52 protein-coding genes and 1 pseudogene (2 of these 53 running past the window's edge) are annotated in these 56436 nt (G+C 71.3%); 18 read left to right on the forward strand and 35 right to left on the reverse strand.

All coding sequences use genetic code 11. The annotated features are described in order from the left end of the window. Both Acy02nite_RS01465 and Acy02nite_RS01470 read left to right on the forward strand, forming a co-directional pair. A protein-coding gene (locus tag Acy02nite_RS01465) for an ATP-binding cassette domain-containing protein (RefSeq protein WP_203737812.1) crosses the window boundary here: on the forward strand, positions 1-740 show its 3' portion. Its footprint begins 136 nt before the window's first position; the window shows 740 of its 876 coding nt (coding positions 137-876); the start codon falls outside the window, past its left edge; the stop codon is at positions 738-740. After that, positions 740-1357 (forward strand): hypothetical protein, encoded by a 618-nt coding sequence (locus tag Acy02nite_RS01470; protein WP_203737814.1) that lies wholly within the window; start codon positions 740-742, stop codon positions 1355-1357. The genes Acy02nite_RS01465 and Acy02nite_RS01470 overlap by 1 nt, the downstream gene beginning before the upstream one ends. Before the next feature lie 48 nt (positions 1358-1405). Here the strand turns inward: Acy02nite_RS01470 and Acy02nite_RS01475 are convergent, their stop codons facing one another. After that, positions 1406-2449, reverse strand: a complete 1044-nt coding sequence (locus Acy02nite_RS01475) for a hypothetical protein (protein ID WP_203737816.1) — start codon at positions 2447-2449, stop codon at positions 1406-1408. Positions 2450-2605: 156 nt separating this feature from the next. Here Acy02nite_RS01475 and Acy02nite_RS01480 point away from each other — a divergent pair, with 156 nt between their 5' ends. Then, complete coding sequence (locus Acy02nite_RS01480) at positions 2606-3703, forward strand: SGNH/GDSL hydrolase family protein (RefSeq protein ID WP_203737817.1); 1098 nt, start codon at positions 2606-2608, stop codon at positions 3701-3703. 30 nt (positions 3704-3733) lie between these two features. Here the strand turns inward: Acy02nite_RS01480 and Acy02nite_RS01485 are convergent, their stop codons facing one another. Together Acy02nite_RS01485 and Acy02nite_RS01490 are read right to left on the reverse strand one after the other, a co-directional pair. Beyond that, positions 3734-4690: an ABC transporter substrate-binding protein gene (locus Acy02nite_RS01485; RefSeq protein ID WP_203737824.1), complete on the reverse strand. Its 957-nt coding sequence runs from the start codon at positions 4688-4690 to the stop codon at positions 3734-3736. Between the two features lie 33 nt (positions 4691-4723). Then, a complete protein-coding gene (locus Acy02nite_RS01490) occupies positions 4724-5485 on the reverse strand; it encodes a TetR/AcrR family transcriptional regulator (RefSeq protein ID WP_203737828.1) in 762 nt (253 codons plus the stop codon). Between the two features lie 101 nt (positions 5486-5586). Between Acy02nite_RS01490 and Acy02nite_RS01495 the strand changes: the two genes are divergently transcribed. After that, positions 5587-7002 (forward strand): NAD(P)/FAD-dependent oxidoreductase, encoded by a 1416-nt coding sequence (locus tag Acy02nite_RS01495; protein ID WP_203737834.1) that lies wholly within the window; start codon positions 5587-5589, stop codon positions 7000-7002. A gap of 164 nt (positions 7003-7166) precedes the next feature. Beyond that, entirely contained in the window at positions 7167-9914 is a 2748-nt protein-coding gene (locus Acy02nite_RS01500) for a M14 family zinc carboxypeptidase (protein WP_203737836.1), read from the forward strand. A gap of 67 nt (positions 9915-9981) precedes the next feature. On the opposite strand, the gene Acy02nite_RS01505 is transcribed toward Acy02nite_RS01500, so the two are convergent. The 3 genes from Acy02nite_RS01505 to Acy02nite_RS01515 all read right to left on the reverse strand — a co-directional run bounded on the left by Acy02nite_RS01505 (position 9982) and on the right by Acy02nite_RS01515 (position 12080). Then, a complete protein-coding gene (locus Acy02nite_RS01505; protein ID WP_203737838.1) occupies positions 9982-10485 on the reverse strand; it encodes a hypothetical protein in 504 nt (167 codons plus the stop codon). A 177-nt stretch (positions 10486-10662) separates the two neighbouring features. Then, positions 10663-11043 (reverse strand): TIGR03668 family PPOX class F420-dependent oxidoreductase, encoded by a 381-nt coding sequence (locus Acy02nite_RS01510; RefSeq protein ID WP_203737844.1) that lies wholly within the window; start codon positions 11041-11043, stop codon positions 10663-10665. Further along, a complete protein-coding gene (locus Acy02nite_RS01515) occupies positions 11040-12080 on the reverse strand; it encodes an aldose epimerase family protein (protein WP_203737847.1) in 1041 nt (346 codons plus the stop codon). Before Acy02nite_RS01515 ends, Acy02nite_RS01510 begins: the two co-directional genes overlap by 4 nt. Positions 12081-12128: 48 nt before the next feature. Between Acy02nite_RS01515 and Acy02nite_RS01520 the strand changes: the two genes are divergently transcribed. After that, positions 12129-13124, forward strand: a complete 996-nt coding sequence (locus tag Acy02nite_RS01520; RefSeq protein WP_203737855.1) for a zinc-dependent alcohol dehydrogenase — start codon at positions 12129-12131, stop codon at positions 13122-13124. 3 nt (positions 13125-13127) lie between these two features. Here Acy02nite_RS01520 and Acy02nite_RS01525 read toward each other — a convergent pair whose 3' ends face one another. After that, positions 13128-15146, reverse strand: a complete 2019-nt coding sequence (locus Acy02nite_RS01525) for a HelD family protein (RefSeq protein WP_203737857.1) — start codon at positions 15144-15146, stop codon at positions 13128-13130. 45 nt (positions 15147-15191) lie between these two features. On the opposite strand from Acy02nite_RS01525, the gene Acy02nite_RS01530 reads away from it, so the two are divergent. Further along, positions 15192-15869 (forward strand): TetR/AcrR family transcriptional regulator, encoded by a 678-nt coding sequence (locus Acy02nite_RS01530; protein ID WP_239174051.1) that lies wholly within the window; start codon positions 15192-15194, stop codon positions 15867-15869. A gap of 16 nt (positions 15870-15885) precedes the next feature. Here the strand turns inward: Acy02nite_RS01530 and Acy02nite_RS01535 are convergent, their stop codons facing one another. The 4 genes from Acy02nite_RS01535 to Acy02nite_RS01550 are packed head-to-tail and all read right to left on the reverse strand — an operon-like array spanning position 15886 to position 19019. Beyond that, a complete protein-coding gene (locus tag Acy02nite_RS01535) occupies positions 15886-16665 on the reverse strand; it encodes an ABC transporter ATP-binding protein (RefSeq protein WP_203737859.1) in 780 nt (259 codons plus the stop codon). Continuing rightward, positions 16658-17392 (reverse strand): ABC transporter permease, encoded by a 735-nt coding sequence (locus Acy02nite_RS01540; protein ID WP_203737861.1) that lies wholly within the window; start codon positions 17390-17392, stop codon positions 16658-16660. The genes Acy02nite_RS01535 and Acy02nite_RS01540 overlap by 8 nt, the downstream gene beginning before the upstream one ends. After that, on the reverse strand, positions 17389-18075 hold the full coding sequence (locus Acy02nite_RS01545) for an ABC transporter permease (RefSeq protein ID WP_203737863.1): 687 nt from the start codon (positions 18073-18075) through the stop codon (positions 17389-17391). The genes Acy02nite_RS01540 and Acy02nite_RS01545 overlap by 4 nt, the downstream gene beginning before the upstream one ends. Then, positions 18072-19019, reverse strand: coding sequence for an ABC transporter substrate-binding protein (locus Acy02nite_RS01550; protein WP_203737865.1), 948 nt, complete (start codon positions 19017-19019; stop codon positions 18072-18074). The genes Acy02nite_RS01545 and Acy02nite_RS01550 overlap by 4 nt, the downstream gene beginning before the upstream one ends. Positions 19020-19230: 211 nt before the next feature. On the opposite strand from Acy02nite_RS01550, the gene Acy02nite_RS01555 reads away from it, so the two are divergent. Continuing rightward, positions 19231-20922, forward strand: a complete 1692-nt coding sequence (locus Acy02nite_RS01555; RefSeq protein ID WP_203737867.1) for a PstS family phosphate ABC transporter substrate-binding protein — start codon at positions 19231-19233, stop codon at positions 20920-20922. 132 nt (positions 20923-21054) lie between these two features. Here Acy02nite_RS01555 and Acy02nite_RS01560 read toward each other — a convergent pair whose 3' ends face one another. The 8 genes from Acy02nite_RS01560 to Acy02nite_RS01595 form a co-directional block, all read right to left on the reverse strand. Then, positions 21055-22317, reverse strand: a complete 1263-nt coding sequence (locus tag Acy02nite_RS01560; RefSeq protein WP_203737869.1) for a cysteine desulfurase-like protein — start codon at positions 22315-22317, stop codon at positions 21055-21057. A gap of 13 nt (positions 22318-22330) precedes the next feature. Continuing rightward, on the reverse strand, positions 22331-22648 hold the full coding sequence (locus Acy02nite_RS01565; protein ID WP_203737871.1) for a hypothetical protein: 318 nt from the start codon (positions 22646-22648) through the stop codon (positions 22331-22333). Positions 22649-22733: 85 nt separating this feature from the next. Beyond that, on the reverse strand, positions 22734-24086 hold the full coding sequence (locus tag Acy02nite_RS01570) for a hypothetical protein (protein WP_203737873.1): 1353 nt from the start codon (positions 24084-24086) through the stop codon (positions 22734-22736). After that, complete coding sequence (locus tag Acy02nite_RS01575) at positions 24013-25017, reverse strand: branched-chain amino acid ABC transporter permease (protein ID WP_203737875.1); 1005 nt, start codon at positions 25015-25017, stop codon at positions 24013-24015. Before Acy02nite_RS01575 ends, Acy02nite_RS01570 begins: the two co-directional genes overlap by 74 nt. Next, complete coding sequence (locus Acy02nite_RS01580) at positions 25014-25853, reverse strand: branched-chain amino acid ABC transporter permease (protein ID WP_203737877.1); 840 nt, start codon at positions 25851-25853, stop codon at positions 25014-25016. Before Acy02nite_RS01580 ends, Acy02nite_RS01575 begins: the two co-directional genes overlap by 4 nt. Further along, positions 25853-26512: an ABC transporter ATP-binding protein gene (locus Acy02nite_RS01585; protein WP_239174053.1), complete on the reverse strand. Its 660-nt coding sequence runs from the start codon at positions 26510-26512 to the stop codon at positions 25853-25855. The genes Acy02nite_RS01580 and Acy02nite_RS01585 overlap by 1 nt, the downstream gene beginning before the upstream one ends. Beyond that, positions 26509-27273, reverse strand: coding sequence for an ABC transporter ATP-binding protein (locus Acy02nite_RS01590; protein WP_203737879.1), 765 nt, complete (start codon positions 27271-27273; stop codon positions 26509-26511). Before Acy02nite_RS01590 ends, Acy02nite_RS01585 begins: the two co-directional genes overlap by 4 nt. Then, a complete protein-coding gene (locus Acy02nite_RS01595) occupies positions 27270-28445 on the reverse strand; it encodes an ABC transporter substrate-binding protein (RefSeq protein WP_203737881.1) in 1176 nt (391 codons plus the stop codon). Before Acy02nite_RS01595 ends, Acy02nite_RS01590 begins: the two co-directional genes overlap by 4 nt. Positions 28446-28558: 113 nt before the next feature. Between Acy02nite_RS01595 and Acy02nite_RS01600 the strand changes: the two genes are divergently transcribed. Then, a complete protein-coding gene (locus Acy02nite_RS01600) occupies positions 28559-29350 on the forward strand; it encodes a PaaX family transcriptional regulator (protein WP_239174055.1) in 792 nt (263 codons plus the stop codon). A 298-nt stretch (positions 29351-29648) separates the two neighbouring features. On the opposite strand, the gene Acy02nite_RS01605 is transcribed toward Acy02nite_RS01600, so the two are convergent. Together Acy02nite_RS01605 and Acy02nite_RS01610 are read right to left on the reverse strand one after the other, a co-directional pair. Beyond that, on the reverse strand, positions 29649-30899 hold the full coding sequence (locus tag Acy02nite_RS01605) for a flavin monoamine oxidase family protein (protein WP_203737890.1): 1251 nt from the start codon (positions 30897-30899) through the stop codon (positions 29649-29651). An 85-nt stretch (positions 30900-30984) separates the two neighbouring features. Next, positions 30985-31566, reverse strand: coding sequence for a TetR/AcrR family transcriptional regulator (locus Acy02nite_RS01610; protein ID WP_203737893.1), 582 nt, complete (start codon positions 31564-31566; stop codon positions 30985-30987). Between the two features lie 91 nt (positions 31567-31657). Here Acy02nite_RS01610 and Acy02nite_RS01615 point away from each other — a divergent pair, with 91 nt between their 5' ends. Next, positions 31658-33202, forward strand: a complete 1545-nt coding sequence (locus Acy02nite_RS01615) for an MDR family MFS transporter (protein WP_425548074.1) — start codon at positions 31658-31660, stop codon at positions 33200-33202. Here Acy02nite_RS01615 and Acy02nite_RS01620 read toward each other — a convergent pair. From Acy02nite_RS01620 to Acy02nite_RS01630, 3 genes are read right to left on the reverse strand one after another with little or no spacing between them, the layout of a single operon-like run. Then, positions 33199-33651: a 2'-5' RNA ligase family protein gene (locus Acy02nite_RS01620; protein WP_203737895.1), complete on the reverse strand. Its 453-nt coding sequence runs from the start codon at positions 33649-33651 to the stop codon at positions 33199-33201. The genes Acy02nite_RS01615 and Acy02nite_RS01620 overlap by 4 nt on opposite strands. 1 nt (position 33652) lies before the next feature. Beyond that, complete coding sequence (locus Acy02nite_RS01625; protein WP_203737898.1) at positions 33653-34714, reverse strand: spore photoproduct lyase family protein; 1062 nt, start codon at positions 34712-34714, stop codon at positions 33653-33655. 27 nt (positions 34715-34741) lie between these two features. Then, positions 34742-37726, reverse strand: a complete 2985-nt coding sequence (locus Acy02nite_RS01630; protein WP_203737899.1) for a discoidin domain-containing protein — start codon at positions 37724-37726, stop codon at positions 34742-34744. 137 nt (positions 37727-37863) lie between these two features. Between Acy02nite_RS01630 and Acy02nite_RS01635 the strand changes: the two genes are divergently transcribed. Next, complete coding sequence (locus Acy02nite_RS01635) at positions 37864-38418, forward strand: DUF305 domain-containing protein (protein ID WP_203737901.1); 555 nt, start codon at positions 37864-37866, stop codon at positions 38416-38418. 907 nt (positions 38419-39325) lie between these two features. Here Acy02nite_RS01635 and Acy02nite_RS01640 read toward each other — a convergent pair. Beyond that, positions 39326-40714, reverse strand: coding sequence for a DUF1996 domain-containing protein (locus Acy02nite_RS01640; RefSeq protein ID WP_203737903.1), 1389 nt, complete (start codon positions 40712-40714; stop codon positions 39326-39328). A gap of 174 nt (positions 40715-40888) precedes the next feature. On the opposite strand from Acy02nite_RS01640, the gene Acy02nite_RS01645 reads away from it, so the two are divergent. Both Acy02nite_RS01645 and Acy02nite_RS01650 read left to right on the forward strand, forming a co-directional pair. Then, the gene (locus Acy02nite_RS01645) at positions 40889-41914 is read left to right on the forward strand and encodes a LacI family DNA-binding transcriptional regulator (protein ID WP_203737905.1); all 1026 of its coding nucleotides are present in this window, start codon (positions 40889-40891) and stop codon (positions 41912-41914) included. 121 nt (positions 41915-42035) lie between these two features. Next, complete coding sequence (locus tag Acy02nite_RS01650) at positions 42036-42569, forward strand: flavin reductase family protein (RefSeq protein WP_203737907.1); 534 nt, start codon at positions 42036-42038, stop codon at positions 42567-42569. A gap of 94 nt (positions 42570-42663) precedes the next feature. Here Acy02nite_RS01650 and Acy02nite_RS01655 read toward each other — a convergent pair whose 3' ends face one another. From Acy02nite_RS01655 to Acy02nite_RS01685, 7 genes and pseudogenes are all read right to left on the reverse strand, one after another. Then, positions 42664-43137, reverse strand: a complete 474-nt coding sequence (locus tag Acy02nite_RS01655; RefSeq protein ID WP_203737909.1) for a DUF2267 domain-containing protein — start codon at positions 43135-43137, stop codon at positions 42664-42666. Positions 43138-43320: 183 nt separating this feature from the next. Further along, positions 43321-43698 (reverse strand): annotated as a pseudogene (locus Acy02nite_RS01660) (DUF6766 family protein); the annotation flags it as partial. A 123-nt stretch (positions 43699-43821) separates the two neighbouring features. Then, complete coding sequence (locus Acy02nite_RS01665; protein ID WP_203737910.1) at positions 43822-44871, reverse strand: YihY/virulence factor BrkB family protein; 1050 nt, start codon at positions 44869-44871, stop codon at positions 43822-43824. Between the two features lie 90 nt (positions 44872-44961). Beyond that, positions 44962-45600 carry a DUF3618 domain-containing protein gene (locus Acy02nite_RS01670; protein WP_203737913.1) on the reverse strand — a complete coding sequence of 213 codons (639 nt, stop codon included), beginning with the start codon at positions 45598-45600 and terminating at the stop codon, positions 44962-44964. After that, a complete protein-coding gene (locus Acy02nite_RS01675) occupies positions 45576-45992 on the reverse strand; it encodes a phage holin family protein (protein ID WP_203737915.1) in 417 nt (138 codons plus the stop codon). The genes Acy02nite_RS01670 and Acy02nite_RS01675 overlap by 25 nt, the downstream gene beginning before the upstream one ends. Further along, the gene (locus tag Acy02nite_RS01680; RefSeq protein WP_239174059.1) at positions 45989-46738 is read right to left on the reverse strand and encodes a hypothetical protein; all 750 of its coding nucleotides are present in this window, start codon (positions 46736-46738) and stop codon (positions 45989-45991) included. The genes Acy02nite_RS01675 and Acy02nite_RS01680 overlap by 4 nt, the downstream gene beginning before the upstream one ends. Before the next feature lie 134 nt (positions 46739-46872). After that, positions 46873-48480, reverse strand: coding sequence for a hypothetical protein (locus Acy02nite_RS01685; RefSeq protein ID WP_203737919.1), 1608 nt, complete (start codon positions 48478-48480; stop codon positions 46873-46875). Positions 48481-48579: 99 nt separating this feature from the next. Between Acy02nite_RS01685 and Acy02nite_RS01690 the strand changes: the two genes are divergently transcribed. The 4 genes from Acy02nite_RS01690 to Acy02nite_RS01705 all read left to right on the forward strand — a co-directional run bounded on the left by Acy02nite_RS01690 (position 48580) and on the right by Acy02nite_RS01705 (position 52940). Continuing rightward, positions 48580-49974, forward strand: a complete 1395-nt coding sequence (locus Acy02nite_RS01690) for an MFS transporter (protein WP_203738110.1) — start codon at positions 48580-48582, stop codon at positions 49972-49974. A gap of 78 nt (positions 49975-50052) precedes the next feature. After that, positions 50053-50529, forward strand: a complete 477-nt coding sequence (locus Acy02nite_RS01695; RefSeq protein ID WP_239174061.1) for an anthrone oxygenase family protein — start codon at positions 50053-50055, stop codon at positions 50527-50529. Beyond that, complete coding sequence (locus Acy02nite_RS01700) at positions 50517-51491, forward strand: AraC family transcriptional regulator (protein ID WP_203737923.1); 975 nt, start codon at positions 50517-50519, stop codon at positions 51489-51491. The genes Acy02nite_RS01695 and Acy02nite_RS01700 overlap by 13 nt, the downstream gene beginning before the upstream one ends. A gap of 39 nt (positions 51492-51530) precedes the next feature. Beyond that, complete coding sequence (locus Acy02nite_RS01705) at positions 51531-52940, forward strand: amidase (protein ID WP_203737925.1); 1410 nt, start codon at positions 51531-51533, stop codon at positions 52938-52940. Here Acy02nite_RS01705 and Acy02nite_RS01710 read toward each other — a convergent pair. The 3 genes from Acy02nite_RS01710 to Acy02nite_RS01720 form a co-directional block, all read right to left on the reverse strand. Further along, complete coding sequence (locus tag Acy02nite_RS01710) at positions 52927-53544, reverse strand: pentapeptide repeat-containing protein (RefSeq protein WP_203737926.1); 618 nt, start codon at positions 53542-53544, stop codon at positions 52927-52929. The two genes, Acy02nite_RS01705 and Acy02nite_RS01710, sit on opposite strands and share 14 nt — an antisense overlap. Next, positions 53541-53852, reverse strand: a complete 312-nt coding sequence (locus tag Acy02nite_RS01715) for a MazG-like family protein (protein WP_239174063.1) — start codon at positions 53850-53852, stop codon at positions 53541-53543. Before Acy02nite_RS01715 ends, Acy02nite_RS01710 begins: the two co-directional genes overlap by 4 nt. A gap of 864 nt (positions 53853-54716) precedes the next feature. Beyond that, entirely contained in the window at positions 54717-56024 is a 1308-nt protein-coding gene (locus tag Acy02nite_RS01720; protein WP_203737930.1) for a radical SAM protein, read from the reverse strand. A 175-nt stretch (positions 56025-56199) separates the two neighbouring features. On the opposite strand from Acy02nite_RS01720, the gene Acy02nite_RS01725 reads away from it, so the two are divergent. After that, positions 56200-56436 carry the 5' portion of a universal stress protein gene (locus Acy02nite_RS01725; protein WP_203737932.1) on the forward strand. Its footprint extends 204 nt past the window's final position, so 237 of the gene's 441 nt are visible here — the first part of the coding sequence; the start codon lies at positions 56200-56202; its stop codon lies beyond the right edge, outside the window.

Raw genomic sequence — 56436 nt, forward strand, 5'->3', positions numbered from 1 at the left:
TGCTCCTCGGCCTGACCCGGCCCACGTCGGGCACCGCGCTGATCAACGGGCAGCCGTTCGGCGAGCTGAAGAACCCGTTGCGCGAGGTCGGTGCGGTCCTGGAGCAGGGCATCAGCCATCCGGGGCAGAGCGGTCGCGCGCACCTGATCACCCAGGCGATACTGGCCGGCGCGAGCCGCGCGCGGGTGAACCTGCTGCTGGAGACGGTCGGGCTCGCCGACGCGGACACGCAGCGCACCGGGGAGTACTCGCTCGGCATGCGGCAGCGGCTGGCGGTGGCGACGGCGCTGCTCGGCGAGCCGCGGGTGCTGATCCTCGACGAGCCGGCGAACGGCCTCGACCCGGAGGGCATCGTCTGGTTGCGCGAGCTGCTGCGCGCGCACGCGGACGCCGGCGGCACCGTGCTGATCTCCAGCCATCTGCTGGCCGAGCTGGCGCAGCTCATCGACGACGTGGTGATCATCGCGAACGGTCAGGTCCGGCGGGCGGCCACGCTGGCCGAGCTGGCCGGCGAGGGCACGGTGCGCCTGCGGGTCCGCGGCCGCGATCCGGTGCGGTTGTGGCGCGTGTTCGAGGAGGCCGGTGCCGAGGTCGCCGCCGAGGACGACACCCTCCAGGTGTACGGCCTCTCCCCCGAGGACGCCGGTGAGGTCGCCTTCGCGGCCGGAGTCCCGCTGTACGAGCTCGCCGCCGATGCCCCGAGTCTCGAGCAGACTTTCCTGGAACTGGCGGCCTCCTGATGAGCAGTCTGATCCGCGCCGAGCTCTACCGGATGGCCACGATCCGCTCCAGCTGGGTGTCGCTCGCCCTGTTCGGCGCGGTGGCGGCGGCCGCGGGCGTCTGGGACAAGAGCTGGTGGGTGCTGTTCGCTGGGATCGGCGCGTTCGGCATCTCGGTCCTCACCGTCACCCAGCACTACCAGCACCGCACGATCGCGCTGCTCTACGTGGCCCGGCCGCGCCGTTTCCAGGTGCTCCTGGCCCAGGTCGTCACGACGATGCTGGTCGCCGAGATGCTGGCCGTGTTCAGTGGGCTGCCGGTCTGGTTCCGGTGGAGCCACCAGACGTACACCCAGACCCTGTTCGTCATTCCGGTGATGGCGGCGTTCGGCGCGGGCCTGGCCGCAACCGTGCGCCGGTCGGCGTGGCTGCTCAGCGGCTTCGGCGTCTGGTTCGTGATCGTCGAGGGCATCGCCGGCGGTCTGAAGTGGCCGCTGCCGATGACGTCCTACCTGAACGCCTCGCGCAGCGACGGGCTCGGCGGCGATGCCTTCGCCCTGGAGATCTTCGTCTTCTGGGCGGTCACGTCCCTGGCCGTGGCAGCGGTCGCCCTGCGCCGCGACCTCACCGGCGACTGAGGTCGCCGGTGAGGGCCGGCCGGCAAGCGTGAGCCGCGCCGCGGACCGCTACTTCCCGGTGCGGATCGGGACGGTGACCGCGCTGCTCCACGGCACGGCCTGGCTCATCCATGGCACCGTCGCCAGGTCGATCGTCATCTCGCCGCCGGTCACGGCCGCCTTCCGGCGGAACGCGAACCGGTACGTGACGTTCCCGCCCACCGCGGGCGCCGCCTCGGTCACCGAGAACGAGTCCGCCTGGGCCTTCACGGACGGCCACTTGTTCCCGGCCCGTTCGAGCCCTTCCGGCGCGTAGAACAGGATCGTGACCCGGGACGGGTGAGCGCCGCGCACGTGACTCACCGTCACGTCGAGGGTGCCGGTGCGGTATCCACCGCGCGGCGCCCCGAGCACCAGCTGTCCCGCGCTGACCTGCATCTGGGTCACGTGCGGGTTGAGCGGCAGCTGCCGTTCCCCGCTGACCTGCGTGAACCGGCCGTCCCGCAGGGCGTACCCCCGGGTCTGCCAGATCTGCGGGGTCCGATCGGCGCAGCAGCGCTGGTAGTCGCCGACCACCGCGGTGACGACCCCGTCGGGGCCGACCTTCGCGCCGTCGGTCCGGAGGTCCCGGATCTGCCCGGTGGTGGCGACCACCTGCCCGAGCGACACGATGTGCCCGGCCCGGTCCCGGTCGTAGGCGACGAGTTGCTTGCTCCCGCCCTCGATCATGCACCCGAACAGCACGATCGTCTCGTCCGCGCCGTCATGGTCGACGTCACCGTAGGTCACCGAGAGGATCAGGACGGCATCCCCGTACGGCGGCCGGCCGTCGGCGACGGGGTGCGGGTCCACCGGCACGGCCCCGTCGTGGAAGCGCAGCGAGCCGGACGGGCCCTGCACGTTGTCGGCCGGCCACGGCGGGACGTCCAGCGTCGCCTCCCGCAGCGCGGCCAGGGAGATGTGCCCGTCCGGTGGCGCGGCCGGCGCGAAGGACGCCCGGGCCAGCGGGAAGATGCCGAGCGGCAGGCCTGCCAGCAGCGTCAGCACGGCGGCGAACAGCACGGTGAGCCACGGCCGTGGCCGGGGAACTGGGGGAAGCGGAGAGAAGTCCATCGTGGGCAGATTGTGGACCATCATCCCGTCCGGCGCCACCAAAACGCCAGAAATCACCCATCCAGGGCCGCCGTCGCGATTGCGGCCGATCGCGCCGAACCCTAGATTGTTCATCGACGGTACTAAATACTCCCTGCACAGTCAGGAGCGACAAGCATGCAACTGACATCCCTCGCCCGTCTCGGCGTGATCGCGCTGCTCGGCGGCGGGCTGGTCACGGTCGCCACCCCGGCCGCGGCCACGCCGGTGCCGCGTCAGGTGCACACCGCCGGGCGGACGGTGACGGTGGGCACGGACGCGGCGTTCACCTGGCCCGGCGTCTACTTCGAGGGCCGGTTCCGGGGCACGAGCGTCGGGCTGAAGCTCGACGACGCGGTCAACGACTACGACGTGCAGGTCGACGGCGGGCCGCCGGCCACGCTGGTCACTCCGGGCGCCACCACGCAGTGGATCACCGGCCTCTCCCGGGGCGATCACACCGTACGGCTGGCGAAGCGGACCGAGAGCCCGTGGAACGCGGCGCTCTTCGGCGGCCTCGTCCCGGGGCCCGGCGGCCGGATCCTCGCCGCGCCGGCCGCCCGGCATCGGCAGATCGAGTTCATCGGCGATTCCTGGACCGCGGGGTACGGCGACATGTCGACGAGCCGCGACTGCTCCGGCGAGGGCGTGCTGACCCGCAACAGCAACGCCGATCAGGCCTTCGGCGCCCGTACCGCCAAGGCCCTGAACGCCGACTACCAGATCAACGCCTGGTCGGGCATCGGCATGGTCCGCAACTACAACGGCAGCAGCCCGGGCACCGATTACCGCACCTACTACGACCGGGCCCTGCAGGCGGCCGACGAATCGGTCTGGCGGCGCCCGGCGTCCTGGCATCCGCAGGTGGTCGTGATCGGTCTCGGCACCAACGACTTCTCCACGCCGCTCAATCCGGGCGAGAAGTGGGCCGACGACGCCGCATTGGCAGCCGACTATGTCGCCGCGTATCAGGGATTCCTCGACAAGCTGCGGAAGCGGTACGGCCCGGCGACGCGTTTCGTGCTCACCTACCCCGACCTGAGCTACCGGACGACGGCGCTGGCCGACTCCGTCCAGCGGATCGTCCGGGACCGCCACGACCGGGTGAGCGCGCTCTACTACGACAACGCGGCGCTCGGCCTGGATCTGCTCGGCTGCGACTGGCACCCGTCGTCGCACGATCACGCGATCCTGGCCGGGACCCTCACCACGTACCTCCGGAACCTGTTCTCCTGATCGCCGGTTGCCCTGACCGCCCGGCGGCGGTCAGGGCAGCAACGCGTTCAGATCCGGTTTCGCGGTGAGCAGCCCGTCGGTGACGGCCAGGCCGGCGAGGGCGTCGACGGAGGCGCGGTTGATCTCCGAGGGCCACTTGGGCATCACCAGCGCCGCCCGCACCGTCGGATCGATCTTGGTGTACGCGCCGAGTATCTCGCGCACCTGGTCGGGGTGGCTGTCGGCGTACCCCAGAGACTTCTTCATCGCCTCGGTGAAGCGCCGGACGAGGTCCGGGTTGGCGGAAATCAGCTGCTGCGACGTGAAGTACATCGCGACGGTCAGGTCGGGTGCCGCGTCCACGTAGCTCGACGCGATCTTCCGAGCCCCGGCGAGCACCGCGGCCTGCTGGAACGGCTCGACCACGAAGATCGCGTCGACCTGGCCGGACTCCAGCGCCGGCACCTGATCGGGGAACGCGAGCTCGGTGAACTTCACCGCGGCGGCGTCACCGCCGTCCTTGCGCACCGACGCCCGTACGCTCGTCTCGACGATGTTCTTCAGGGTGTTTGCCGCGACCGTGCGGCCGGCCAGGTCCTTCGGTGATTTGATCGGGCTGTCCGCCTTGACGAACAGACCGGCGAAGTCCTTGCCCTCGACCCCGGTCGAGTTGTTGCCGTTGGCGACGACCTTGACCGGCAGGTTCTTGGACGCGCCGAGCAGCAGCGAGATCGTGTTGCTGAAGCCGAACTGGTATTCCCCGCCGAGCACCGCTGGGACGATCGCCGCGCCGCCCTGGGCCGTGGTGAGCGTGAGGTCGATCTTCTGTTCCTCGAAGTAACCCAGCGCCCGCCCGAGGTAGATGGGCGCCACGTCGACGATCGCGATCACCCCCGTGGTCACCTTGTCCACCTGGCCGGCCTCGCCGTCCTGGTCGCCGGAGTCACCACAGGCGGTGAGCAGAAGAATCGTGGCGGCCAGCGCCGCGGTCAGCCGGAATCGAGGCATGTCAGGAAACCCCATTCGTCGGTTTCCCGCAAACTAGGCCAGCGATTCGGGCCCGTCAATGATCGGTGCGGATGATTTCTTTCGCTTCGGCTTGCGTTTCTTCGGCCGGAATTCCTCCGCCCGGGCGGCCAGGGCGTCGATCAGTTTGTCCAGCACCCCCGGGAACGGGGAGGCCGTGATCTGAGTCAGATGATCACGAACGGCCGCCAGGTTGGGGTATTCCTCGGGCGAGAACGTCGCGTACGTCTGCGCGAGCGCCTGCTTGTCGGCCTCCTCCTGACCGGGCTCGAGCTCGATCGCGTCCATCGCGGCGAGCGCCAGCACCGCGTCGATGAAGTCCCGGAAGTGCCGGACGGCGTCGGCCGGCGGGAAGCCGGCACGCAGCAGCAGGCCGATGCCGATGTCGTCGGCGCGCAGCTCGTTGGGCCCGGCGGTGAACCGGATGGCGCGCAGCTGGGCCAGGCGCGGGTGCCGCAGCATCGAGTCGTGCACGCCGCGGCCCATCTCGCGCAGCGCCTCGCGCCAGTCCGAGCCCGCCTCGAAGTCGGCCAGGGTCTCGCTGATCAGACGGTCGGCGATCGCGATCAGCAGCGCGTCCATGTCCCGGAAGTACCGGTAGACGGCCGACGGGTCGGCGCCCAGCTCGACCCCGAGGCGACGCACCGTGAGCGCATTGCCGCCGGGCGCCTCGATCAGCCGCAGCGCCGCATCGATGATCATCGACTCCTCGAGGATCACGCCGGCGCGCGTGGGCCGCCGCCGGACCCGGTCGGACGTGCCCCGTGTCGTCGCCATGAAGGCCCTCCTTATGTCAACGCGATGACCTAGTTATGTCAACGCATTGACCTAAGGCTACCGCACACGGTTACCTATGGCCCTGACCAGGGAGGATCAGCATGCGGGCGGACACACCGGCCTACGACCTCGACATCCGGACCGACGAAAAGCGCATCCGCGCGGCCCTCGCCGACGCTGCCCGGACGCCGTTCTGGCTCGAGGATCCCGGACGGCCCGCCCCGCAGCCCGCCCTGATCGGCGCCATCGAGACCGACCTGCTGATCATCGGCGGCGGTTACTGCGGGTTGTGGACCGCGCTGCAGGCCAAGGAGAACGATCCCGGCCGGGACGTCGTGCTCGTCGAGGGCGAGGAGATCGGCTGGGCGGCGAGCGGCCGCAACGGCGGATTCGTCGAGGCCAGCCTGACCCACGGCCCGGAGAACGGGCAGCGCAACTTCGCCGGCGAGCTCGACGTGCTGACCACGCTGGCCGAGGAGAACTTCACCGCGTTCCGGGACTCGCTGACCGAGCACGGCATCGACGCCGAGTGGCAGGAGGAGGGCGCGCTCGAGGTCGCCACCGAACGTCACCAGGTCGACGAGCTGCGGGCCGTGCCCGGCCGGTTCTTCGACCGCGACGAGCTCGCCACGCTCGTGCGCTCGCCGCTGTACCGGGCCGGCGTGCTCCGCGAGACCGGTGCCGCGCTCGTCCACCCGGCGAAGCTGGCCTGGGGCCTCAAGGAGGCGTGCCGCCGGCTGGGCGTGCGCATCTACGAGCACACGCCGGTGACCCGGCTCGCCGACCGGGGCCGGACGGTCCGCGCCACGACCGGCATGGGCACCGTCCGCGCCCGCAAGGTCGTGCTGGCCACGAACGGGTTCCCGTCGCTGCTGCGGCGCAACCGGTTCCTGACCATCCCGATCTACGACTACGTGCTGATGTCCGAGCCGCTCACCCCGGCCCAGCTCGACGAGATCGGCTGGCAGGGCAACTTCGGGATCGGCGACTGCTCGCGGCAGTTCCACTACTACCGCAAGACCGCCGACAACCGGATCCTGTGGGGCGGGTACGACGCGGTCTACCACCGCGGCGGTGGCATCCGCCCCGAGTTCGACCAGCGCCCGGAGACCTTCGCGCGCCTGGCCGACCACTTCCTGCGCACGTTCCCGCAGCTCGGCGACGTCAGGTTCACCCACGCCTGGGGCGGCATGATCGACATGTCCACCCAGCTGGCCGCCTTCCAGGGCCTGGCGATGGGCGGCAAGGTGGCCTACAGCAGCGGTTTCACCGGGCTCGGCGTGGCCGCGACCCGCTTCGCCGGCTCGGTGATGCTCGACCTGCTGGCCGGGCTGGACACGCCCCGCACCCGGCTGCGGATGGCCACCAAGCGGCCGTTGCCGATCCCGCCGGAGCCCCTCGCCTACCCCGCGGTCCAGGTGATCCGGCGGGCCATCGCGCGCGCGGACCGCAACGGCGGCCGCGACGGCGTCATCCTCAGGACCGCCGGTCTGCTCGGCTTCTCCTTCGACTCCTGACGAGGTCGTTCCCCGCCCGGCGGTCCGCCGCCGGGCCGGGAGCGCACCACCCGAAAGCCATACAGACCGGCCAATACGTGATTTCCGCATACGTTGACCGTCGTAAATGGAGGGTCATAGGCTGCTCCGCATTCGACGATTCCCGGGAAGGGAACGAGCACACGATGCGGATTCCGAAACGCCTGGCAGGTGTCGCGGCGATCGCCCTGGTCACCGCCCTGAGCTCCGTCCCGGCGAGCGCCACCCCCGCGCGCGCCGATTGCGCCACCGACCCGTCCGCCCACCTGAGCACCGTCCCGAGCCCGGAGACCTTCCTCGGCTTCCCGCTCGGCGCCGGCCAGCAGCGGGTCGTCACGAACGCCGAGATCCGGAACTATCTGAGCGCCGTGGACACCTCCTCCGACCGCGTGGTCACCGGCACGATGGGCACGAGCGTGCTCGGGCAGCCGCTGGACTACGCGGTGGTCGCCCAGCGGAAGACCGACCTCGACGAGGTCGCCGGCGCGATCCGCAGCCTGCGGGACCCGCGGAAGCTGAGCGCTGACCGGGCACGCCGGATCGCCGCCGGCAAGCCCGCCATCGTCTGGATCGCCGGCAACGTGCACGGCGGCGAGACCAGCGGCGCGGACGCCTCCCTGAAGACCCTCTACGAGCTGGCCGCCGGCCTGTCCTGCGCCGTGCGGCAGCGCAACGACAACCTGATCACGGTCATCCTGCCGACCCAGAACCCGGACGGGCGCGACGCGCTGCGGCGCCAGAACGACTTCGGCTTCGACCTCAACCGGGACTGGTTCGCCCGGACGCAGCCGGAGACCGACAGCAAGCTCGAGCTGCTCCGGCAGTTCCCGCCGCAGGTCTTCATCGACGCCCACGAGATGGGCGGCCAGCGGTACTTCTTCCCGCCGAACGCGGACCCGATCCACCACGAGATCGCCGACGCGCCGGTCGACTGGATCAACCGGATCGGCGAGGCGAACAAGGCCGGTTTCGGATTCAACGGCGCCTGCTCCGACACGGTCACGACCGAGTGCTACTTCAACTACGACACCTACGACCTGTTCTACATGGGATACGGCGACACCGTTCCGGCGACCGGGTTCGGGGCCGCCGGAATGACGTACGAGAAAGGCAGCGCCTCGGCCGTCCAGGACCGGGTCCAGCAGCAGTTCAACACCCAGTGGGCGACGCTGGGCTGGGCCGCCGCCCACAAACGCGAGGTGCTGACCAGCTACTACAAGCTCTGGGCGGACGCGCTCGCGCAGGGACGGGCCGGCACGCTCGAGCCGAACGAGGTGGTGCAGCCGGAGAACACGGTGCAGTTCCCGGTGCCCGACATCACGGTCCGGTCCTACTTCCTGATGCCCGGCCGCCAGCTCGCCGACGTGCGGCAGCTGGTCGAGCGGCTGCGGAAGATGGACGTCGAGGTCTACGAGATGAAGAAGCCGGTCACGGTACGCAACGCGCACGTCTTCGGCGGGCGGACCGCGAAGAACGTCGCCGTTCCCGCCGGGGCGTACTGGATCCCGATGGACCAGCCGCAGAAGCATTGGATCCAGGCGACTCTGGGCGAGGACCCGTACGTCCCGTTCCCCTACTTCTACGACGTCTCCTCGTGGAGCAACCCGCTCCTGATGGGCATCGACACGATCTACACCGGTGACGCCGTACGCCCGAAGGCCGATCTTGTCCGCCGGATCGCCGGTGGCCGGGCGGGAACCGCGCCCCGCGGCGGCTCCTACACCTACCGCCAGGACTCGGCCGCCGCGGCGCAGCTGACGTTCCGCCTGCTCGGCCAGGGTGTCGCAGCGGTCCGCGACGGTGATCTGATCCGCGTGCCGTCCGCCGCCGTCACCCCGGCGATCGACCGGCTCGCCCGATCACTGGGCGTCACGCTGTCCGTTTCCTACCGACCCTCCTCGGGTACGGCCCTGGCCCGGCCCGACGTCGGCCTGTTCCGCGGCACCGGCATCTCCACCACGTCCGGCTCCTACGGCGAGGCCCGTTACGTGCTCGGCCGCAAGTGGGGGCTGGACCTCACCCCGATCACCGCGGCCGACATCAACGACAACACGCCCGCCTTCACCGGCCGCAGCGTCCTGCTGGTGCCGGACGGCAGCAGCGCGACCGGTGGCCTGACCGCCACCGGGCAGGCGAACCTGCGGAACTGGATCGCGCAGGGCCACACCTACCTCGGCCTGCGCAACGAGGGCACCCGCGTGGCCCGTGCCGCCGGGCTCACCTCCACCACGGAGAAGCCGAAACCGGCCGACTACCTGGTGATCGGCTCGCACCTGCGGGTCGACGTGGACACCACCAGCCCGGTCGCGGCCGGCCGCCCGGCCGAGGACTTCCAGTTCAACAACGACGACCCGATCCTGACCCCGAGCACCAGCGGGACGAACGTGGTCACGTACCCGCGGGGCGACACGTTCTGGCACAACGGCTACACCGTCGCGGCCGACACCCTGAAAGGCACGTCGGTCGTGGTCGACGAGCCCACCGGCGCCGGCCACGCGGTGCTGTTCGCGTTCAACCCGCTGTTCCGCGCCTACAACGAGAACGGCCTGGAACTCGTGGCGAACGCGCTGCTCCGGCCGGCCGGCACCCCGTCCGCGCTGCGGGCTCCCAGCCCGGACCCGGCGCGCGCGGCCGCCGCGGCCCAGCCGGTCCCGCCGAACCTGGGCGCCGAGTGGCGTCCCACCCGGATCCAGGTCGCGGCCACCGACCTGGCCCGCACGCAGGCCGTGGTCAGCCGTTACACGACCACGGCCACGACCGCGGTGGCCGGCGACTCCGCGTACCTGACCATCCCCAACCCGGACGGCGTGCAGCCGGACGAGCACCCGTACCTGCGAGACCTGGTCGCCGCCCTGAAGGCCGACCGGATCCCGCTGCGCTCCGTGGTCGGCTGACGATCGGTGGTGCCGGCCGTGAAGCCGGCACCACCGGTTCCCAGCGCGATCCCGGCGCCGGGCCGGCTCAGCGGGCCGTGGCCAGCACCTCGGCGAGGCGGCGGGCCACCTCGGGACGGGCGATCAGCTCGGCGTACTCCTCCAGCAATGCCGGCGCCGCCGACGGCTCCGGCGTCGCGGTGAACGGGCCGGCGGGCACCTCCGCGTCGACGGTGAACGCGACCCGGACCCCGACCCGCAGTCGGCGGGCCAGCACCTTCTCGATCGCCTCCCGCAGGGAGACCTCCAGGATCTGCCGTGCACGCAGGTCCGGGACCGCCAGCAACAGCACCCCGTCGTTCACTGCCCGTGGCCGCGCCGAGCGCAGGCACTGCAACTCCCGCTCCGACACCAGCACCGGATTGTCCAACTCGGCACATACGTCCTGCCAGAGTTGTCCCAGGCCGGAGAGGGTTGCCTGCAACCTCTGCCGCCCGGCCTCGACCAGCCACCGGCCGACGTCGACACCGTCCGCCGCCGCGGCCGCCTCGAACTCACGGTAATCGTCCACACCCACCAGAACCTCAGCCATCGGGCCATCCAACCGCCGCGCGGCCCGACACGCGAGGCGCCGGCCGTGCCGGGGTCAGGCGGGAGCGTCCGCCCATTACGGGCGTAAACTCCCATCTCGCTCGTTTCCGGCGGCGGCAAGCGGCGGCGAGCGGCGAGCGGCGGCGGCTGCGGCGAGCTGCGGCGGCGAGCTGCGGTCTCAGGCTGACCAGGCGTGCCAGGCGGTGACCTCGATCCGCAGGAACGGGCCGGGCGGCGGCTGCACCGCGTACTGCGGGTAGCGGGCGAGCAGCGCCGGCTCCGGCTCGCCGGTGACCGCGGCGCGGCCGTCGGCGCGCACCCACCAGAGCTGCGACCAGTCGTCGTCGTAGAAATCGGCGAGGACGCTGACGCGGGGCTCGTGCGCGATGTTGGCGAGCCGCCGCAGGTTGCGGTGCCGCTTCGGCTTGCCGTCGACAGCCGTGTGGATCACGTCGCCGACCACGGCGAAGACGATCGGCACGAGGTGCGGCGCGCCGTCCGGGGTGACCGTGGCCAGGCGCGCCACCCGTACGCTCGCGAAGCGTTCCGCCGGGGTCACCGCACGACGGAGAACGTGTGGGTGGTGCTGGAGGTGTAGGTGTCGCCGGGGCGCAGCACGGTCGCCGGGAAGTCCGGCTGGTTCGGGCTGTCCGGGAAGTGCTGGGTCTCCAGCGCGAACGCCTCCCCCTGCCGGTACTGCCGGCCGGACGTGCCGCGCAGCTTGCCGTCGAGGAAGTTGCCGGAGTAGAACTGCAGGCCCGGCTCGGTCGTCTCGATGGTGAGCCGGCGACCGCTGCGCGGGTCGTCGACCACGGCGGCGTCCGGGCCGGCCAGCACGTAGTTGTGGTCGTAGCCGAGACCGAAGCGCAGCTGCGGGTGGTCGTCCCGCAGGCGCTCGCCGATCGCTCGGGCGGTCCGGAAGTCGAACGGGGTGCCGTCGACGGGCGCGAGCTCGCCGGTCGGGATCAGCGTCTCGTCGACCGGCGTGTAGTGCCCGGCGTTGATCCGCAGCAGGTGCCCGTCGATCGTCCCGCTGCCCTCCCCCGCCAGGTTCCAGTAGGCGTGGTTGGTCAGGCTCAGCACGGTGGCCTGGTCGGTCGTCGCCCGGTAGTCGATCCGCAGCCGGTTCTCGTCGTCGAAGCCGAACGTCACGGTCGCCTCGACGGTCCCTGGGAAGCCCTCCTCACCGTCCGGCGAGAGATACCGCAGCCGTACGCCGCCGGCCGTCGCCTCCGCCGCCCAGACGCGCTTGTCGAAACCCCTGGCCCCGCCGTGCAGGGTCGTCTGCCCCTCGTTCTGGGTCAGCTTGTGGACCTGCCCGTCGAGCGTGAACGTCCCGTTCGCGATGCGGTTGCCGTACCGCCCGATGGTCGAGCCGAAGTACGGATTGGCCGGGTCCTGGTACCCGGCGAGGTCCGCGAAGCCGAGCGTCACGTTGCCCAGGGCGCCGTCCCGGTCGGGGACCAGCACGGACTGGATCGTCGCGCCCCAGGTGAGGATCGACACCGACGCCCCGCCCCCGTTGGTCAGCGTCCACTTCTCGATCACGGTGCCGTCGGCCAGGACACCGAACGGAGTGCTGTCGATTCTCGTCATGATCTCGTTCTACGCTGGTGTGCCGCTCGCTGACAACGGAGGCCCACCATGCGCGCACTGGTCTTCACCGGTCCCGGCCGGGCCGAGGTCCGGGAGGTGCCGGAGCCGCAGGCCGGCCCCGGGCAGGTGATCGTCGAGGTGGAGCGGGCCGGGGTGTGCGGCACCGACGTGGAGCTGTTCACCGGCGAGATGAGCTACCTGCACACCGGCCTGGCCTCCTATCCGCTGCGTCCCGGTCACGAGTGGTCCGGCACGGTGATCGCCACCGGTCCCGGCGTCGACGGCAGCTGGCTGCGGCGGCGGGTCACCGGCGACACGATGATCGGGTGCGGGCAGTGTGGGCGCTGCCGTGCCGGGCGGCACCACGTCTGCCCCTCGCGGCACGAGCTGGGCTGCCGCGACGGCCTGCCCGGCGCGCTCGCCGAGCGGCTGGCGTTCCCCGCGGCGTACCTGCACGCGCTGCCCGACGCGGTGGACGCGACGCTCGGCGCGCTGGTCGAGCCGGGCGGGAATGCGCTGCGGGCGGTCCGGGCCGCGGGCGTCGCCCCGGGCGAGCGGCTGCTGATCCTGGGCACGGGCACGATCGGGCTGCTCGCGGCGATGTTCGGCCGCGCGCTGGGCGCCGAGGTGCACCTGCTCGGGCTGGCCGCCGAGCCGCTGGCCGAGGCGCCCGTCTGGACCCGTGACACCCTGCCCGAGCTGCCGTGGGACGGGGTCGTCGACGCGACCAACGCGGCGATCATGCCCGGGCTCGCCGTGCACCTCGTCGAGCCGGGGCGCACGGTGGTCTATATCGGACTGTCCGGCGCGCCGAGCCTGGTCGACACGCGCGACATCGTGCTCAAGGACGTGACGACCGTCGGCATCCTCGGGGCGTCGGCGGGGCTGGCGGGCGCGATCACGGCGTACGCGGAGAAGGAAGCGGACCCACGCCCGCTGGTCGCCGCCACAGTGAGCCTGGAGGAGATCCTCGACGTGCTGGCCGGCCGGCGCCCAGCCGACGCCGGTCCCGGCCCGAAGTTCCACGCCGACCCGCGGCGCTGACCCTCAGTCGCCCCGTGGCGTGATGTGCAGCACGTCGAGGCGGGAGACCGCGCGGGTGAGCACGACGTAGAGGCGGTTCAGCCCGCGCGGCTCGGCGTCGACGATCTCGGCCGGCTCGACGACGATCACATGGTCGAACTCGAGGCCCTTGGCCAGCGTCGCGGGAAGCACCGTCACCCGGTCGCCGGCGAGCGCCCCGAGTTCCGCGACGCGCCCGTCCGCCGCGATCACGGCGATCGAGCCCTCCTGCTCCAGGGCCGCCTCGACGCGGTCCTTCGCGGCCACGGCCAGGTCCGTGACCTCGCGGACGTCGAGCTTCCCGTCGGAGCGCACCGATCGCGCCGCGGGCACGTCGGCGTGCAGGACGGGCAACAACCTGTTCGCGTACGCCAGCACGACCGCCGGAACCCGGAACCCGAGCGTCAACGCCGTGACCGGCGCGTCCGGCTTCCCGAGGTGCGTCAGCTGGTCACGCCAGCTCGTGGCGGCCCACGCGCTGGTGCCCTGCGCGAGGTCCCCGAGCACGGTCAGCGACCCGTGCCGGCTGCGCCGCGCGAGCGCCCGGCACTGCATCGGCGACAGGTCCTGCGCCTCGTCGACGACGAGGTGCCCGAACCCGGCGGGATGGTCGATGGCACCGGCGAGCTCGTCGAGCAGCACGAGGTCGGCGGCCGACCACTTGGCGCTCCGGAAGCTGCGCGGCGGCCTGGCCCAGAGCAGCGCCGCCTGTTCCGGATCGGTCAGCACGCCGTCCGCGGCGCGGCGCAGGAACGTGGCGTCCCCGAGCAGCCTCGTCAGCAGTTCCGCGGGGCGGACCTTCGGCCAGCAGGCGTCGAGCGTCTCCACCACGGGGCGGGCACGACCGGTCCGGTCGAGCCACTTGGCGTTCGGTGACTCGCCGTGGTGCTCCAGCCGGCGTTGCAACAGCGCGACGATGCGGGTCCGGAAGCGTTCGCGGCCCACGCCGTACGGCAGCTCCTCGCTCCTGATCCGCGAGATCTCCCGCAGCAACGCGGCGGCCGGGACGCGCAGCCGGAGGGAGCCGTCGGCCACGACAATGTCGTCGGTAGGTGGCTCGACCAGGCTGTTCAGCGCGCGCCGGAGCACCTGCGCCATCCGGGCGTCGTGCTTGAGGCGGGCGGTCCCGGCGGTGTCGGTGGCGGCGGGCGCCTGCTCGGAGAGCAGTTCCTCGAGGGTGCGCTGCTGGACGTCGACCTCGCCGAGCGCCGGCAGGACCGCGGCGATGTACCGCAGGAACTCCGGGTTCGGGCCGACGACCAGGACACCGGTGCGGCCGAGCTGCCTGCGGTGGGCGTAGAGCAGGTACGCCGCCCGGTGCAGCCCCACCGCGGTCTTGCCGGTGCCGGGACCGCCCTGCACGCACAGTGACTGATCAAGATCGGCCCGGACCAGCTCGTCCTGCTCGGGCTGGATGGTCGCCACGATGTCGCGCATCGGGCCGACGCGCGGGCGTTCGATCTCCTCGGCCAGCAGCCGGCTGGACGTGCCGAGCTGCTCGCCGAGGTCCAGGTGCTCGTCCTCGAACCCGGTCAGGCGGATCGGCGGGTGCGGGGTCCACCCGTAGCGCCGGCGCACCGCGACGCCGCGCCGATCACCCGGGCTCGCCCGGTAGAACAGCGACGAGACGGGCGCCCGCCAGTCGATCACCAGTGGCGGCCCCTGCTCCTCGGTGATCCGCCGCCGCCCGATGTGGTAGCGCTGCCCCTGGTGATCGCCGGCCGCCGCGGTGCCGTCGAAGGTCAGCCGGCCGAAGTAGGGAGCGCCGTCCGGCTCCTCGACGAGCTCCTTCACGTGGCTCTTCAGCATCCGGCCGAGCGTCTCCGCGGTGTACCGGTCGCCGGCGACCTCCGCGCCGGTCGCGACGCGCATCCGCGCATGGTCGAGCATCCAGGCCTGCGCCGCGCGAACACGGTCGAGAAAGGCGCGTTCACGATCAAGATCCACGGCAAGGCCCCTTCCGGCGTACGACCTGAGCCGCCGACGATATCGCAACTCAGTCATAAACGTTACCCGGTTACAAGTTTGACCCGGTGGTAGGGTCGCGTCGTGAGCGAGCAGGGTGGAGCCGGCCCAGGCCTGCGGGAACGCAAGAAGCAGCGGACGTTCGACGCGGTCTCCGAGATCGCCATCGCGATGTTCCTGGACCGTGGCTTCGACCGCGTCTCCGTGAACGACGTCGCCGCCGCGGCGGAGATCTCCAAGCCGACGCTCTTCCGCTACTTCCCGTCGAAGGAGGACCTGGTCCTGCACCGGATCGCGGACCACTCCGGCGAGCCCGCGCGCGTCGTCGCGGCCCGCGCCGGCGGTGAGTCACCGATCGACGCGCTGCACCGGCGCTTCCGGGACGGGCTGGACGCCCGCGACCCGGTGACCGGGCTCAACGACGTACCGCAGATCCTGGCTTTTCATGATCTGGTCTTCTCGACGCCGAGCCTGGCGACCCGGGTGCACGAGTTCCAGGCGCGCGACGAGGAGAGCCTGGCCCGGGCGCTCGAGCCGGCCGTCGCGGACCCGCTGACCGCGCGGCTGGCGGCGGCGCAGATCCTGGCCGTCCAGCGGGTCCTGGCCCGGGAGAACTGGCGCCGCCTGACCGCCGGCGAGTCCGCCGACGCGCTGCACCCGATCGCGGCCGAGGCCGCCGACCGGGCGTTCGCCCAGCTCCGCGACGGCCTCGCCTTCTCCCCGCCGGCGGGCGCAGGCGTCCCTCCGGTCGGGCCACCGTGACGCCGCCCAGGCCGGTTCAGTCGGCTGTCCCGGGGTTCGCGATCACCCGGTGGATCTCGCGGCGGTAGTCCTGGAACAGCGGCAACGCGCGGGTCTCCACCTCGTCGCGCGGGCGGTCCAGGTCGATCGGCACCTCGCGCAGCACCCGGCTGGGGCGGGCCGAGAGCACCAGCACCCGGTCCGCCATGAGGATCGCCTCGTCGATGTCGTGCGTGATCAGCAGGACGGTGAGCCCGAGCTCGGCGGTGATGGTGACGGTGAGCTGCTCCAGGACCGCGCGGGTCTGCGCGTCGACCGAGGCGAACGGCTCGTCCATCAGCAGGAACCGGGGCCGGGAGACGATCGCGCGGGCGATCGCGACACGCTGCTGCATGCCGCCGGAGAGCTGGAACGGGTGGTGGTCGGCGAAGCCGGCGAGCCCGACCCGGTCCAGCGCCTCCCGGGCCTGTTCCCGCCCGGCGGCCCGGCCCCGGTCGCGGATCGGGAAGCGGACGTTCTCCCCCGCGGTCAGCCACGGGAACAGGCTGCGGTGGTAATCCTGGAAGACCACCGAGACGGCGTCCGGGATGCCGGTGACCGGGCGGCCGTCGAACTCGACGGTGCCGGTGTCCGGGCGTTCCAGACCGGCCAGGCAGCGCAGCAGGGTCGTCTTGCCGCAGCCGGAGGGGCCGACGACGCCGAGGAACTCGCCCGGTGCCTGCTCGAAGCCGATGTCCGCGATCGCCTGCGTCGTGGACCGCCGGCCCCGGAAGGACTTGCCGAGGCCGGCCGCGCGCACGAGCGGGGTCTCAGCCACCGGCGATGCCCTTCTGGTCCTCGTACCAGCTCAGGACGTGGCGTTCGACCAGGGAGAAGACGGCGGTGACCAGCCAGCCGAGCAGGCCCAGGACGATGATGCCGGCGTACATCTGGGCGATCGCGTAGGTCCGCTGCGCCTGCAGGATCAGGTAGCCCAGGCCCGAGGTCGCGGCGGTCATCTCGCTGATCACCATCATGATCAGGGCGATGCCGAGCGCGATCCGGGCGCCGGCGATCAGGGCGGGCAGCACCGCGGGCAGGATCACCGAGACCGGGCGGGCGTGGCTGATCCGGGCCACGTCGAGATAGCCGGGCTCGACCGCGCGGGTGGCGTCGACACCGGCGATCAGGACCGGCCACATCGCGGCGGCCGCGATCACGGTGATCCGCATGCCGCTGGTCGCGCCGAGCGCCAGGACGGCGACCGGCAGGACCGCCGGGGGCGGGACCGCGCGGAGGAACTCGAGGGCCGGGCGGACCCACGGCTCCAGGCCGCGCAGCCAGCCGATGGTCACGCCGAGCAGCGCGCCGAGCGTCACCCCGATCGCGAAGCCGGCCAGGGCGCGGCCGGCCGACGGGAGCACGTCGGTCCACGGGTCGATCGAGGCGAGCTCCGCGATCGCGTCACTGACCGGCGGGAACAGGCCGGTGTCGCCGGTGCGGCCGGCGACCTCCCAGACGAGCAGGAGCAGCGCGGCGACGAGCAACCCCAGGAGTCGTTTCACGAGGTGACCAGGTGGACCAGGTAGCCGAGCAGCCCGGCGACGACGATCCCGGCGTACGCGGCGGGGATCTGCCCGGCCTGCTGCTGCTGCGCGATGAACCAGCCGAGGCCGGGGCTGCCGGTGGCGAGTTCGGTGGCGACGGCGACGACCAGGCCCAGGGACGCGGCGGTACGCAGACCGGTGCGGATGGACGGCAGCGCCGCGGGCACGGTGACCGTCGCGGCCAGGCGCAGGCCGCGTGCCCCGAGGACGCGGCCGGTCTCGGTCAGCAGGGGGTCGACGTCGCGTACGCCGAATCGGGTCGAGATCAGCAGCGGCCAGAGACACGCGAAGCCGACCAGGAGCGCCTGCATGCCCGCGCCGAGGCCGATCACCACGACCGCGACCGGGATCAGCGCGACCGCCGGGATCGGCCGCAGGAAGTCGACGGTGGCGGTCAGGGCCGCGTCCACCCACCGCGACAGGCCGAGCAGCACGCCGAGCGGGATGCCGATCGACGCGGCCAGCAGGAGCCCGGCGGCCCAGGCGATCAAGGTGCCGGCGGTCGCGCCGGGCAGGTCAGGATTCCCGAGGGCGCGGGCGATGTCCACGCTCGCCGGCGCCGAGCCGGGCGGCAGCACGTGCGCGGATCGGAGCAGTTCCCAGAGCCCGACGAGCGCCGCGAACCCGGCAAGGCCCTTCACCGCAGGTACGCGCCGTCGAGGTCGATCGGTTTCTTGGCGATCTGCTGCTGGGTCAGGACGTCGGCCCACCGCTGCCAGCCGGCCGGGTCCGCCGCCGTCGTGTAGACCGGCAGCTTGATCTTGCCGGCGAGGGCGGCCGGGACCTTCGTGTACGTCGGCAGCACCGCGCGCAGCTCGTCCGGGTGGGCCTGGGCGTACTCGCAGGCCCTGGCCAGCGCGGCGCGGAACTTGTCGATCGTGTCGCGGTTCGCGGTCACGTACTTCTCGGAGGAGAGGAACACCGACTGCGGCATCGTCGTGGTCTGCCCGACGCTGTCGGAGAGCAGGTTGCGGGCTCCGGCGTCGAGCCCGAGCGCGACGAACGGCTCGGCCGGGTTGGTGGCGTCGACCTTGCCGCTCGTCAGCGCGTCCGGCATCGAGGCGAACGGCAGCTCGGTGAACTTCACCTTGGACACGTCGACGCCGGAGGCCCGCAGCGCGTTGCGGATCGAGACGTCCGGCAGTTGGTAGAGGGTGTCGACGGCGATCGTGCGGCCCTCCAGGTCCTTCGGCGACCTGATCGGGCTGTCCGCGGCGACCTGCAACTGGATGAAGTTGTCGGCCGGGTCGGCGGGGTTGCCGGAGGTGCTGCTGATCGCGGTGACCGGCACGCCGTTCGACCGGGCCAGCAGCACCGCGGGCGCGTTCAGGAACCCGACCTCGGCCTGGCCGCCGACCACCGACGGGATCACGGCGGGCGCCTCGGCCGGGACGACCTGCACGTCCAGCCCGGCGTCGGAGAAGATGCCCTTGCTCACGCCGAGGACCATGGCGGCCGCCCCGGAGACGCCGATCGTCGCGACCCGCACCCGGGGCGGCCCGGACGGTTCCCCGGAGGAGCCGCAACCGGTCGCGATCAACGCCGCGATCGCCACCAGTGCCACGGACCCGCGCGGAAAGCTCATGTGCCCTGCCTACCGCTACTTGCGGCAGGACTCAATAGATCTACATCTATCTATCAAACGGGCGTACGCGCCCCCGGGGGAAACACTGTCGCAACTGCTCGTTACCGGCCTCCGAACAGGAGCAGTCGGCCCAGCTCACGGCCTTGGGCGGGCTGGGTGACCGTCACTACCCTGTGCTCAATCGTCGACGGATCGGCCGGGAGGCACGGCAGTGGGTGCGTTTTCCATCCTGACCGAGGTCCTCGCGGAGCGGGCGGGCACCTGGAGCCTGGCCGCCCTCTTCGTGCTGGCCGGCAGCGGAACCCTGGTCACCAACTACCGGATGCGGCGGATGCGCGCCCTGTCCTTCCGGGTCCGCTTCAACTCGCCGCTGGTCTTCGGCTCGAACCTCGCGCACGCCGTCGCCAGCGTGGCCTACAAGACGGACGTCCCCGACGCCGGCGCGACCACGAAGGAGCCCGCCTCCAACGGCGGCAGCGCCCGCAGCTTCAGCTGGAACTGGGGCCGGAGCGCCAGGAATCAGGACACCGCCGTCGCGGAGGAGAGGAATCCCGGCCGAGGGGAGGTGGTGATCAAGGAGCCCGCGCTGGTCGTCGCCCGGCTCAAGAACGTCGGGATGACGGGGATCACCGACAAGGACCCGACGCTGAGCGACGAGGATTTCCTGGAGCTCGATCTCGGGGGCCGCACGGTCATCGACGCCCGATACAGCGAGATGAAGCCACCCTCGCTGGAGACGACGCTGGCCCGATACCCCCTGGAAACCGGGGGGAAGACGCTCACCCTGCCGTTCTGGCACCTCAACCGGGGTGAGGAGTACAAGGTCGTCGTCCTGCTGTCCAACGACGGCGTGGCCAGCCCCCGGGTACAGGCGAAGGGCCGGATCCAGGGCGGCGTCGTGCTCACCGACACCGACACGCTGCGGACCAGGCGCGTCACCTACCTCGGCGCGGCGCTGAGCGCCCTGCTCGCGGGCGCGCTCATCGCCTCCCTGGTCTTCATCAAACCGGCCACGTCGGCTCCCGCCGTGGCCGGTGCGCCGGTCTGCGCGCAGGGACAACTCACCGTCGAGGGCTCCACCGCTTTCGCCGGGCTCGCAGCCCAGCTCGCCCAGCAGTACATGGCCACGTGCCCGAAGGCGCACATCACCGTCCGGGCGACGGGCAGCATCGAGGGGCTCAACTGGCTCAACGACAGCACCCAGCTGGACGAGCAGCGAAACCGGCTCGCCATGGCCGAAGGGCGGTTCCCCGGCTTCGACAAGCTGCAGCCCAGCACCACCGTGGCGGTCGTGCCGTTCAGCGTCGTGGTGAACCCGGGCGTCAAGCTCAAGGGGATCTCGGCGGCCGGCCTGCGGCGGATCTTCCTCGGCCAGGTGACCAACTGGAAGGACGTCGACCCGGAGGCGGGCGACAAGCCGATTCGGGTGGTGGGACGCGACGACCACTCGGGCAGCCGGCGGACCCTGGAGAAGTTCGTGCTCGACGGCAAACGCCAGACCGGGGCCACCAGCGACAACTGTGACGTGCTGCGGGAGAGTCAGGCCGGGCCGACCCCGATCGTGTGCGAGCAGACGTCGACGTCCGACGTGCTGGCGAAGGTGCGCACCCGCGACGGTGCCATCGGGTACGTGAGCACCCCCGAGGCGGTGCCGGACACCAGCGTCAACCAGCTGACCATCGACGACCGGAGCGCCGGGCTCGCGGGCATCAGGAGCGGGTACGCGTTCTGGGCGGTCGAGTATCTGTACAGCTACGGGCCCCTGATCAAGACCGACAAGCTCACCCAGGCGTTCGCCGCCTACCTGACCGGGGCGCAGGCCAACGCGGTCATCGCGGCCCAGCACTACTCGCCGTGCGTGCGGGACGGCAACCCCGAGGATCTGTGCGTGAAGCAGCGGTGAGGCGCCGCGGGACCCGGCTGGTGCTGACGGTCGTCATTCGTGCCTCATGACGACCGTCAGCACCAGCCGACAGGAGCGAGCCGCGCGACGACCGCGACCGGCCACCGAGCCCGCGTCCCCGGGACCGGCTGGTCAGCGCAGGAAGTCGGTGAGTCCGGCGAGGAAGCGGTCGATCTCCTCCACGGTGTTGTAGGGGGCCAGGCCGACCCGGAGCGCGGGGTCGGTCAGCTTCAGCGCCTGGAACGGCTCGTAGGCGTAGAAGGAGCCGGCCGGCGCCAGAACGCCCCGGGCGGCCAGGTGGACCTGGGCCTCCCGGGCGTCGCGGCCCTCCAGCGTCATCAGCGTGGTCGGGGTGCGCTCCGGCGCCGTCGAGTGGACCGTGACCGCGTCACCCAGCTCGCGCAGGCCCTCGTCCAGCCGGGCGCGCAGCGTCAGCTCGTGCTCGTGGACGGCGGCGAACGCGGCGGCGAGGCGGTCCCGGCGGGACGCGGCGGGCTCCGGGGCGATCGCGGGCTCCAGGGCGACCGCGGCCTCCGGGGCCATCGCGGACTTCGGGGCCATCGCAGGCTTCGGGGCGATCGCGGCCAGGAAGTCGACGGCGGCCGTGGCGCCCGCCAGCTGCTCGTAGGGCAGGGTGCCGAACTCGAAGCGCTCCGGCACCGCGTCCGTCGACGGCAGCAGCTTGTCCGGGGTCAGCGTCTCCAGCAGCGCGGGTGACGCGGCCAGGACCCCGCAGTGCGGCCCGAAGAACTTGTACGGCGAGCAGACGAAGAAGTCAGCCCCCAGCGCGTCCACGTCGACGAAGTCGTGGGCCGCGTAGTGCACCCCGTCGACGAAGAGCAGCGCGCCCGCCTCGTGCGCCCGGTCGGCGATCTGCCGCACCGGCGGTTTCGTGCCGAGGACGTTGGAGGCGGCCGTGACCGCGACCAGCCGGGTGCGCCCGCCCGGCCGGTAGGTGTCCAGGTCGAGCGAGGCGCCGTCCAGCTCGATCCAGCGCACCGTGACGCCGGCCCGCGCGGCGGCCTGGACCCACGGCCGCACGTTCGCGTCGTGGTCCAGCCGGCTCACGACGATCTCGTCACCGGGCTGCCACGTCATGGCCAGGTGCCGGGAGAAGTCGTAGGTGAGCTGGGTGGCGCTGCGCCCGTGCACGATCCCGCCCGCCGGCACGCCGAGCAGGTCGGCGTAGGCGGCCCGGAACTCGGCGACGACCCGCTCCGCGTTCCGCTCGGACGGGCTGACAGTGCCCCGGTTGGAGAGCGGCCCGGTCATCGTCGCGGCGATCGCCTCGCCGACCTGCCGCGGCGTCTGCGTGCCGCCCGGGCCGTCGAAGAACGCCGGACCGTGGTCGAGCGAGGGGAAGTGGGACCGCAGAGCCGCGACGTCGAGAACCATGGGGAACAGTCTGCTATGCGGCGCGCGCGTCGGCCCATTCGTGGTCGACCCCGGTGGGCCGCTGGTGTCCGCAGGCGATCACGGCGCCCGTCTCGTCGGTGACCGTGGCGTGGCAGTCGCCGTACTCGATCCAGACGGCGACGTGCTCGATGCCGGCCGCGCGGTCGGCCACGTCGGCCCAGAAGTCGACGGTGAACGGCGCCTCCTCGCCGTCGTAGTCGTCCTGGACCCGGAACTTCTCGCCGGGTCGGAGCCAGCGGTCCTCGCCGAGCGGCTCGAGCCACATCACGAGCCACCCGGTGCCACTGTTTCTGATGTCCATCGTTGCCACGGCCGTACTGTAGGGCCAGATTGTTGCAGGTGAACACCCTCGACCCGGGATGTCAGCGGTGGTTCGCCGGTCCGCCCGGGCCCGTTCATTCGATCCACAGTCGACGATGGCTGACCAACGGCCCAGGCCGGAAGGCGATAAACGCCGGTGAATCCCCGAGGTTCAGGGCCACGGCGGCCCGCTGAAGATTCTGCGGGGTCGCGGTCCCGTCCCAGCGCCCGGTGACCGCTCTGTGCTCCGCTGCCTGGATTGCCGCGATCTGCTCGGAGGGGGTGAACGCGCAATGGCCGCGCCGCGCCACGTAGGACTGGCGCAGCAGGCCGGTCCGGGCCTGCTGCGCGTACCGGTTCTCGAACTCGACCGGCGCGAGCTGGTCGTAGAGGGTGTGCATGGTCAGCATCGGCACGTCGAGACGCCCGGTCAGCGTTGAGCTTCGGGTCAGGTCGGCGACCGCGGCCCGGTCGGCGCGGATCGAGGCGTGCCGGGTCAGGTCCGCGAGGTCGGCGCGCGGGTCCAGGCCCGCGGCGCGATAGAGATCCAGCACCGTTTCCCGGTACGGCGATCGCGCCAGCAGTGCCGCGTAGTCCACGCCGGCGTTCCACGACGCGTTGCCACCGGCGCTGAGCTCGATGAAGTGGCGGGCCGGCATGATGAACGGCGCTGCGGCGGTGAACCACTCGAACTGCGCCCGGGCGATCCCCTCCGCGTCGGTCGGCGGCGTGGCCTGCGTCGCCGACCAGGTCGGCATGTTCAGCAGGGCGGTGCCGAGCGCGACCCGGGCACGGCCGGCAGCGGTGCCCCGGGCCGTGGTGGCCAGCGACACGAGCCGGGTGGCGGCCGCCGCGCCGTCGGCCGGGGAGGCGTAACCGACCAGCGGGATGTCCTCGCCCGGAGCGAGCAGGCGGGCCAGGGCGTACTCCCCGTCGAGCTGGTAGTTGTTCAGGTCGATGCCCCCGCCGAGCAGGCCGCACGTGGAGACGACGGCGTCCAGGCCGCCCCGGGCGTTCTCCGCCTCCTGGGCGCTGACCAGGCCGCCCATCGAGGTTCCGTAGGCGATGGTGAGCCGTGCGCGCCCCACGATCCGCTCGACGGCGGCGAGCGCGGCGAACTGGTCGCGGGCGGCGCTCTCCAGGGCCCACAGTGACTCGTCAGGGTCGTAGGAGGAGCCGACGAGCCCGTACCCGCGGTCCAGCAGGGCCTGCTTCGTGGCCTCGTCGGGCGCGTCGGCGGCGGTCAGCGTCCCGAAGCCGTGACTGAAAAGGATCAGGGTGCCGTGCCAGTCGGCGGGAAGGTCGGCGATCCAGGTGGCGCCGTCGGCGAGCGTGCCGGTGTAGTGGGTGGCCTGGGCCGCCGGCGCGGGCGTGTCAGCGGCCCGCGCCGGGACGGGCCCGAGCAGGAGCAGGATCGACAGGGGCAGGGCGGCCAGGAGACGTTTCACGGCGGAACCTCCGGCTGAGCGTGGGGACGACACCCCGGGGGACGAAGAGGACGATCACGATCAGGAGCACGGCGTAGACCGCGTACGAGAGGACGCCCGGCGCGTAACCGGGCATGCCGGGCTGCGTGGCGAGGCTGGTCAGCGCCTGGACGAGCAGGGTGATCAGGGTGGCGCCGAGGATCGCCCCGGCGATGCTGCCGAGGCCGCCGACGACGGCCATCACGACGTACTCGATGGAGAGCAGGACCGGGAAGGAGCCCGGCGCGAGATAGCCGACGAAGAAGGCGTAGATGCCGCCGGCGAGGCCGGCGAAGGCCGCTGAGACGGCGAAGACCAGCAGCCGGTACGCGCCCACCGGCACCCCGCTGGCCTCGGCCGCGACCGGCGCGGTGGCCAGCGCGCGCAACCCCCGGCCGGCGCGCGAGCGAACCAGGGACGACGCGACGACAGCGGTCAGCACGACGCCGAGCAGCACGAGGTAGGCGTAGTGCAGGTCCTCGTTCAGCTCGAAGCCGAACACCGACAGGTAGGGCAGCCCCTGCAGGCCGATGGCGCCGCCGGCCCAGTCCGCGTCGCCGAGCACCGACAGCAGGATGAGCTGCAGGGCGAGCGTCGCGAACGCCAGCTGATGCCCGCGCAGCCGCAGGATCGGCACGCCGACCACGACCGCGGCCAGGGCTGCCGCCACCGGCGCCACGACCAGGCCGAGCAGCGGCGGGACGTCGTGGACGGCGAGGAGCCCGGCGGTGTAGGCGCCGATCGCGGTGAACGACGCCTGCCCCAGCGACACCTGCCCGGCATAGCCCATCAGCAGCGACAACCCGACGACCGCCATGGCCGAGAGCCCGAGCAGGACGTAGACGGTGAGCTGCCCCGGCCCGAGGAACACCGGCACGACCGCGGCGGCCAGGACGAACGGGATCCACCTCATGCCGTCTCCGCCCGGGTCGAGCCGGCCCGCACGATCAGCACGGCCAGCATCAGGACCAGCGCCACCTCGGTCTGGTAGGACGTGCTGCCGTAGCCACCGACCAGCGCCTGGACGACACCGAGCAAGAGCCCGCCGGCGAGCGTGAGACCGGGCCGGGTCAGGTTGCCGAGGATCGCCGCGGAGAAGCCGTTCACCACGAGCGCCACGTCGCTGTCGAACGTGACCTGCTGCACCGGGGTGATCAGGACGCCGGCGAGGCCGCCCAGCGCGCCGCCGACCACGAACGCGAGCAGCCCCATGCGCCGTACGTCGATCCCGACGGCCCGGGCCGCGTAGGGATCCTCGGCGGTCGCGGTGAGCGCGCGGCCCAGATCGGTGCGGGCGAACAGCAGCGCGGTCGCGGCCAGGACCACGGCGGTGACGGCGGCGATCAGCAGGTAGTGGCTCTGGACGCCGGCGACGGTGCCGGGCAGCCCCGGGAACGACCGCGGCTGATCACCCCAGAAGAGGATCTCGACGGCGTACGCGAACACGCCGAGCCCGAGCGTGACGATGAGCGCCGACTGCGGGGTCGTGCCCGGCCGGCCCGTCGCGACCAGCCCGGTGAGCAGCCCGATCGCCGCCGCGAGCAGCACGGCCGACACCTCGGCGAGGCCGTGCGGGAGGCCGGCCGCGAGCAGCGTCGTGACCGTCAGGGCGGCCAGCACCGCGAAGCTGCCCTGGGCGAAGTTGACCACCCGGGTGACCCGGTAGATGACGACCAGGCCGCTGCCGAGCAGCGCGTACGCGCAGCCGACCCCGATGCCGGTGATCAGGTACTGGACGAGGGCGGCCATCACGCCTCCAGGCCCAGGTAGGCGGCGGCGACCTCGGGGCTGCTGGCGAGCTGCGCGGACGGGCCCTCGGCGACGACGCGTCCGGCCTCGAGCACGTACGCGCGGGCGCAGAGCTCCAGGGCCAGCCGGGCGTTCTGCTCGATCAGCAGCACGGCGAGGCCGTCCACGGTGTTGCGTTCCCGCAGGTGGGCGGCGAGATCGTCGACGATCTTCGGGGCCAGGCCGAGTGACATCTCGTCGATGACCAGCAGGCTCGGGCGGGCCATCAGCGCGCGGCCGAGCGCGACCATCTGCTGCTCCCCGCCGGAGAGCCGGCCGGCCGGGCGATCGCGCAGCTTCACCAGCCCCGGCAGCAGCCCGTAGATGTGCGACGTGTCCCGCCGGCGGCGGCGCCACGCCCCGAGCCGCAGATTGTCGTCGACGCTCAGCGACGGGAACAGATGCCTGCCCTCCGGGACAAGAGCGAGATCTCCCCGTACGGCGATGGTGCCGCTCGCCGGGCGCAGCAGTCCGCACAGCGCGTTGACCAGGGTGGACTTCCCCGCGCCGTTCGGTCCGATCAACGCCACCATCTCGCCGTCCGCGACGTGCAGGCTCACGCCGTCGAGCGCGGTCGCGGCCGCGTAGCGCACGGTCAGGTCACTGACGCCGGCGATCACGCGTGGCCGCCCAGGTACGCCGCGATCACCGCGGGATCCGACCGGATCTGCTGGTACGTGCCGGTTGCGAGCACCGCGCCCAGGTCGAGAACGGTGACCCGGTCGGCGAGCCGGGCCACGAACGCGACGTCGTGCTCCACCAGCAGGATCGACATCCCCTCGCCGCGCAGGTCCTCGATCAGCGCGGCGAGCGCGGTCCGCTCCGGCCCACGCAGCCCGGACGCCGGCTCGTCCAGCAGCAGCAACCTCGGCCGCCCGCACAGCGCACGGGCCACCTGCAGCGCGCGCTGCCGGCCCAGCGGCAGGGACTCGGCGCTCTGATCGGCCAGCTCGTGCAGCGCCACGCGGCGCAGGGCGTGCGCCGCCGCCGTACGGATGACCTGCTCGTCGCGTCGGTGACGCGGCAGGCGCAGGACCGCCGACAGCGGCCCGGCGGAGGTGACCGCGTGCGCGCCGACCATGGCGTTCTCGGCGACCGTCATGCCGTGGAAGACCGGGGCGTCCTGGAACGCGATGGCGATGCCCCGCCGCGCCCGGCGGTGCGGTGCGAGGTGGTCGATGCGCCGGCCGGCGTACGTGATCGTGCCTGCCGTGGCCGCCAGCTGGCCACCGATCAGCTTGAACAGGGTGGACTTGCCGGCGCCGTTCGGGCCGATCACCGCGTGCGTCTCGCCCTCGCGCACGTCGAGTCCGACGTCGCGCAGGGCGTGGATCCCACCGAACCGGCGGGTGAGGCCCCGGACCTCGAGCAGCGCGGTCACGCCGGCAACTTCTGCTTGGCCCAGTCCGTGGCGACGAACTGCCCGCCCTTCACCACGTTGATCGAGATGTAGTCGGCGGTCAGCCCGGCGTGGTCGGTGGCGGTGTAGGCGTATCTGCCGTTCGGGGTGACCAGCGTCAGGCCCTCGAACCCGGCGCGGATCTTCGCGGGGTCGGCGCTGTTCGCCTTCGTCACGGCGGCGGCCAGCAGCTTCACGCCGGTGTAGCCGTCCGCGGCGAACTGGGGCGGCGGATAGCCGTGCGCCGCCTGGAACGGCTTGGACAGCTCCTCGATCGCGGTCTTCTGCGGCCCGGCCGGCAGCGCGTCACCGACGACAGCGATCGAACTGGCGACGAAGACGCCCTCAGCAGCGGGGCCGGCGGGTTTGAGCCACAACGAGCTGGCCTGCGAGCCGGTGAACATCAGCGGCAGGCCGACGCCGGCGGTCGCGTACTGCTTGGCGAAGGCGACCGCGGGCGCGCCGGTCGACCAGACGGTCAGCGCCTGCGCGCCGGACGCCTTGACGTGGTTGAGGACGGCACTGAACTCGGTGGTGGTCGTCTGGAACTCCTCGTCGGCGACCAGCGTGACGCCGTACTGCGAAGCCTTGCTCTTCATGCCGCTGGTGCCGGCGTTGGCATAGGAGCTGCGGGAGTCGTGCGCGACGGCGATCTTGGTGTAGCCCTGCGCCTGGTAGTACTGCAGGATCCGGTCGGCGTAGGTCGCGGAGGTCGCGGGGACCACGAAGACGTCCGGGTGGATCGGGTTGACCTGCTCGTCCGCCGGGGTCAGCGACACGTAGGGGATCTTGGCGCGGTCGACCTGCGGGATCGTCGCGAGCGCGGAGTTGGAGAACGGCGAGCCGATCACCGCGGCCACGTCGCTGCCCTTGAGCTCGTTGAAGCTGAGCACCGACTGCTCGGGCTGGCTCTTGTCGTCGCGCACGAGCAGCTCGATCTGCCGGCCGAGCAGTCCGCCGGCGCTGTTGATCTGCTGGACGGCGAGCTCGACGGCCTTCTTGTCCTCGCTGCCGAGCGGGGCGTAGTTGCCGGTCAGGGAGAGGATCGCGCCGATCTTGAGCGATCCGCCGTCGTTGCCGTCCTTGCCGCCGTCGCCGCAGGCTGCGGTGGTCACGAGGAGGAGCGCGGCGAGGGATGACAGGAGGAGTTTCATGTCGCCCGCTTTCTGTATTGATCACGGCCGATTTCGTTTGTATGACCGCCAAGTTAGGCGTGAATGTGACGCTGGTCAATAAACTGCCCACCATCTTCGGTACTGTGCGACTCGTGCGCTCAACGTCGCTCATGCTCACGTTCCTCGGAGACCACCTGCTCGATCGCGGCGTGTGCGTCTCCTCCGGCAGCGTCATCGACGTCCTGCGCCGCACCGGGATCTCCGAGGAGGCCACCCGCTCGACGCTGACCCGGCTCACCGCGCGCGGGCTGCTGCGCCGGCAACGGCACGGGCGGCGGATGTACTTCGGGCTGACCGACCGGTCCACCCGGATCCTGCGCGACGGATCGGTCCGGCTCTGGAAGACCGGCGCGGTCAACCACGACTGGGACGGGACGTGGACCCTGCTCGCCTTCTCGCTCCCCGCCGAGCGCCGCCGCGAACGCCACGACCTGCGCGCCCAGCTCGCGTGGGCCGGCTTCGGGCCGGTGCAGGGCGGCCTCTGGATCGCGCCGGGCCAGCCCGACGTCACCGCCGTGCTGGCCGAACTCGACCTCGGGTCACACCTGCGGATCTTCCACGCCCGGGCCGACCCGGCCACCGACATCGGCGAGATGATCTCCCACGCGTACGACCTCCCGGCGCTCGCCGCGCGCTACACCGACTTCCGGTCGCGGTGGGCGTCCCCGGCGTTCCCCGGCGATCCGCTCGCCGCGAAGCTGCACCTGGTCACCGACTGGCTCCAGATCATCCGCCAGGACCCCCGCCTGCCCATCCCGCACCTGCCCCCGGACTGGCCGGCCGCCGCCGCCCAGGAGCTCTTCTTCGACCTCAACAGCCGCCTCGCCGAACCCGCCGCCGAGATCGCCGCCCCCCTCCTCGACACCGTCCCCGCCACCGCCTGACGATGCTGCCGGAGACCGGCCGGCGCTCAGGGGTGCTTCCAGGGCTTGAGGCACCCCTGAGCACCAGCTGGCCAGCGGTGGGCGCGCGGCGAGGCTGGGGCGGGATCGGCTCGCGTGGCGACAGCCCGGCCGGAGCTCGCTGGGCGGGCCGGCGCCGGGACTCGGCCGCGGCCCGGCGCCAGGGGCAGGGAAGGTGCGGTTGTGAGAGCTGCTGGCCCGTACTGCGGCAAAGGTGCGGGAAGCGGGAAGCCTCGCCGGCGGCAGCGTGCCTGGTTGGGGGGAAGGTGACCGAAAATGGTCATCGTGGTGCCGGGACGGCGTTTCTGAAGATCTCGGTGGCGCGGGCGGCGATCTGCTCGTCGGTGCCGGTCCAGAGTGTGTCCAGCCAGTCGCCGGCGAAGAGGCCGACCAGCGTAGGGGTGCCGTCGGCGGCGGTCGCGTCGAGCCACTCGCTGATGCAGGTGTCCGCCGGGCCGTGGACGCGGTAGTAGCCGTGCTCGGGCCAGAACCTCTCGGCGAAGCGGAGCACGACCTTCTCGACCCGGCCCGCGCCGAGGCGGGACAGGGCGGCGCGATGCGGCTCGGGCAGCGGCGGGTCGAACGCGATCGCGCCGGCCGCCAGGACCGGGACCGGAGCCGTGACGATGACGGCGTCGGCTCTCTTCGACGACTCCCCCAGCACCGGATCGTCCTTGATCACCAGGATGCCGTCGTCGGCGACCAGGATCCGGTCGACCCTCCGGTCGAGCCGGATGCGCAAGCCCTTCGCGAGATGCTCGGTGAGCAGCCGGTAGCCGCCGGCGATCCAGCGGTCGCCCTCGCCGACTCCCGGCTCGAAGCCGTGCCGCGCGCTCAGCCAGGACAGCGGCGCGCCGGTGTCCATGACGATCTCGGCGTCGACGAACCGGTGGATCTCGGCCGCCGACCAGGGTGCGGGCTCGCGCAGCCAGTCGTCCAGGACGTCCGCGATGCTCGCGTCCGGGGCCGCCGCGGCGAGCCGTTTCCGCACGTCGTCCTCGATTCCGCCGGGGAACCGCTCGCCGGTGAGGACCATCGGATCGGTGAAGTCGGTGACGACCGTGCGCAGGCCGAACCGCTCGGCGAGCCGGGCCAGGACGTTCTCGTCGTACTGCTGGAGCCAGTTGGCGCCCAGGTCGAAAGCGCCACCGGCGACCTCGACGCCGGCGGTGCGGCCACCGATCCGGTCCCGGGCCTCCCAGATCTCGACCTCGAGCCAGTGATCGTCGAGCAGGCGCGCCGCCCCGAGCCCGGCCATCCCGGCGCCGACCACCACGATCTCGGTGTGGCCCCGCTCGATCGCCCAGGCCGCGGCGGCCCGCCCCTGCTCGAAGGCGCCGTGGGTCATCCCGGCCCGGGTCGGGTGGGTGGCCTCCCCCGCGATCCGCAGCCGGTCGTGCACCGGCATGCCCAGGGCGATCCGGTCCTGCGGGGAGCCGTGCCGGCCGATCAGGCTCCACGAGCCGCGCGCCCACGGGTCCTCGCCCCAGTGCGAGACCGCGGACCCGAGCAGCGTGACCTTGATCGACATGGGCGGAGGTTACCAACGCGGTCACCCGGTCGCGCCAGGGGTTTTGACGCGGTCGCGCGCTCATGCCGTACGCGCGAATCGGGTTTTATGGGTTCTTGGTGTTGATCAGGGTGTGGGCGATGTCGCGGGCGACGGTGGTGATCGCGGTCTCGGAGGCGTCGAGGCCGCGGGCGGCCATCAGCACGATGTTGACGCTGAGCAGGGCGGACCGGACCCGCAGCGTCTCCTCGATCGGGGCGTCCGGGCCGGTCAGGATGTCGAACAGCTCGGTCAGCTTGCCGAACATGCTCTCCCGTTCGCCCTTGCCGGGGTGCAGCTCGCGGACCACGTGCTGGTTGGCCATGGCGAACTTCATGGCGGCCATGCCGCTGCCGACGCTCAGGTCGATCATGCGGTCGACGGCCCGGGCGCGCAGCTCGGGACTCGGCGGCTGCTCGCGGGCCCAGGTGACCAGCTCGTCGAGGGCGTCCAGGTGCGCCTGGAAGATCGACAGGACGATGCTTTCCTTGCTGCTGTAGTGGTAGTACAGCGCGGCCTTGGTGATGCCCAGGCGCTCGGCGATCTCCCGCAGCGACGTGGCCTCGTAACCGCGCTCGGTGAACAGCTCGATGGCCACCCTGCGGATCTCGGCTTTCGTGTCGGCGCCTCGCCGCTGTCCTGCCGCCATCGCTGCACACACCCTTTCTCGTTTGCCAACTTACCGTGCGGCAAGTAGGCTACTGACCGGCCGGTAAGTAAGACTACCGAAGGAAGTCGCCGTGACCCAACCCGTCCGCTTCACCCATCGCGAGATCATGGTGACCATGAGCGGTCTCGTGATCGCCATGCTGCTCGCCATGCTCGACAACATGATCGTGGCGCCCGCGCTTCCCACGATCGTCGGCGACCTGCACGGCCTGAACCATCTGGCCTGGGTGACGACCGGCTACGTGCTCGCCTCCACCGTCGCCACCCCGATCTGGGGCAAACTCGGCGACCTGCTCGGCCGGCGGGTCACCTTCCTCAGCGCCATCGCGATCTTCCTGGTCGGCTCGGCGCTCTGCGGCATGTCGCAGAACATGGGCGAGCTGATCGCGTTCCGCGCCGTGCAGGGCCTCGGCGCCGGCGGCCTGATGGTCGGCGTCATGTCGGTGCTGGCCGACATCGTCCCGCCGCGCGAGCGCGGGAAGTACCAGGGCGTGATGATGGCCGTCATGCCGGTCGCGATGATCGGCGGCCCGCTGGTCGGCGGCTTCATCACCGACAACCTGAACTGGCGCTGGGCGTTCTACGTCAACCTGCCGCTGGGTGTCGTCGCGCTCGCCGTCTGCTGGTTCGTCCTCGCGAAACTGCCCCGCGGCGCCGGCAAGGCCCGCATCGACTGGCTCGGCGCCGGCCTGCTCAGCCTCTGGATCACCGCGCTCGTGCTGATCACCACGTGGGGCGGCAACGAGTATGCCTGGGGGTCCCCGCAGATCCTCGGCCTGCTCGCGCTGACCGTCGCCGCCTTCGCCGCGTTCGTCGTGGTCGAGCGCCGCTCCGCCGAGCCGATCATGCCGCTCTCGGTCTTCGCCAACCGCAACTTCGCCCTGGCCGGCGCGCTGAGCCTGATCGTCGGCTTCGCCATGTTCGGCGGCATCACGCTGCTGCCGCAGTTCCAGCAGTACGTGCAGGGTGCCTCGGCCACCAACAGCGGGCTGCTGCTCATGCCGATGATGATCTCCGCGATGGTGGTCTCCCTGGCCGGCGGTCAGCTGATCACCCGCACCGGGCGCTACCGGGCGCTGCCGATCGCCGGGACCGTGCTGATGACCGCCGGCCTGGCACTGTTCGCCACCATGGACACCGGCACGTCACGGTTCACCACCGGGCTGTTCATGGCCGTGCTCGGCGCCGGCATGGGCTGCCTGATGCAGACCACGATGCTGATCGCGCAGAACAGCTCGCCGGTCACCACGATCGGCGCCGCCACCGGCGCGGCCACGTTCCTGCGCAACATGGGCGGGTCGCTCGGCGTGTCGCTGCTCAGCACGATCTACACCAACCACCTGCTCGACTCGCTCGCCGGGACCACCGGCGGCGCGGCGACCAGCGCCGGGTCGGCGGCCGGGATGACCCCGGCGATGCTGCGGGCGCTGCCCGAGCCGGTGCGGCAGGCGTTCGCGGCGGCGGTCACGAGCGGGATCGGAGCGGCGTTCATGTGGGGCGCGATCGCGGCCGCGGCCGGCGTCGTCGTGGCGCTGTTCATCAAGCACGTGCCGCTGCGCGGGTTCGCCGACGCGCCGAAGCCGGAGGTGGCGGCGGCCGAGCTGCAGACCGCCTAGCTCAGCTCCCGCACCTCGCGAGTGAGGGTGTCGTAGGTTCTCGCCGCGACGAAATGCCCGCAATCCGGACCGGCCGGGATCGCGGGCATCGTCGTTCCCGGGAATCGCAGGGCCAGGCTGACGTGCGGGGTCCACTCCTGCGGCGGCGGCCACGCGTCCGGCAGCGCCGACCAGATCCGCCGGTGCAGCTCGCGCAGCTCCGGCGTCGGGGTCACCTCCCGGACCAGCGCCCGCCCGAGCCGCGTCACCGGCCCCAGCTCGGCCGCCAATGGCAAGGTCAGCGGCGGCAGCCCGGCCAGCGACGACGCTCGGACCAAGGTCAGGTGCGGGCGGTTGGTCGGGTGCGGATGACGCGCCAGGCTCGGCAGTCCGCATTCTTCGAGAAAGGACCATTGCCGGCGTACGGCGCCGTCCAGCTCCTGATCGAGGAGCAGCTCGACGGTGTGCACCTCAGAACGCGTAGCGCACGTGGAGATACGGGGTCCGCGTGACGATCAGGTCGAGCAGCGCGGCGACGTGACGGCCCTTCTCCCCCGTGCGGTATCTGACGTTCCACGAGCCGTTCTGCGAGCGTTTCGGCTGCTGGAGATCGGGACGCCAGATCAGCTCCTCGGCTTTGGGATGCCAGCCGAGATTGACCTCGTGCAGCTCCCGGTTGTGGGTCAGGAAGATGACCTCGGCGGCCAGCTGCGCCCTGGCGGCCGGGCCGATCCCGGCGTCGAGCTGATCGAGCAGCTCCGCCCAGTCGTCGAGCCAGCCGTCGCGCACCACGACCGGGCTGAAGTTGACGTGCACCTCGTAGCCCGCCTCGACGAAGTCGTCGATCGCCGCGATCCGCTCCGCGATCGGGGAGGTGCGGATGTCGAGAACCTTGGCGTCGCGCTGCGGCATCAGGGAGAAGCGGATCCGGGTACGCCCCTGGGGGTCCCAGTCCAGCAGGTCACGGTTCACGTGCTTGGTCGCGAACGACGCCTTCGCGGTCGGCAGCCACCGGAACAGGTCCACCAGGTCGTGGACGTTGTCGCTGATCCGGGCGTCGGCGCTGCAGTCGGAGTTCTCACCGATGTCGTACACCCAGGCGGCCGGATCGCACTCGTTCGGCGCCGGCTTCGTCCCCTGCCGGTGGACGTGCCCCGACACGTACGCGCAAATCTTGTCGATGTTGGCGAAGACCGTGATCGGGTTGCTGTAGCCCTTGTGGCGCGGCACGTAACAGTAGGCGCACGCCATCGCGCATCCGTTCGCGGTGGACGGGGCGATGAAGTCCGCGGAACGCCCGTTCGGCCGCGCGGTCAGCGTCTTCTTGACGCCGAGCACCAGCGCCTCGCGTTTGATCCGCACCCAGCGGTTGACGTTCGTCTCGTCGCCGTAGAGTTCCGGGATCCGATGGTGACTCTCCACCTCGACGAGCTCCGCCGCCGGGAAGCGCGCGAGGATCTCTTTCCCTCGCGGCATCCCGGCGGCGGCCGGCTCGACGTAGATGCGGCGGATGTCCAGCAGGTCAGCTGTCATGGCTTGTCCAGGATATCCGCCTTTCCTCTACGACCGGTACACGCCGAACTCGTACAACGAGTAGCCGTAGGAGGTCGCTCTCGCGGTGTTGTTCACCCGGACATAACGCCCGGAACCGGTGATCGACAGCGTGTCGAACCCGCCGTCGCCCGTGGTCGTCGCGTAGACGTCGGTCCACGTGACGCCGTCGTTCGAGGTCTGGATCCGGTACGACGTGGCGTACGCCGCCTCCCAGGCCAGCGCCACCCTGTCGAACGACTGGACCGAGCCCAGATCGACCTGCAGCCAGGACGTGTCGACCCACTCGCTGGCCCAGCGGGTGCCGTAGTCGCCGTCGACCGCGTACGACGGCAGCTGCGGCCCGTTCGTGCCGGTCGGCTGGTAGGTGGAGGCGGTGACGGTCCCGCCGCGGGCCAGGTTCGTGCCGGCGACGACCGGCGGGACCACCCGGAACGAGCGCTGCTCGATGCCGACGTTGCCCTGGCCGTCGTAGGCGTAGACGTAGACCTTCCAGACGCCGAGGGACTCCGGCGCCCGTACCGTGAATTGGCCGTCAGCGGTCTGGGTGTAGGTCAGGTACCGCAGGCCCTTGTTGCCGTTGATGTGCTTGTCACTGGCCATCAGGTTGTAGCGGATCGGGTCGCCCTGCGGGTCGGACGTGGTCGTCCGCACCGTGAACGTCCCGCCGGCCGGCACCGCGGTGGCGTTGCCGACGGTCATCGCGGAGATCTCCGGCGCGGTGTTCGGCACCGGCTGCCCGGTGTACGCCTCCCGCAGCGCCGCGTAGCCGAGCCGCCGCCAGCCGCCGGTCGTGGTGTTCAGCCACACCCCGCCGAAGTCGTTCTCCAAGCCGTAGTGGAACTCGGTCGCGCCGAGCGCCACGCCCGCATGCCCCTTGATCGCATTCCAGCTGTACGTGTAACCGGCCCGCTTCTGCAGGTCGGACGGCTCGGTGGGCACCCCGTTGACGTCGTTGGGCACCTCCCACTCGCCGGCCGGGCCGCCCTCGGTGAGGATGTACGGCTTGGTGTACCCGCCGGCGATCCAGTCCCGCTTGACGGTGTCGATCGCGCCGTACGAGTTGACGGCCAGCAGATCGAGCGCCGGCGAGTACTGCTTGTAGTACGTCCAGGCGTACGTGTAAGCGTCCGTCGAGGTCACCGGATGGTTCGGATCCGCCGCGTGGATCGCCACGGCCAGCTCGTCGACGAACTTCGCGTAGCCGACGCGCCGTGCCTCGACCTCGGCCGCCGACAGTCCGTAGTTCTGCATCTCCAGGATCACCTCGTTGCCGACATCCCAGAGCAGCACGCCCTGCCGGCCCTTGAGCTGGTTCACCCAGTTCAGCACGTCCGCCTTGGCCGAGGTCTTGTACGCGGTGTCGTTCACGTAGTCCGCGCCGTGGTTCAGCCACAACCCGACGATCACCCTGATGCCAAAGCGGGCCGCCGTGTCGAGCAGGAGCGGGGTGCTCGCGTCCGGCCCCCAGATCCGGATCGTGTTCACGCCCATGTTCTTCAGGTCGCGCAGGTACCCGTCCGCGGCGGCCTGCGAAGGGCCGTACGTAACCCCCTTCACCTGCCACGGCGTGCCGTTGACGGTCAGCGTCCAGTTGCCCTGCGTACCGGTGACCTTGACGACGCTCGGCCCGGCCGGGATCGCCGGGTCGGTCATAGCGGCCGGCGCCGTGCCGGCCTGCCGGGACACGGTCACCGAGTCGACGCTGAGCACGCCGCCGCTCGTCGTGTCCGCGGCCGGGGTGGTCACGCCGGCCACCGCGTTCGGCAGCGAGCCGCCGATCGCCAGGTCCAGCCGCAGGTAGAAGCCGTGGTGCACGGCGGCGTTCCACGCGGTCACCCCGACCTGCGACTCCCGCACCACCCAGGTCTGCTTGCCGTCGAGGTAGAAACGGATCTCCTCGTCGGTCCTGGTCCGGTCGATGACCTGCGAGTACTCGTGGTAGCCGGTCTGGCAGCCGACGCAGGACGCGAAACCGGAGGACCGGCCGGTGTACTCGGCGCACGGGCCGTCCGGGGCGGTGCCGCAGTGCAGCGTCTGTGCCAGCTGGTCACGGCCGTTGAGGCCGGTCATGATGTCGGTCTCGCCGACCTGCGGCCAGTTCGTGTAGTTCCCGCGGTACGCGGCGCCGGTCGCGCGGAAGCCGGGCCAGTACCCGAGGCCGTTCGCGACGTCGGGCTGCTTGAGGACCGCGCTGAACTTCAGCAGCTCACCCGGCTGCGGGGTGAAGTCGGTGCGCTGGGTCTCCAGGCGGCCCGACGTCCACTTGCCGCTGCCGTCACGGATCGCCTTGATACTCAGCTTGCCGGCGCCGTCCAGGGCGACGTTCGCCGTGGACGCGCTGGCGGTCTCGACCGAGCCGGTGCCCCAGTTGGCGGCGCCGCCCGGGTACTGGGTGCCGGTGCGGGTGAGCCAGTTCGCCGCGGACGGGGAGGTTCCGGCCGTACCGTCGAAACTCTCCTGCCAGACGGTGGTGAAGGCCGGGTCCTGGGCCGGCGGGGTGATGCCGTAGACCTTGAACTCGTAGAGCGAGTAGCCGTAGCCACTGCTCCGGGTCGTGCCGTAGAGCCGGACGTACCGCCCGGTGCCGCTCACGGTCAGGTTCTCCGTGCCGCCGGCGCCGGTCGTGGTCGCGTAGGCATCGGTCCAGCTCACCCCGTCGGGACTGGTCTGGATCCGGTACGCCTTCCCGTACGCCCCCTCCCACTGCAGCGTGACCTTGCTGATCGTGGCGGTGGCGCCGAGGTCGACGCTGATCCACTGCGGGTCGGCGAACGCGCTGGACCAGCGGGTGCCGGCGTTGCCGTCGAAGGCGTTGGCCGGGCCGACGTCACCACCCTCCTGCGAGGAGGCGGTGGCCGGTCTGCCCTGGGAGAGCAGGGTGTCGGCGGCACGGGCCGCCGTGGGGACGGCGACCGCGGCTAGACCGAGCAGCAGCGTGAGGACTGCCGCGACGACAGGTCTGCGCCGAGCGGGCGCGGGTGGCTGACTCATGATCACACCCCAACGGGGACGATTGGTTCCGGAACAGGGAAAGCGCTCTCCAAGCGAAGGTGATTGTTTCGCCCATGTTGCCGAGGGTCAATACTTCCCATTGACATCAGTGGTTCCGGAACTGCAGGCTCCCGCACGTGAATGCGAATCCCCGCCCGCTCGCCGCCGCCCTCACCCTCGGACTCGCCCTCGGACTCGCCGCCTGCCGCTCCCCCACCCCGCCGGCGCCGCCCGCACCCACCACCCCGGCCTTCGGCGGCACCGACCTCGCCTGGATCGAAATCACCATCGCCATGGACGAAGAGCTGCTACCCCTGCTCGACCTCACCCCCGCCAACGGCAGCTCGGCGCAGGCCAAAGACCTGTCCGCCCAGGTCAAAGCGTTCACCACCGACGAACTCGGCACCCTGCGGCAGCTGCACGACGAAGCCGGTCTGCCCGCCGAGAACCCGCACAAAGGCATGCCGATGCCCGGAATGGTGACACCGGCAGTGCTCGCCTCGGCCAAGGCGCTGACCGGAAAAGCCTTCGACGAGATGCTCACCACGACCGTCCGGGAACACCTCGAACAGGGCCAGAAGCTGGCCGTCAGCGAGCAGTCCTCAGGCACCGAAACCCGCACGAAGGAGCTGGCCGCCCGCATTGTCGAAACCCGCAAGGCCACCCTGAAGAACATGCCAGAAGATTTCTAAACCGTTCCACAGAAAACGGTTATCGCACTCCCCGCACCCCGTCCCCCGCCCTAAAAACAGTCCCCGCCGCTCCCAGGGGGGCGATCCCAATCCCATTATGACCGGCGGTCGCGATCTTGGCCGGTGGCCTGTGGACAGAGCGCCAGTGTGGACAACCCCGGCAGTGGGGCCTTCATGTGCTAGGCGGCGGGCTTGCGTGACCGGGTGAGGCTTGCGCGGCTGGGCGATTCACCCCGAATGCTCAGTTCGCAGCGGGTCAACGGTAGGCGCGCCCGGGATGTGGACGCCGATCCCAGCATCCGGCCGCGTTCCGGCTCGGCTGGCACTGAGGGCTCCACAGACGTCGATTCACAGCCGTGACCACCAGCCGAACCCTCCCGGCTGGCGGTCACGGCTGGATCCGAGCCCCTTTACAACCGTGAGCACCAGCCGACGACGCCGAGCTGGACCTCACGGGTGCCTCCCAACCCGGAAACACCCACCAGCACCAGCCGACCACGACCAGCTGGACCTCACGGGTGCCTCCCGGCCGGGAAGCACCCACCAGCACCAGCCGACGACGCCGAGCTGGATCGCATGGGTGTTTCGGAGGGGCAGTTGGAGCTGGCACCCCGGCCGGGGCAGTCGGAGCTGGTGCCCCGGCTGGGGCAGGTTGGCGCTAGTGTCCCCGACGGGGCGGTCGGCGCTCCTGCTCCCGCCGGGCGGTCGGCGCTCGCGCCCCCGGCCGGGGCCGTCGGTACTCGTGCCCCCGGCCGGGGCGGTTGGTGCTCGTGCCCCCGGTCAGGGCGGTTGATGCTCGTGCCACGCGGCCGGGGCGGTTGGTGCTCGTGGCCCCGCCGGGGCGGCTGGTGCTGGTGCTTCGGCGGGGCTGAGGGGGCGGGACGCTCACGGCGTACCCGAACCGGGGTCAGGGAAGTTCGTAGTTTTCGTTCAGCGCGGCCCCCCGCTCAGGTTTGTACTGGTCGAAGCCCCGCGGATTGCACTGCAGCCCCCCGTTGACGCAGTGCGTGGTGAGCGCGGCCAGCACCGCCGGATCCCACGCGTTGTAGACGTCGTAGTGGAAGGAGTACCCACGCCCGCTGGAGAAGTGGACGTTGGCCATGCTGCCGCTGACCGGCCACGCCATCTTGAACTCGATCATGGGTACGGCGACGGGGTGCGAGGCCGGGCAGACGCCGACGATCGGGTACGCCATGTGGCTCTTGTGGTCGGGAGTGTCCAGGTGCAGGCCGTCCCAGCAGCTCGGGGCCTGGAGGCGGACGTTGAGCTGGGAGCCGGCGACGCAGGTGGCCGGGATGTCCCAGTTGCGAGTGGAGTCGCCGCATTCGAAGCCTTCGACGGCGCCCGGGTTGTTGCGGAATTCGTCGATGGTGGCGGTGGGGCTGCCGACGACGTAGCGCAGTCCCGCCGGGAACGGGCGCACGCTGGTGTAGTCGATCACGCCGCTCTTGTAGTAGATGACCTGCGGGCCGTCCGGCTGCACCGGGGTGGTGCCGTTGAGCAGGGTCGGCATCCAGTAGCCGGTGCGGTCTCCCGGTGTGATGCAGGATGTCGTGCCGGCTTGCAGGGAGGCGAGGGTGCTGGCCGCGTTCGTGGTGCGGTTGCCCATGAACGTGTGCGAGTGTGACGCGCCGGGCAGGTTCGGGAAGACGATCGGGTCGTCGTTGAGGTTGGTCCGGCTGACCGAGCAGTTGGCCTGGAACTCACGGTGGGTGACGGGCGGGTTCTGGGCGGGCGGGACCTTGGTGGACGGGACGACGCCGGTGACCGGCGGGTTCGCCATCACGTAGCCGGGACCGTCACCGGTGGGCGGGGTGACTGTCGACGTTCCGTAGACCTGGAACTCGTACAGGGAGTAGCCGTAGCCGGTGCCGCGCTGGGTGCCGTACAACCGGACGTAGCGACCGGATCCACTGACCGCGAGCGTCTGGCTGCCGCCGGTCGACGCGGTGGTGCTGTAGACGGTGGTCCAGGTGGCGCCGTCGGGTGAGGTCTGGATCTGGTACGCCTTGGCGTACGCCGCTTCCCACTGCAGCTTGACCTGCGTGATCGTGGCGGTGGCGCCGAGGTCGACGCGCAGCCACTGGGGGTCGGCCCACTGGCTGCCCCAGCGGGTGTCGGAGCGGCCGTCGACAGCGGCGATGGCGGGGGACTCGCCGTTCTCGGTGGACGAGGCGAGCGCCGGTTTGCCCTGGGACAGCAGCGTGTCGGCGGCGTAGGCGGACGGGGTGACGGTCAGCGCGGCGCTGACCAGTGCGAGCGCCGCCAGGGGCGCCAGCAGTTTCTTCTTGAGCACGGGGGATCTCCCAACGCTTGGAGGACGGAACGCTTGGAGAGCGCTTTCCAGTCTTCGAGCGGCTGACCGCGTACGTCAATGGTTTGAGGTTCCGGAACGCACGAACGGCAGCGGGAACGCCCGTCGCGCGGCAGGGGCGGAAAGCGCTCTCCCCTCCGTGCTATAAAAACGGGCATGCAGAGCCAGCGGCTACCGACGCTCGAGGACGTGGCCCGCGTGGCAGGCGTCTCCCGCGCCACCGTCTCCCGGGTGGTCAACGGCGTCCGCAACGTCGACCCGCAGCTGCACGAGGTGGTGTGGAGCGCCGTCGAGCAGACCGGTTACGTGCCGAACAGGCTGGCCCGCTCCCTGGTCACCCGGCGCAGCGGCACCGTGGCCCTGGTCGTCTCCGACTCTGAGACGCATGACGACGACCCGTTCATGAGCCGGTTCTTCGCGGATCCCTACTTCGGGCGCGTGGTCGGCGGGCTGATGAGCGTGCTGCGGCCGGCCGGCGTGCAACTGGCGCTGCAGATGGTCGGCGCCGAGGGGCACCGACGCCTGGTCGGGGACCTGCGCAATGGCCAGGCGGACGGCGCCGTGGTGTTGTCCCTCCCGGCCCGTGACCCGCTGCCCGGCCTGCTCGCCGAGGCACGGATCCCGGCCGTGCTGATCGGTCGGCCCGCCGAGCCGCTCCCGATCAGCTACGTCGACCTGGCCAACGAGACCGGCGCGGCGCTCGCCGCCGAGTGCCTGGTCGCCCGCGGCTGCCAGCGGGTCAGCATGATCTCCGGCCCGGCGGACGTGCCGGCCAGTCAGGACCGGATCACCGGCTTCCACCGCGCGATGGCGCGGCACGGGCACGCCTGGGTGCCCTCGGCGGCCGGGAACTTCACGCGGGAGAGCGGCGAGCAGGCGATGCGCGCGCTCCTGGCCGAGGAGCCGGACGGCGTCTTCGTGGCGAACGATCTGATGGCGCTGGGCGCGCTGCTGGTGCTGCGGGATGCCGGGAAGCGCGTGCCGGAGGACGTGGCGGTGATCGGGTTCGACGACAGCAGCGCGGCGCTGGCGGCCCGGCCGGCGCTCACCACGATCCGTCATCCGCTGGAGGACATGGCCGCCGAGGCCGCCAAACTCCTGCTGGCCCGGGTGGAGGATCCGGCCGGGCGGGTGAGCTCGGTCATCTACGAGCCGACCCTGGTGCGCCGCCAGTCGGCTTAGGGGCTGCCCCGGCGGGTACGGGAAGAACCATGATCGATGCGCACTGTGACGTCTCCAATACTTCCGAAAACCTATAGGCCCGATATAGATTGGGACCGGTCGTCGGAAAGGACACCCCAACATGACCATCTCGCAGACCAGCCCCGCGGCCTTCGTGACCAACCAGGACCTGGACCCGATCCACCTGCGGCGTGCCTTCGGCGTCTTCCCCAGCGGCGTCGTCGCCGTCGCCGCATCCGTCGACGGCCGGCTCGTCGGGCTCGCCGCCAGCTCGTTCACCTCGGTCAGCATCGACCCGCCGCTGGTGTCCTTCTCCATCGCGAACACCTCGAAGACCTGGCCCGACCTGCGCCGCGCCGGGCATCTCGGGGTCACCGTGCTCGCCGCGCACCACGGCGCGATCTGCCGCCGGCTCGCCGGGCCGGTCGAGCACCGCTTCGACGGCGTGCAGGCGTCGGTGAACGAGGAGGGGGCGGTCACCATCGACGACGGGCTGGCCCGCTTCGACACCTCGATCTACCGCGAGGTGGAGGCCGGGGATCACACGATCGTCCTTCTCCGGCTGCACGGGGTGGATCACCCGGCGGACTCCGGCGCCGAGCTGGGGCCGCTGGTGTTCCACCGATCCGCGTTCGGGCGCCTGAGCGCGGAGTGACCACCGCCGGCCGGCTCTCCGCAGAACGACGCCGGCCGGACCTCAAGGGGATCGAAGCAGTGCCGCTTCCGGGCCAGTGGCGTCCCGGGAGCCGTCACGCGCCCCCAGCGGTCGACTCCGCGACCCGCCCGCGCTGCAGCGTCTCCACACCCGGGCCGCGCCCCTCGGCGGACCACGGGGTCAGCGGCCGGGACCGGAACAGCGGCCGCAGATCCATCGGCACCAGATGTGCCAGCTCGGCCGGGGTCACCCCGCGCTCCCCCGCGTTCAGCTCGGACAGCACGACCCGCGCCAGGAACGCCGCGTCCCCGCTGTCGGCGTAGAGCCGGTCGGCCACCCGGGCCAGGAAACGCCGGCAGTCGACGATCTCCACGATCCGGTTCGTCTCCGGCACCGGCAGGGCTCGCCGGAGATCCTCCGGCAGGTTCACGATCAGGCGGCGGTACGCCGTGGCGGGGAGCAGTTCGCTCAGTACGCCGAGCACCGTGGCGGTGACCCGGCGGCTCTCGTTGCGGCCGTGCAGGCGACCGCTCTCCTGAATACGGGTCAGCAGGTCGTGCTGGTCCATGGGTCGTGCCTCCTCGCGCCCGTGTCACGGCTCGCCCGTGCCGGGGCGAACCCGGGTACCCGCAGGTCTCCCCTCCAAACGGGACTGTCGGTTACTTCACCGAATAGGGGATCACCAGGCAATGAAGAGGATGATTATGCTTTTGGCCGGTTTCCCTGGCCACCCCCGCCCCGGCGGATCGGGTCAGCCCTCGACGCCGGTCGCGGTGTGCGGAGAGCCGACCGGCTTGGACTGGGACGAGCCACGCTGCCGCAGGTAGATCGCCAGGATGGCCATCGACGCCACGGCGAGCAGCTCGGACTGCCAGTTCTGCAGGGTGCGGTTCCAGAAGTCGGGCTCGGTCAGGTACCGCGGCCACGAGACCGGATCCTCCAGGTTGCCGAGCTGCTCCTCGTTGAACGCGGCCCGCCCGGCGATCGACTGCCCGAGCCAGGACAGCAGGAAGATCAGGCCCATCACGAGGCCGAGCGAATTGGAGAACAGCCAGAGGCGCAGGCCACGCTCGCGGGCCCACTTCGGGGAGTTCTCCTCGGCGTACCTCCCGATCTTCTGATCGCGATCCGCCTCGCGGCCAACCCGCCAGCGCGAGAAGGGCGGCCGCCATGATCAACGTCCGTTTCATGGCGGCACGCATTCCCCGGATCGCGGGCTTTCAATCACCGCGTCCTTTTCCGCGCTTTCCGATCAGGTGCTGAGGCCCTTTTCGCTGCCTTTCTTGATCTTCCGATCGTCGCGCAGTTCCAGGAACGGCTCGTCGGACGGATCATGTCCGGCCGCGATCGCGCGACCACGTTCCAGCTCCGCGTCGAGCTCGGCGCCGAGCAGAATCGCGATGTTGGTGATCCACATCCAGACCAGGAATGCGATCACACCACCCAGCGTGCCGTACGTCTTGTTGTAGTTCGCGAAGTTCGCCAGGTAGATCGCGAACGCCACGGACACCAGGATCCAGAGCACGACGGCGAACAGCCCGCCGGGGCTGACCCAGCGGAACCCGCCGGTCCGCGCGTTCGGCGACGCCCAGTAGAGGATCGCGAACATCAGGCTGACCAGGACCAGCAGCACCGGCCACTTGGCGATGCTCCAGGTGGTGACGGCCGCGTCGCCGAGACCGATCTTGTCGCCGACCAGCTGGGCCAGGTCACCGGTGAAGATCACGATAGCGGCGGAGACGATCAGCATCACGCCCACGACCGCGGTCACCGCGACGCGGATCGGCAGCGTCTTCCAGATCGGCCGGCCCTCGGGCACGTCGTAGACGGCGTTCGACGCGCGCATGAACGCCGCGACGTAACCCGACGCCGACCAGAACGCGACGAGCAGACCGAAGATCGCCGCGATCCCGGCCGCACCGGGGTCCTTGACCTGGGTGAGGACGGTGTCAACCAGTTTCTGCAGCTCCGCGTTGGGGGCGAGCTGGTGCGCCGCGTCCTGCACCACCTTCTGGCCGTCGCTGCTGAGCATGCCGAGCAGCGAGACGATCACCAGGATGCCCGGGAAGATCGACAACACCCCGTAGTAGGTCAGCGCCGCGGCCCAGTCACTGAGGTTGTCCTCGGAGAATTGCTTGACGGTACGGCGCAACGCGGCGAACAGTCCACGACCGCGCAGCTGCGCCGGGTTGTCCGGGCCGGCGTCGGGCCCGACGGTGGTGTTCAGGTCCGTCGGCGTGTCCTCGCCGGTGCGGGTGGTCGCGGCCGCGTCGACGCCGGTCTCGTGCTCACGGCGACTCATGGGCTCTCCTCGGGTGTTGTACGGGGAAGACGGTGCTGCCCGCTGACACGGGGACGACGTCAGCGGGCAGCACCGGTGGTTACCGGTGGATCAGGAAACAGCCTGCTGGGTCTGCGTCTTGGCGCGCTGCGCCGAGTCCTGGGCCTGCTCCTTGGTGGCCTGCACGGCCTCCTGCGCGGTGCCCTTGACCTCCTGCGCGGCGTGCTGGACCGTACCGGTCAGCTCGTCCTTGACCTCGGCGGCGAGGTCCTTGACCTGGTCGGCCAGGTCGCCGCTGTTCTCCTTGAGCTGAGCGCCGGCGCGGCGCTCCACCTCGGTGACCGGGAGCAGGCCGGCGGCCAGCATCCCGACGCCGAACGCGATGACCCCGGCGGCGAGCGGGCTGCCGGCGGTCTGCTGGGCGACCACGCGCGGGGCGCTCTTCACGGCGCCGACCGCGTCGTGCGCCTTCTCGCTGACGGTGTCACCGAGCTGCGACGCCTTGTCCTGGACGGTGCCGGCCGCCGACGACGCCTTGTCCTGGACGGTGCTGACCGCCGACGAGGTGGTGTCGCTGACCGCGTGCCGGCCGTGCTCGGCGCTTCCCATGACTTTCTCCTTCACCGCGGTCCACCGCCGCTTCGCGACTCTGCTCGGGCTGGTCTTCTCGGCGAGCAGGTCGACGTCGCGGGTCAGCGACGCGCGGGTCCGCTCGATGTCGTTCCTCAGCCGGTCGGGTTCTTCAGCCATTGCGCGTCCTCCTTGATCGTGTCGACGGTGCGCCGCGGCATCGGGTCCACGGTCTTGAGCCTCTTCTTGCCGTTCGCGTAGAGGACGGCGCCGATGATTCCCCAGATCGCGGCCACGATCAGGGCGGCCCAGCCGGCCGGCATGACCGCGTCCAGGCCGAACACCGCGGCGAAGCTGAGCAGCACCACGGCCAGGTAGCCGGCGAAACCGGCGCCGCCGAGCATCCCGGCGGCCTTGCCGGCCTTCGCGGCCTCCTGCTTGATCTCCGCCTTGGCCAGCTCGACCTCCTGGCGGAACAGCTGCGACAGGTCGTCGCTGATGTTGCCGATCAGCTCGCCGATCGAGGTCTGCTCGACCTGTTCGGAGTGGTCCTGCGGGTAGGGGGTGGTCACGGCCGCGGCTCCCGCGTCCCGATCGGGTACTCCTCCTCGACCAGCAGCGGCGTGCCGGTGCCGGTGCCGACGTAGTCGGCGCTCGAGGTGGTGCCCGGGTAGGTCTCGCCGGTGGCGGTGGTGCCCACGTAGTCGGCGCCCGCGCCGGTCGTGGCGGCGTAGTCGGTGCCGGTGGTCGTGGTCGTCGCCGGCACCACGGGGGTGCTCAGGGGCGCCGGGGTGGGCGCCGCCGTCGAGTAGGAGTCACCGACCGGCTTGCTGTCGGTGCCCGAGTCGGCCTTGGCGATGCCCTTGCCGAGCCGGCCCACGACGAAGCCGGCCGCCAGCGCGGTCGCCAGGAACGCGCCCGGACGACGCCGCGCGAAGTCCTGCACCTCGGCGAGCACGCCCTCGGGGCCGTTGCGGTCCAGGTAGTCGGCGAGCTGCCGGCCGCCGTCGGCGACCCGCGACACCACGGCCGCGGCGGGGGTGCCGGACCGGTCGCCGCGCATCTCGTCGAGGTGGTCGGCGGTCTCCCGGATGCCGCTGACCAGCCGGTCACTCTGCGAGCGGGCCTGCTCGCCCAGCTTGTCACGCACCTCGCCCGCCACGTTGCGGGCCTGGGCGCCGACCTCGGCGGTGACGCGCTGCGCCTGCTCCTTGGCGGTGTCCTTCACTTCGTACGCTGCCTGGCCGGCCGCCTGCGTACCTTCCGTGGCGACCTGCTTCGCCTTCGAAGAGTGGGCGCCGGTGGTTAGGTCACTCACGTTGCCTCCCTGTAAGCGGGTCATTCGACAACTCGAATGCCCACCCCGGGAGAGTTCAATCCGACGTATTCTTGGCAGTTTTACGGTCGTACAGAATGGGATGGAAGTTGAATTCGAGGGTATGCATCCCCGCTTTATCCACCGGCCTGACGGCGAGCCTCGGCGAGAATCTCCGCGGCCCGGGCCAGCGAATCCAATCTGGACAAAGTGTTCTCCGTGGTGAGCGCGACGACGTTGTCATTCTTGCCGACGATCCAGTCGCCGGCGGCGAAGAACGTGCCGGCCTTCACCTCGTCCAGCCGGGTGATCACCTGATCGGTGAGCAGCAGCCGGCCCTGCTCCGAGCTGTCCTTGCGACGGTCGCCGAGTGCGCGCAGCGAGAGCAGCGGCAGCCCCGCGGTCGGGTGCCGGACGGCGAACGCGGTGCCCGGTGCGCCGCCCTTGTCCGCGTACTCGAAGACGTGGAAGTCCCGGCTGTTGTGCTGACCCGACACCAGGTACGCGGCGGCCGCCGAGCCGGCGTCGAGGATCGGCAGGCCGAGCCGGGTGATCAGGTCGGCGTCCCGGCGATGGAACGTCGCGGACCGCGCGGCGGCGAACCGGGGACGACCGCGGCGCACCCGGACGGTGGAGAGGATCCACGCCAGCCCGCCGAGCAGGAACAGCGCGCCGATCAGCGAGACGATCGTGCCCCAGACCGGGTGACCGGCGGGGAACAGGCTGATGCCGCCCCACGAGATCGCGGCGCCGATCACCGTGCAGACGACCCGGGCGGTGATCGGCGCCCGCGGCTCGGTCACGCCGAGCGGCGACGGCGCGGGCGCCGGCGGCGAGGTGTATGCCGGCACGCGCCGCGAGTCGTCGATCCGAGTCTGCTCGGCCGCCACCTGCTCGGTGGCCAGCGCGGTCACCAGGCGCCGGCTGAGCTCCACCGTCTCGTCGACGAACTTCTCGAGCCGCGCCGGTGACGCCTGCGGCGCCCGGGCCCGGACGAGCCGGTTGCCGTCGGCCGCGAAGCCCGGCACCGAGTAGTCCTTCGGCTTGATCCCCAACCGGCCGGCGAGCAGCGCGCGGGCCTCCGGGCCAGTGTCGGCGCTGAACGGAACCTCCGCGCCGGGGATCACCACCATCCGCGGCACCGCGACGGGCATCGTGACCAAGCACGCCTGCTGCTCCTCGCGCCCGGCCCGCAGATAGGAGAACAGCTGGAAGGACACGGCGTTGCGGTGCCCCGTGACGATGTCCCGGGCGGCCGGCTCGGCCTGCACGTAGGCCGGCAGGCGCGCGTTCGAGGCCCCCATCGGGTCGGACCGCACGTACACCCAACTGTGGTTGGCGGCCAGCGCGCGCCGGGCAGCCGGGGCGCGCAGCACCACGTACAGCCGGCGGATCACCGCGAGCAGCAGCAGCGCGGCGATGCCGAACAGCACGTAACCGGCCCACCGCCAGCGCCTGTCGCCGCGGGCGAGATCTTCGGGCTGGTTCGCGTCGGAGAACCGCTGCATCCGCTCCTCGTAGGTGCCGCGCACGGCGTCGGAGCCGCGGCCCCAGGCTATGCAGTTGTCACCGGGCCGCATCGTCTTGCCGTCGCAGTCCGGCGAATACTCCTGGATGAGCTGCCGCGACTCACGGGCCAACTCGTCCTGCGTGTGGGTGTTGGTGCTGACGACAAGCCAGCCGAGCCACCCGATCACCAGGGCGACCAGGGTCGTGACGACGCGCCGCCGCGCGTTGGAAACCATGCGCGCCACCCTAGTGACATCGAGCAAGCCAGATATCCGTTTGCGTGATCGAGCGGCGGGAACTGGCCGGTGGTGACATCGCACAACCGCTGGCGGGCGATGAGTGTCGCCCTGGTCGCCGGCTTCATGACCCTGCTCGACGTCAGCATCGTGAACGTGGCGCTGCCCTCGATCCGCGCCGATCTGCAACTGGGCTCGGGTGAGCTGCAGTGGGTGCTGTCCGGTTACGCCCTCACGTTCGGCCTGCTGCTGGTGCCCGCCGGCCGGTACGGCGACGCCCGCGGCCGACGCACCGCCTTCATGGTCGGCCTGGCCGTGTTCACGCTGGCCAGCGCGGCCGCCGGGCTCGCCACCAGCGCACTGTGGCTGATCATCGCCCGGCTCGTCCAGGGCGCCGCGGCCGGCGTGGTGAACCCGCAGGTCTCCGGCCTGATCCAGCAGCTGTTCGAGCCGCACGAGCGCGGGAAGCCGTTCGGGCTGCTCGGCGCCACGATCGGGATCTCCACGGCGGTCGGGCCGCTGCTCGGCGGGCTGCTCATCCAGGTGTTCGGCGCCGAACAGGGCTGGCGGTGGATCTTCTACATCAACGTGCCGATCGGGCTCGCGGCGATCGTTCTCGGCCACCGGTGGATCCCGACGCGGCCCCGCGAGGACCGTGAGCACGAGAGTCTCGACCCGGTCGGCGTGGTGCTGCTCGGCGTGGGCGTCTTCCTGCTGCTCCTGCCGCTCGTGCAGGAACGCGAGTGGCAGGGCAACGGCAAGTGGCTGCTCGTCGTCGCGGCGGCCGCGGTGCTCGCCGGGTTCTGGATCTGGGAGCGGCGCTTCGGGCGGCACTCCACGTCGGTCATCGATCTGGGACTTTTCCGGGTACGGTCCTACGCGCTCGGCGCCCTCGTCGGCGTGCTGTACTTCGGCGGGTTCACGTCGATCTTCTTCACGTACACGCTCTTCCTGCAGAACGGGCTGCACTACACCGCGTTGCAGGCGGGACTGGCGATCACGCCGTTCGCGCTCGGCTCCGCGGTCACCGCGGCGATCGGCGGACGCAAGGTCGACCACCTCGGCCGTACGCTCGTGGTCGCCGGGCTGGTGATCGTCGCGCTCGGCCTGACCGGCGCCGTCGTCGTCCTCAACGTCGTCACGGGCAGTGCCGCCGGCTGGGCCACGGTCGTCCCCCTGCTGGTCGCGGGCCTGGGCAGCGGGCTGGTGATCAGTCCCAACCAGACGCTGACGCTCAGCGAGGTGCCGGTCCGCCGGGCCGGCAGCGCCGCCGCGGTGCTGCAGACCGGGCAGCGCATCGGCACCGCCATCGGGATCGCGGGGGTGGGCGCGGTCTTCTTCAACCGGCTCGCCCACCACGGCGGGGACTGGGGCCTGGCCTTCCGGACGTCGCTGACCGTGACGATCGCCTTCGTGGTGGCCGCCCTGATCGCCGCCACCACCGACGTCCTGGCGAGCCGCCGTCACCACGATCAGGAGGTCGCGGCGCGCTGACCGGGCCGTGGACGCTCGCGTATGCATCGGGGATGCGCGGCCATGGTCCGTCCCGCCGCCGGGCGGTGGAATCGGGGCATGACACAGCGATTGTTCCTCCTGGCCGCGCTGCTCTGCACGGGACTGATGGCCGGGGTCTTCTTCGCCTTCTCCACCTCGGTGATGCCGGGCCTGCGCACCGCCGACGACCGGACGTTCATCACCGCGATGCAGCATCTCAACGCGTCCATCCAGAACGGCCTGTTCTTCCTGGTCTTCTTCGGGGCGCTGGTGTTCCCGGTGGTCGCCGCGGTGCTGTCCGGGCGGGCCGGCGACCGCGCGGCGATGTGGTGGACGATCGCCGCCGCCGCGCTCTACCTGGTGGTGCTGCTCCTCACCATGGGGATCGCGGTGCCGCTGAACGACCAGCTGGCGTCGGCGTCCCTGGCCGACGCGGCACGTGCCCGGCAGGACTTCGAGGGCGCGTGGGTGCCGGTCAACAACGCTCGCACGGTGCTGAGCACGCTCGCGCTGATCTGCCTGGGCCGTGTCATCGTTGCGGGGTGGACACGCTGACCGGGCTGCTCGACGGGCCGCGCGCACGAGGCGCCTTCCTGCTGCGCACGGTGCTGGAGCCGCCGTTCGCGCTGCGGATCCAGGACCGGGCGCCGTTGACCCTGGTCACCCTCGTGCGGGGCGCGGCGCAGATCATCCACGACACGCCCGTCGGGCTCGAACCCGGAGATGTGGCGGTGATCCGCGGCCCGGAGCCGTACACGGTCGCCGACGACCCCTCGACGCCCTGGCAGACGATCATCGGGCCCGGGCAGGTCTGCACCACTGTGGACGGCGTCCCCAAGGAACACCTGGGCGTGCGCAGTTGGGGTGACCCCGCCGGCGCCGGCACCGAGATGATCACGGGGACGTACCAGGTGGAGAGCGAGGTCAGCCGCCGCCTGCTCGGCGCGCTCCCAACCGTGCTGGTGCAGCCGGCCGCCGCCACCGACCGGACCCTGGTCCGGCTGCTCGCCGCGGAGATGTCCGGAAACGATCCGGGGCAGGCGCTGGTGCTGGACCGGCTGCTCGACCTGCTGCTCGTCTCGGTGCTGCGGGCGTGGCTGGCCGGACCGGACACCGGCGTCCCCGGGTGGCACCGGGCCGGGCGGGACCCGATCGTCGGGCCGGCGCTGCGGCTGCTGCACTCCGCGCCGGCCTCGCCGTGGACGGTCGCCACCCTCGCCGCGCGGGCTGGGGTGTCCCGGTCGCTGCTCGCCCGGCGGTTCACCGAGCTGGTCGGCGAGCCGCCCATGGCGTACCTGACCGGCTGGCGGCTCATCCTCGCCGCCGACCTGCTGCGTTCCCCCGACGCGACCCTCGAGGCGGTGGCGCGGCAGGTGGGTTACGGCAGCGCCTTCGCGTTGAGCGCGGCGTTCAAACGGGAGCGCGGGGTCAGCCCGCAACAGTTCCGGCAGCGGACCCCGGAAGAGCACTTCACCGCGTACGCCCCGGCGCCCTCCCCCGTCGTCGTCCTCGCATAGAGAATGGTCGCCGTCGGACGCTCGGGAAAGGACACAGCTGTGGACGAGATCGTGCACTGGACGGCGGCAGAACTGTCCGCGGCGATCCGGGACCGGGTGGTGAGCTGCGTCGAGGTGATGACCGCGTACCTCGACCACATCGACAAGATCAACCCGGCTGTCAATGCGATCGTCGGACTCCGGCCCCGCGCCGAGCTGCTCGCCGAGGCTGCCGAGAAGGATCGCGGCGTTCCGCAGGGCTGGATGCACGGCTTTCCGCACGCGGTGAAGGACCTGGCCGACGTCAGCGGGCTGACCAGCAGTTACGGCCTGGTGCCGCCGATCCGGGCGGCGGCCGACTCGCTCTTCGTCGAACGGATCCGGGCGGCCGGGGCGATCTTCATCGGCAAGACGAACGTCCCGCAACTGGGGCTCGGCTCCCAAACCTACAACGACATCTACGGTACGACCCTGAACGCGTACGACCAGACGAGAACCGCCGGTGGGAGCAGCGGCGGAGCGGCAGTGGCCGTCGCGTTGCGCATGCTCCCGGTCGCGGACGGCAGCGACTTCATGGGGTCGTTGCGCAACCCGCCCGGCTGGAACAACGTCTACGGCCTGCGCCCCTCGTTCGGCCGGGTGCCCTCGGCCGGCGGGGATCAGTTCATCGCGCAGGGCGGCGTCGAGGGCCCGATCGCGCGTACCGCCACCGATCTCGAGCTGCTGTTCCGCACCATGAGCGGCTACGACGCCCGATCACCGCTCGCCCTACCCGACGACGACACTCGCGGCGAGCTCGGCCGGCGGGTCGCCTGGCTCGGTGACCTCGGCGGCTACCTCCCGATGGAACCCGAGGTCCTGACCGTTACGCGGGCCGCGCTGGACCGCCTCGCGGGGCTCGGCATCACCGTCGACACCCTCGACGAGCTGCCCGGGCTCGGCAACGACGCGCTGTGGCCGACGTGGCTGACCTACCGGCACTGGCTCGCCGGCCTGGCGGTCGCGTCCGTGCACGACGACCCCGCGCTGCGGCCGCTGCTCAAACCCGAGGCTATCTTCGAGTACGAGGGGCTGACCCGCCTGTCCGCGATCGACGTCGCCGAGAACTCGGAGTCGCGCAGCCGGCTCTACGAGGGTTTCCGGGTGCTCTTCGAGACGTACGACTACGTCGTCCTGCCGACCGCCCAGGTGCTGCCGTTCGACGCGACGCAGCACTGGCCGCACACGATCGGCGGCCGGACGATGTCCAGTTACCACCGGTGGATGGAGGTCACCACGATCGGGACGCTCATCAACGCGCCGGTGCTGGCCGTCCCTGCCGGGTTCAGCGCCGGCGGTCTGCCCATCGGCCTGCAGATCATCGGGCGTAACCACGACGACCGGGGTCTCCTGGAGTTCGCCAAGGCCTGGGAGTCACAGACCGGGGATCTCCAGGAGCGCCGGCCGCCGTTGCTGCTCAGCGGTCCCTGACCTGGATGCCCAGGGTCTGGGCCAGCGCCTGGGCGGACTCCAGCAGCTGGTCGTGGTCGATGACGGCGCCGCGCAGGAAGTCCCAGCCCTCGGCGACGTCCAGGGAACGGGCCTTGCGGAAGTCCAGCTTCTTGACGGCCGCCCTGGTGAACCGGGCCCGGGAGATCGTGGAACCCGGGAAGGTGACACCGGTCAGGGTGGTCGAGCCGAAATCGACCTCGGTCAGGTCGCAGTCCCGGAACTCGACGTCCTGCAGGCGCGTGCCGCGCAGGTTGAGACTGTCGAGCTTGCAGCCCCGCAGGACGACCCGGCGCCAGGCACCACCGTGCGCCTGCACCCCGGCCAGGACACTGTCGGCGATCGTGACGTCGAGCAGCTCCGCGTCCTGCCAGGAAGTGCCGATCCAGCGGGTACGACTCATCCGCACGTCGGCGAAACGGGCGCCACCCAGGTCGCCGCCGGTGAACGTGGCACCGGTGAACGCGCACTCGTCGAACCGGGTGTTGCCGGCCTGGACGTCGTCGAACTCCCCGCCGTCCAGGTGGACCCCGGTGTAGTCCTCGTCGCGCTCCAACTCGCCGTCGAAGGTCTCCAGCGTGCTCACCTCAGGTAACCCGCGGCCTTCTCCACCACCGCGGTCACGGCCTGCCGAGGGTCGGCGCCGAGGCTGGCGATCGCCACCAGACTGGTGAAGACGACATCCGCGAGCTCGCCCACGACGTCGTCAACGGTGTGCGTGACGCCCTTGCGCGGGTTCTGGCCCTGAACGCCGATCCAGGCCTGAGCCGCCTCGCCCGCCTCCTCGGTGATCTTGAGGATGCGCAGGGTCAGCTCGTTCGGGCCGGTGCCGTTGCTGGCGTCCAGATGCTCACGCCACCGCCGCGCCTCGTCCCAGATCAGTTCATCAGTCACGCCCGCCATCATGCCCGCCCTCAACCCCCACCCCCTCAGCCCCACCCCGACCGTCCCGCTCCGCCACCCCACTCGACGCGACGCGCCCACCAGCGCAACACGCCCAGCAACGCGACGCCCCCGCCGCACGACTCGACGCGACGCGCCCGGCAGCGCAACACGCCCGCCAGCCCACTCGACGCGACCACCAGCCCGCACCGGCTCGTAGCGCGACTCACGCTCCGGGCTGGTGCTCACGGTTGTATTCGTGCCTCATAACAACCGTGAGCACCAGCCGGACACCGCGACTCGCGCTACGACCAGGACCCGAGCCTCGGTCGCGACGCGGCGACGCGAAGTGCCCGCCGCGCGACTCGACGCCACAACCCGCGCGATGCGCCCGCCGCGCGACTCGACGCGACCGGCTGCCCGCACCGGCTTGCGGCGCGACTTGCGGTTCCGGCTGGTTCTCATGGGCGTTATGAGGCACGAATAACGCCCATGAGAACCAGCCGGAAGCTGGCGGCGCGCGGCGGCCGTGACCCGAAGCGGGCCTCGCGTGGGTCCCTCCGGGAGCGCTCGCCCACGGGTGGGCAGCCGCGAGGCCGGGGTGAGCCCAGCCACCCACGGACGTCGCCCTGGAGGGTTTCGCGTTCTGGGCCGGCCACGGCCCTGCGAAGCCCGCAAGGGTCCCCGCGGGAGCGACGGTCTGTACCCCGGCGGACGCAGGCAATGAAGAACTTGACCTTGATCTGATCCTCGGCGGCAAGCTCTTCACGAAGCGATCGGATCCTCGGCGGGCAGGCTCTCCACGATGTGGTCTGATCCCCCGCGGGGAGCCTGCCCAGAAAGGATCCCCGGCGGGGAGCCTGCCCGGGAAGCGATCTAGTCCTCGGCGGGGAGGCTGTCCATGAAGGAGCTGACCGAGAAGACGGCGCGGCCGGCGCCGGCCGGGCCGTAACCGGGTGGGCTGGTCAGGCCGTTGGCCTCCATCGTCGCGCGGTACGCCTCGAGGAGCCGGATGTGGTATTCCAGGGGCGCGCCGTCCGGGTTGGTCTTGCCGAGCGGCGTGGTCGGTTCCGGGCACCACGTGGTGAAGCGCGGGGTGATGCCGCGTGACATGAAGTACTGCAGGCCCTCGGTCGTAGACTCGATCGCCTCGTCGACCGTCCGGAAGCCGAACGGCTCGGCCATCTCGATGCCGGCGACGAAGTTCGGGATGACGTTGCGCGGGCCGAAGATCTCCGCGGAGTCGAGGATGCGGCGGTGCCACTCCTCGCGGCCGACGTACCGTTCCTTGCCGGGGCAGTGCAGCTCGAACAGCCGCTTGTCCCACACCTCGTAGTTCGGGTGGTAGATCTGGATGCCGTAGTCCTTGAAGCGCTGGACGTCGGCTTTCGGCAGGGCCTGCGCGACGACCTTGCCGATCCAGCGGCCGGGGAACGCCTCCTCGATCGCCTGGGCGTACTGCCCGTAGAAGTCGGCCTCGGCCTTGCCGCCGACCTGCGAGGTGATGCTGCCGCCGGTCAGCGTGTACGCCGTCGACGTCTTCAGCGTGTCGTGCTTGTCGATGATCGCGAGGGCTTCGAGGACCTCGTCGATCGGCTTGACCCCGGTGTAGGGACGGCCGGCCGCCTTGTGCTGGCGCCAGTTGTGGTTGATGTCGCAGTACTGGCATTCCTCCTTGGCGCCGAAGTACTGACAGACGCGGAACACCGTGAGGTAGACGAGGTAGCCCCACTGGATGGTCGGTGCGACCTCCATCACCTGCTTGCCGTTGGCGAGCGTGTGCCGGTAGTAGTCGGGCATCGGCGGCAGGCCGACCTCGGCGATCGCCCGCTCGTCCAGGAACAGCTTGAGGCGGCCGTCGGCGTCCGGCTTCACCCGGTACGGCGAGGAGGGGTTCGTCCGCACCGACACCACCGTGCGACGCAGGTCGTAGGGGCCACCGGTGAGCACGATCTCCTCCGGCGGGCGGCGCAGCGCGGCCTCGCCCAGCTCCGGCAGGGTGCGGTGGTCGAAGGAGAAGATGAAGTACGACTTGGGCTTGACGTCGCCCTTCTCGTTGTCGGTCAGCGCCGAGTCGTCGAACGCCAGACCGCCACGCAGCAGGTCTTCCTTGATCACCGCTTCCCGGGGGACGTGCGGGAACCGGCTCATCAAGTCCTCGATGAGATCGGTGCGTGACTCCATGGTTCCTCCTGGCGTTCGGTTCACCCCCAGGCTAGGCCGCCGTTGATCCGGTGACGAACGGCGGAGCCCCGAGCGTGACGCGCAGGACAACGGGACCGCTCATTGCTGAACGGTTTCCGTCGGGATACAGTCGGTTTAACTGAACGCTGCACGTTCACTTAATGGGTGGCCGACTATGGGCGGGGACGGACCGGGATCGATCCTGGTGGGCATCGACGGGTCGACGCCGTCGATGCGCGCGGCGGCGTACGCGGTGGGCATGGCACGCCGGCAGCACTGCCGGTTGATCGCCGTCTACGTGCGGGCGCATCCCCCGGCGCTGCTGCCGCTCGGCGACGCGGGCGGGTGCGCGACGGCCACCGCGATCGAGGCGCAGGACGCGGTGGAGAAAGAGCTGCGGGAGACGTTCGGT

This window comes from Actinoplanes cyaneus (assembly GCF_016862095.1).
Taxonomy (GTDB): Bacteria; Actinomycetota; Actinomycetes; order Mycobacteriales; family Micromonosporaceae; genus Actinoplanes; species Actinoplanes cyaneus.

What these genes read in the sequence shown, in the direction of transcription:
- Acy02nite_RS01470 (WP_203737814.1), top strand. Translation starts at nt 740, where the DNA reads ATGAGCAGTCTGATCCGCGCCGAGCTCTACCGGATGGCCACGATCCGC.
- Acy02nite_RS01475 (WP_203737816.1), bottom strand. Translation starts at nt 2,449, where the DNA reads ATGGACTTCTCTCCGCTTCCCCCAGTTCCCCGGCCACGGCCGTGGCTC.
- Acy02nite_RS01480 (WP_203737817.1), top strand. Translation starts at nt 2,606, where the DNA reads ATGCAACTGACATCCCTCGCCCGTCTCGGCGTGATCGCGCTGCTCGGC.
- Acy02nite_RS01485 (WP_203737824.1), bottom strand. Translation starts at nt 4,690, where the DNA reads ATGCCTCGATTCCGGCTGACCGCGGCGCTGGCCGCCACGATTCTTCTG.
- Acy02nite_RS01490 (WP_203737828.1), bottom strand. Translation starts at nt 5,485, where the DNA reads ATGGCGACGACACGGGGCACGTCCGACCGGGTCCGGCGGCGGCCCACG.
- Acy02nite_RS01495 (WP_203737834.1), top strand. Translation starts at nt 5,587, where the DNA reads ATGCGGGCGGACACACCGGCCTACGACCTCGACATCCGGACCGACGAA.
- Acy02nite_RS01500 (WP_203737836.1), top strand. Translation starts at nt 7,167, where the DNA reads ATGCGGATTCCGAAACGCCTGGCAGGTGTCGCGGCGATCGCCCTGGTC.
- Acy02nite_RS01505 (WP_203737838.1), bottom strand. Translation starts at nt 10,485, where the DNA reads ATGGCTGAGGTTCTGGTGGGTGTGGACGATTACCGTGAGTTCGAGGCG.
- Acy02nite_RS01515 (WP_203737847.1), bottom strand. Translation starts at nt 12,080, where the DNA reads ATGACGAGAATCGACAGCACTCCGTTCGGTGTCCTGGCCGACGGCACC.
- Acy02nite_RS01520 (WP_203737855.1), top strand. Translation starts at nt 12,129, where the DNA reads ATGCGCGCACTGGTCTTCACCGGTCCCGGCCGGGCCGAGGTCCGGGAG.
- Acy02nite_RS01525 (WP_203737857.1), bottom strand. Translation starts at nt 15,146, where the DNA reads ATGACTGAGTTGCGATATCGTCGGCGGCTCAGGTCGTACGCCGGAAGG.
- Acy02nite_RS01550 (WP_203737865.1), bottom strand. Translation starts at nt 19,019, where the DNA reads ATGAGCTTTCCGCGCGGGTCCGTGGCACTGGTGGCGATCGCGGCGTTG.
- Acy02nite_RS01560 (WP_203737869.1), bottom strand. Translation starts at nt 22,317, where the DNA reads ATGGTTCTCGACGTCGCGGCTCTGCGGTCCCACTTCCCCTCGCTCGAC.
- Acy02nite_RS01575 (WP_203737875.1), bottom strand. Translation starts at nt 25,017, where the DNA reads ATGAGGTGGATCCCGTTCGTCCTGGCCGCCGCGGTCGTGCCGGTGTTC.
- Acy02nite_RS01580 (WP_203737877.1), bottom strand. Translation starts at nt 25,853, where the DNA reads ATGGCCGCCCTCGTCCAGTACCTGATCACCGGCATCGGGGTCGGCTGC.
- Acy02nite_RS01595 (WP_203737881.1), bottom strand. Translation starts at nt 28,445, where the DNA reads ATGAAACTCCTCCTGTCATCCCTCGCCGCGCTCCTCCTCGTGACCACC.
- Acy02nite_RS01605 (WP_203737890.1), bottom strand. Translation starts at nt 30,899, where the DNA reads ATGTCGATCAAGGTCACGCTGCTCGGGTCCGCGGTCTCGCACTGGGGC.
- Acy02nite_RS01610 (WP_203737893.1), bottom strand. Translation starts at nt 31,566, where the DNA reads ATGGCGGCAGGACAGCGGCGAGGCGCCGACACGAAAGCCGAGATCCGC.
- Acy02nite_RS01625 (WP_203737898.1), bottom strand. Translation starts at nt 34,714, where the DNA reads ATGACAGCTGACCTGCTGGACATCCGCCGCATCTACGTCGAGCCGGCC.
- Acy02nite_RS01630 (WP_203737899.1), bottom strand. Translation starts at nt 37,726, where the DNA reads ATGAGTCAGCCACCCGCGCCCGCTCGGCGCAGACCTGTCGTCGCGGCA.
- Acy02nite_RS01645 (WP_203737905.1), top strand. Translation starts at nt 40,889, where the DNA reads ATGCAGAGCCAGCGGCTACCGACGCTCGAGGACGTGGCCCGCGTGGCA.
- Acy02nite_RS01650 (WP_203737907.1), top strand. Translation starts at nt 42,036, where the DNA reads ATGACCATCTCGCAGACCAGCCCCGCGGCCTTCGTGACCAACCAGGAC.
- Acy02nite_RS01655 (WP_203737909.1), bottom strand. Translation starts at nt 43,137, where the DNA reads ATGGACCAGCACGACCTGCTGACCCGTATTCAGGAGAGCGGTCGCCTG.
- Acy02nite_RS01665 (WP_203737910.1), bottom strand. Translation starts at nt 44,871, where the DNA reads ATGAGTCGCCGTGAGCACGAGACCGGCGTCGACGCGGCCGCGACCACC.
- Acy02nite_RS01670 (WP_203737913.1), bottom strand. Translation starts at nt 45,600, where the DNA reads ATGGCTGAAGAACCCGACCGGCTGAGGAACGACATCGAGCGGACCCGC.
- Acy02nite_RS01685 (WP_203737919.1), bottom strand. Translation starts at nt 48,480, where the DNA reads ATGGTTTCCAACGCGCGGCGGCGCGTCGTCACGACCCTGGTCGCCCTG.
- Acy02nite_RS01690 (WP_203738110.1), top strand. Translation starts at nt 48,580, where the DNA reads ATGAGTGTCGCCCTGGTCGCCGGCTTCATGACCCTGCTCGACGTCAGC.
- Acy02nite_RS01695 (WP_239174061.1), top strand. Translation starts at nt 50,053, where the DNA reads ATGACACAGCGATTGTTCCTCCTGGCCGCGCTGCTCTGCACGGGACTG.
- Acy02nite_RS01720 (WP_203737930.1), bottom strand. Translation starts at nt 56,024, where the DNA reads ATGGAGTCACGCACCGATCTCATCGAGGACTTGATGAGCCGGTTCCCG.